At 66.0% G+C, this 55,009-nt stretch carries 57 protein-coding genes, 1 tRNA gene and 1 pseudogene (2 of these 59 only partly in view); 19 read left to right on the top strand and 40 right to left on the bottom strand.

Annotated elements, in window-relative coordinates:
- Together ACX3O0_RS09955 and ACX3O0_RS09960 are read left to right on the top strand one after the other, a co-directional pair.
- Nucleotides 1-1,332, top strand: partial view of a helix-turn-helix transcriptional regulator gene (locus ACX3O0_RS09955; protein WP_459107615.1) — the 3' portion only. It extends 273 nt beyond the left edge of the window; only the last 1,332 of its 1,605 coding nucleotides appear in the window; its start codon lies off the left edge, out of view; the stop codon is at nucleotides 1,330-1,332.
- Between the two features lie 115 nt (nucleotides 1,333-1,447).
- Entirely contained in the window at nucleotides 1,448-2,824 is a 1,377-nt protein-coding gene (locus ACX3O0_RS09960) for a hypothetical protein (RefSeq protein ID WP_459107616.1), read from the top strand.
- Nucleotides 2,825-3,054: 230 nt separating this feature from the next.
- On the opposite strand, the gene rplL is transcribed toward ACX3O0_RS09960, so the two are convergent.
- The 5 genes from rplL to ACX3O0_RS09985 form a co-directional block, all read right to left on the bottom strand.
- Complete coding sequence (rplL, locus tag ACX3O0_RS09965; protein ID WP_459088419.1) at nucleotides 3,055-3,441, bottom strand: 50S ribosomal protein L7/L12; 387 nt, start codon at nucleotides 3,439-3,441, stop codon at nucleotides 3,055-3,057.
- 88 nt (nucleotides 3,442-3,529) lie between these two features.
- On the bottom strand, nucleotides 3,530-4,045 hold the full coding sequence (gene rplJ / locus ACX3O0_RS09970; protein WP_459088420.1) for a 50S ribosomal protein L10: 516 nt from the start codon (nucleotides 4,043-4,045) through the stop codon (nucleotides 3,530-3,532).
- 293 nt (nucleotides 4,046-4,338) lie between these two features.
- Nucleotides 4,339-5,118: a hypothetical protein gene (locus ACX3O0_RS09975; protein ID WP_459088422.1), complete on the bottom strand. Its 780-nt coding sequence runs from the start codon at nucleotides 5,116-5,118 to the stop codon at nucleotides 4,339-4,341.
- Between the two features lie 123 nt (nucleotides 5,119-5,241).
- The gene (locus ACX3O0_RS09980; RefSeq protein WP_459107617.1) at nucleotides 5,242-6,720 is read right to left on the bottom strand and encodes a sensor histidine kinase; all 1,479 of its coding nucleotides are present in this window, start codon (nucleotides 6,718-6,720) and stop codon (nucleotides 5,242-5,244) included.
- The gene (locus ACX3O0_RS09985) at nucleotides 6,717-7,457 is read right to left on the bottom strand and encodes a response regulator transcription factor (protein ID WP_459107618.1); all 741 of its coding nucleotides are present in this window, start codon (nucleotides 7,455-7,457) and stop codon (nucleotides 6,717-6,719) included. The genes ACX3O0_RS09980 and ACX3O0_RS09985 overlap by 4 nt, the downstream gene beginning before the upstream one ends.
- Before the next feature lie 159 nt (nucleotides 7,458-7,616).
- On the opposite strand from ACX3O0_RS09985, the gene ACX3O0_RS09990 reads away from it, so the two are divergent.
- Complete coding sequence (locus ACX3O0_RS09990) at nucleotides 7,617-8,138, top strand: GNAT family N-acetyltransferase (RefSeq protein WP_459107619.1); 522 nt, start codon at nucleotides 7,617-7,619, stop codon at nucleotides 8,136-8,138.
- Here the strand turns inward: ACX3O0_RS09990 and ACX3O0_RS09995 are convergent.
- From ACX3O0_RS09995 to ACX3O0_RS10025, 7 genes are all read right to left on the bottom strand, one after another.
- The gene (locus tag ACX3O0_RS09995) at nucleotides 8,135-9,178 is read right to left on the bottom strand and encodes a sugar phosphate isomerase/epimerase family protein (protein WP_459107620.1); all 1,044 of its coding nucleotides are present in this window, start codon (nucleotides 9,176-9,178) and stop codon (nucleotides 8,135-8,137) included. The two genes, ACX3O0_RS09990 and ACX3O0_RS09995, sit on opposite strands and share 4 nt — an antisense overlap.
- Nucleotides 9,175-10,044, bottom strand: coding sequence for a sugar phosphate isomerase/epimerase family protein (locus tag ACX3O0_RS10000; RefSeq protein ID WP_459107621.1), 870 nt, complete (start codon nucleotides 10,042-10,044; stop codon nucleotides 9,175-9,177). Before ACX3O0_RS10000 ends, ACX3O0_RS09995 begins: the two co-directional genes overlap by 4 nt.
- A gap of 79 nt (nucleotides 10,045-10,123) precedes the next feature.
- Entirely contained in the window at nucleotides 10,124-11,323 is a 1,200-nt protein-coding gene (locus tag ACX3O0_RS10005; protein WP_459088434.1) for a substrate-binding domain-containing protein, read from the bottom strand.
- Nucleotides 11,324-11,348: 25 nt separating this feature from the next.
- A complete protein-coding gene (locus tag ACX3O0_RS10010) occupies nucleotides 11,349-12,440 on the bottom strand; it encodes an ABC transporter permease (protein WP_459107622.1) in 1,092 nt (363 codons plus the stop codon).
- The gene (locus ACX3O0_RS10015) at nucleotides 12,437-13,444 is read right to left on the bottom strand and encodes an ABC transporter permease (RefSeq protein ID WP_459088438.1); all 1,008 of its coding nucleotides are present in this window, start codon (nucleotides 13,442-13,444) and stop codon (nucleotides 12,437-12,439) included. The genes ACX3O0_RS10010 and ACX3O0_RS10015 overlap by 4 nt, the downstream gene beginning before the upstream one ends.
- Nucleotides 13,441-14,946: a sugar ABC transporter ATP-binding protein gene (locus tag ACX3O0_RS10020; RefSeq protein WP_459088440.1), complete on the bottom strand. Its 1,506-nt coding sequence runs from the start codon at nucleotides 14,944-14,946 to the stop codon at nucleotides 13,441-13,443. The genes ACX3O0_RS10015 and ACX3O0_RS10020 overlap by 4 nt, the downstream gene beginning before the upstream one ends.
- Entirely contained in the window at nucleotides 14,943-16,079 is a 1,137-nt protein-coding gene (locus ACX3O0_RS10025) for a Gfo/Idh/MocA family protein (protein ID WP_459088442.1), read from the bottom strand. Before ACX3O0_RS10025 ends, ACX3O0_RS10020 begins: the two co-directional genes overlap by 4 nt.
- A gap of 116 nt (nucleotides 16,080-16,195) precedes the next feature.
- Between ACX3O0_RS10025 and ACX3O0_RS10030 the strand changes: the two genes are divergently transcribed.
- From ACX3O0_RS10030 to ACX3O0_RS10045, 4 genes are read left to right on the top strand one after another with little or no spacing between them, the layout of a single operon-like run.
- Nucleotides 16,196-17,380 (top strand): ROK family transcriptional regulator, encoded by a 1,185-nt coding sequence (locus ACX3O0_RS10030; protein ID WP_459088444.1) that lies wholly within the window; start codon nucleotides 16,196-16,198, stop codon nucleotides 17,378-17,380.
- Nucleotides 17,381-17,404: 24 nt separating this feature from the next.
- Nucleotides 17,405-17,725, top strand: a complete 321-nt coding sequence (locus tag ACX3O0_RS10035; protein ID WP_459088446.1) for a Dabb family protein — start codon at nucleotides 17,405-17,407, stop codon at nucleotides 17,723-17,725.
- On the top strand, nucleotides 17,722-18,342 hold the full coding sequence (locus tag ACX3O0_RS10040; protein WP_459088448.1) for a YqaJ viral recombinase family protein: 621 nt from the start codon (nucleotides 17,722-17,724) through the stop codon (nucleotides 18,340-18,342). The genes ACX3O0_RS10035 and ACX3O0_RS10040 overlap by 4 nt, the downstream gene beginning before the upstream one ends.
- Entirely contained in the window at nucleotides 18,342-19,100 is a 759-nt protein-coding gene (locus tag ACX3O0_RS10045) for an alpha/beta fold hydrolase (RefSeq protein WP_459107623.1), read from the top strand. Before ACX3O0_RS10040 ends, ACX3O0_RS10045 begins: the two co-directional genes overlap by 1 nt.
- Before the next feature lie 46 nt (nucleotides 19,101-19,146).
- Here ACX3O0_RS10045 and ACX3O0_RS10050 read toward each other — a convergent pair.
- A pseudogene (locus ACX3O0_RS10050) lies at nucleotides 19,147-19,794 on the bottom strand (DUF998 domain-containing protein); the annotation flags it as partial.
- A gap of 15 nt (nucleotides 19,795-19,809) precedes the next feature.
- On the opposite strand from ACX3O0_RS10050, the gene ACX3O0_RS10055 reads away from it, so the two are divergent.
- Nucleotides 19,810-20,790 (top strand): NADP-dependent oxidoreductase, encoded by a 981-nt coding sequence (locus ACX3O0_RS10055; RefSeq protein ID WP_459107624.1) that lies wholly within the window; start codon nucleotides 19,810-19,812, stop codon nucleotides 20,788-20,790.
- Here the strand turns inward: ACX3O0_RS10055 and ACX3O0_RS10060 are convergent.
- From ACX3O0_RS10060 to ACX3O0_RS10085, 6 genes are all read right to left on the bottom strand, one after another.
- Nucleotides 20,787-21,317 carry a GNAT family N-acetyltransferase gene (locus ACX3O0_RS10060; protein ID WP_459107625.1) on the bottom strand — a complete coding sequence of 177 codons (531 nt, stop codon included), beginning with the start codon at nucleotides 21,315-21,317 and terminating at the stop codon, nucleotides 20,787-20,789. The two genes, ACX3O0_RS10055 and ACX3O0_RS10060, sit on opposite strands and share 4 nt — an antisense overlap.
- Nucleotides 21,318-21,380: 63 nt before the next feature.
- Nucleotides 21,381-22,070: a 50S ribosomal protein L1 gene (gene rplA / locus ACX3O0_RS10065; RefSeq protein ID WP_459088456.1), complete on the bottom strand. Its 690-nt coding sequence runs from the start codon at nucleotides 22,068-22,070 to the stop codon at nucleotides 21,381-21,383.
- 93 nt (nucleotides 22,071-22,163) lie between these two features.
- A complete protein-coding gene (gene rplK, locus ACX3O0_RS10070) occupies nucleotides 22,164-22,595 on the bottom strand; it encodes a 50S ribosomal protein L11 (protein ID WP_459088458.1) in 432 nt (143 codons plus the stop codon).
- Nucleotides 22,596-22,673: 78 nt separating this feature from the next.
- Nucleotides 22,674-23,630 (bottom strand): transcription termination/antitermination protein NusG, encoded by a 957-nt coding sequence (nusG, locus tag ACX3O0_RS10075; RefSeq protein ID WP_459107626.1) that lies wholly within the window; start codon nucleotides 23,628-23,630, stop codon nucleotides 22,674-22,676.
- A gap of 68 nt (nucleotides 23,631-23,698) precedes the next feature.
- Nucleotides 23,699-23,971 (bottom strand): preprotein translocase subunit SecE, encoded by a 273-nt coding sequence (gene secE, locus ACX3O0_RS10080; RefSeq protein WP_459088462.1) that lies wholly within the window; start codon nucleotides 23,969-23,971, stop codon nucleotides 23,699-23,701.
- A gap of 86 nt (nucleotides 23,972-24,057) precedes the next feature.
- Nucleotides 24,058-24,130, bottom strand: a tRNA-Trp gene (locus ACX3O0_RS10085).
- A gap of 169 nt (nucleotides 24,131-24,299) precedes the next feature.
- Between ACX3O0_RS10085 and ACX3O0_RS10090 the strand changes: the two genes are divergently transcribed.
- A complete protein-coding gene (locus tag ACX3O0_RS10090) occupies nucleotides 24,300-25,502 on the top strand; it encodes a pyridoxal phosphate-dependent aminotransferase (protein WP_459088464.1) in 1,203 nt (400 codons plus the stop codon).
- On the opposite strand, the gene ACX3O0_RS10095 is transcribed toward ACX3O0_RS10090, so the two are convergent.
- Complete coding sequence (locus ACX3O0_RS10095; RefSeq protein WP_459088466.1) at nucleotides 25,499-26,380, bottom strand: LysR family transcriptional regulator ArgP; 882 nt, start codon at nucleotides 26,378-26,380, stop codon at nucleotides 25,499-25,501. The genes ACX3O0_RS10090 and ACX3O0_RS10095 overlap by 4 nt on opposite strands.
- A 71-nt stretch (nucleotides 26,381-26,451) precedes the next feature.
- Here ACX3O0_RS10095 and ACX3O0_RS10100 point away from each other — a divergent pair, with 71 nt between their 5' ends.
- Nucleotides 26,452-27,222 (top strand): LysE/ArgO family amino acid transporter, encoded by a 771-nt coding sequence (locus tag ACX3O0_RS10100; protein ID WP_459107627.1) that lies wholly within the window; start codon nucleotides 26,452-26,454, stop codon nucleotides 27,220-27,222.
- A 69-nt stretch (nucleotides 27,223-27,291) separates the two neighbouring features.
- Here the strand turns inward: ACX3O0_RS10100 and ACX3O0_RS10105 are convergent, their stop codons facing one another.
- Together ACX3O0_RS10105 and ACX3O0_RS10110 are read right to left on the bottom strand one after the other, a co-directional pair.
- On the bottom strand, nucleotides 27,292-27,939 hold the full coding sequence (locus ACX3O0_RS10105; protein ID WP_459088470.1) for a LuxR C-terminal-related transcriptional regulator: 648 nt from the start codon (nucleotides 27,937-27,939) through the stop codon (nucleotides 27,292-27,294).
- A gap of 37 nt (nucleotides 27,940-27,976) precedes the next feature.
- Nucleotides 27,977-29,131 (bottom strand): ATP-binding protein, encoded by a 1,155-nt coding sequence (locus tag ACX3O0_RS10110; RefSeq protein ID WP_459107628.1) that lies wholly within the window; start codon nucleotides 29,129-29,131, stop codon nucleotides 27,977-27,979.
- Nucleotides 29,132-29,245: 114 nt separating this feature from the next.
- Between ACX3O0_RS10110 and ACX3O0_RS10115 the strand changes: the two genes are divergently transcribed.
- Nucleotides 29,246-30,748, top strand: a complete 1,503-nt coding sequence (locus ACX3O0_RS10115) for a PspC domain-containing protein (RefSeq protein WP_459107629.1) — start codon at nucleotides 29,246-29,248, stop codon at nucleotides 30,746-30,748.
- 12 nt (nucleotides 30,749-30,760) lie between these two features.
- Complete coding sequence (locus tag ACX3O0_RS10120) at nucleotides 30,761-31,033, top strand: hypothetical protein (protein WP_459107630.1); 273 nt, start codon at nucleotides 30,761-30,763, stop codon at nucleotides 31,031-31,033.
- Between the two features lie 164 nt (nucleotides 31,034-31,197).
- Here ACX3O0_RS10120 and guaB read toward each other — a convergent pair whose 3' ends face one another.
- Nucleotides 31,198-32,700 carry an IMP dehydrogenase gene (gene guaB, locus ACX3O0_RS10125; protein ID WP_459088478.1) on the bottom strand — a complete coding sequence of 501 codons (1,503 nt, stop codon included), beginning with the start codon at nucleotides 32,698-32,700 and terminating at the stop codon, nucleotides 31,198-31,200.
- 232 nt (nucleotides 32,701-32,932) lie between these two features.
- Between guaB and ACX3O0_RS10130 the strand changes: the two genes are divergently transcribed.
- Genes ACX3O0_RS10130 through ACX3O0_RS10145 form a run of 4 tightly spaced genes read left to right on the top strand, consistent with a single transcriptional unit; the run spans nucleotide 32,933 to nucleotide 36,885 of the window.
- Entirely contained in the window at nucleotides 32,933-34,270 is a 1,338-nt protein-coding gene (locus ACX3O0_RS10130) for a branched-chain amino acid ABC transporter permease (RefSeq protein ID WP_459107631.1), read from the top strand.
- A gap of 8 nt (nucleotides 34,271-34,278) precedes the next feature.
- Nucleotides 34,279-35,262, top strand: coding sequence for a branched-chain amino acid ABC transporter permease (locus ACX3O0_RS10135; RefSeq protein ID WP_459107632.1), 984 nt, complete (start codon nucleotides 34,279-34,281; stop codon nucleotides 35,260-35,262).
- Nucleotides 35,252-36,139: an ABC transporter ATP-binding protein gene (locus tag ACX3O0_RS10140; protein WP_459088484.1), complete on the top strand. Its 888-nt coding sequence runs from the start codon at nucleotides 35,252-35,254 to the stop codon at nucleotides 36,137-36,139. Before ACX3O0_RS10135 ends, ACX3O0_RS10140 begins: the two co-directional genes overlap by 11 nt.
- Complete coding sequence (locus tag ACX3O0_RS10145; protein ID WP_459088486.1) at nucleotides 36,136-36,885, top strand: ABC transporter ATP-binding protein; 750 nt, start codon at nucleotides 36,136-36,138, stop codon at nucleotides 36,883-36,885. Before ACX3O0_RS10140 ends, ACX3O0_RS10145 begins: the two co-directional genes overlap by 4 nt.
- A 525-nt stretch (nucleotides 36,886-37,410) precedes the next feature.
- Here the strand turns inward: ACX3O0_RS10145 and ACX3O0_RS10150 are convergent.
- The 4 genes from ACX3O0_RS10150 to groES all read right to left on the bottom strand — a co-directional run bounded on the left by ACX3O0_RS10150 (nucleotide 37,411) and on the right by groES (nucleotide 41,599).
- Nucleotides 37,411-38,703 (bottom strand): ABC transporter substrate-binding protein, encoded by a 1,293-nt coding sequence (locus ACX3O0_RS10150; RefSeq protein ID WP_459088488.1) that lies wholly within the window; start codon nucleotides 38,701-38,703, stop codon nucleotides 37,411-37,413.
- 122 nt (nucleotides 38,704-38,825) lie between these two features.
- Nucleotides 38,826-40,088, bottom strand: coding sequence for an ABC transporter substrate-binding protein (locus ACX3O0_RS10155; protein ID WP_459107633.1), 1,263 nt, complete (start codon nucleotides 40,086-40,088; stop codon nucleotides 38,826-38,828).
- Between the two features lie 54 nt (nucleotides 40,089-40,142).
- Entirely contained in the window at nucleotides 40,143-41,087 is a 945-nt protein-coding gene (gene rarD / locus ACX3O0_RS10160) for an EamA family transporter RarD (RefSeq protein ID WP_459088492.1), read from the bottom strand.
- A 197-nt stretch (nucleotides 41,088-41,284) separates the two neighbouring features.
- Complete coding sequence (groES, locus tag ACX3O0_RS10165) at nucleotides 41,285-41,599, bottom strand: co-chaperone GroES (RefSeq protein ID WP_459088494.1); 315 nt, start codon at nucleotides 41,597-41,599, stop codon at nucleotides 41,285-41,287.
- Between the two features lie 172 nt (nucleotides 41,600-41,771).
- Between groES and ACX3O0_RS10170 the strand changes: the two genes are divergently transcribed.
- Nucleotides 41,772-42,947: a THUMP-like domain-containing protein gene (locus ACX3O0_RS10170; RefSeq protein ID WP_459107634.1), complete on the top strand. Its 1,176-nt coding sequence runs from the start codon at nucleotides 41,772-41,774 to the stop codon at nucleotides 42,945-42,947.
- Nucleotides 42,948-43,049: 102 nt separating this feature from the next.
- On the opposite strand, the gene ACX3O0_RS10175 is transcribed toward ACX3O0_RS10170, so the two are convergent.
- From ACX3O0_RS10175 to glmS, 9 genes are all read right to left on the bottom strand, one after another.
- Entirely contained in the window at nucleotides 43,050-43,484 is a 435-nt protein-coding gene (locus ACX3O0_RS10175; RefSeq protein ID WP_459107635.1) for a DUF4190 domain-containing protein, read from the bottom strand.
- A 91-nt stretch (nucleotides 43,485-43,575) separates the two neighbouring features.
- Nucleotides 43,576-43,968, bottom strand: coding sequence for a DUF4190 domain-containing protein (locus tag ACX3O0_RS10180; protein WP_459107636.1), 393 nt, complete (start codon nucleotides 43,966-43,968; stop codon nucleotides 43,576-43,578).
- Nucleotides 43,969-44,072: 104 nt separating this feature from the next.
- Entirely contained in the window at nucleotides 44,073-45,125 is a 1,053-nt protein-coding gene (gene tsaD, locus ACX3O0_RS10185; protein ID WP_459107637.1) for a tRNA (adenosine(37)-N6)-threonylcarbamoyltransferase complex transferase subunit TsaD, read from the bottom strand.
- The gene (gene rimI / locus ACX3O0_RS10190; protein ID WP_459107638.1) at nucleotides 45,122-45,616 is read right to left on the bottom strand and encodes a ribosomal protein S18-alanine N-acetyltransferase; all 495 of its coding nucleotides are present in this window, start codon (nucleotides 45,614-45,616) and stop codon (nucleotides 45,122-45,124) included. The genes tsaD and rimI overlap by 4 nt, the downstream gene beginning before the upstream one ends.
- Complete coding sequence (gene tsaB / locus ACX3O0_RS10195) at nucleotides 45,616-46,248, bottom strand: tRNA (adenosine(37)-N6)-threonylcarbamoyltransferase complex dimerization subunit type 1 TsaB (RefSeq protein ID WP_459107639.1); 633 nt, start codon at nucleotides 46,246-46,248, stop codon at nucleotides 45,616-45,618. Before tsaB ends, rimI begins: the two co-directional genes overlap by 1 nt.
- Nucleotides 46,248-46,748 (bottom strand): tRNA (adenosine(37)-N6)-threonylcarbamoyltransferase complex ATPase subunit type 1 TsaE, encoded by a 501-nt coding sequence (gene tsaE / locus ACX3O0_RS10200; RefSeq protein ID WP_459107640.1) that lies wholly within the window; start codon nucleotides 46,746-46,748, stop codon nucleotides 46,248-46,250. Before tsaE ends, tsaB begins: the two co-directional genes overlap by 1 nt.
- A complete protein-coding gene (gene alr / locus ACX3O0_RS10205) occupies nucleotides 46,745-47,857 on the bottom strand; it encodes an alanine racemase (protein ID WP_459107641.1) in 1,113 nt (370 codons plus the stop codon). Before alr ends, tsaE begins: the two co-directional genes overlap by 4 nt.
- Nucleotides 47,854-48,225, bottom strand: coding sequence for a holo-ACP synthase (locus ACX3O0_RS10210; protein ID WP_459107642.1), 372 nt, complete (start codon nucleotides 48,223-48,225; stop codon nucleotides 47,854-47,856). Before ACX3O0_RS10210 ends, alr begins: the two co-directional genes overlap by 4 nt.
- 101 nt (nucleotides 48,226-48,326) lie before the next feature.
- Entirely contained in the window at nucleotides 48,327-50,183 is a 1,857-nt protein-coding gene (glmS, locus tag ACX3O0_RS10215) for a glutamine--fructose-6-phosphate transaminase (isomerizing) (protein ID WP_459107643.1), read from the bottom strand.
- A gap of 65 nt (nucleotides 50,184-50,248) precedes the next feature.
- Between glmS and coaA the strand changes: the two genes are divergently transcribed.
- Nucleotides 50,249-51,196, top strand: a complete 948-nt coding sequence (gene coaA / locus ACX3O0_RS10220) for a type I pantothenate kinase (protein ID WP_459107644.1) — start codon at nucleotides 50,249-50,251, stop codon at nucleotides 51,194-51,196.
- 6 nt (nucleotides 51,197-51,202) lie between these two features.
- On the opposite strand, the gene glmM is transcribed toward coaA, so the two are convergent.
- The 4 genes from glmM to truA all read right to left on the bottom strand — a co-directional run bounded on the left by glmM (nucleotide 51,203) and on the right by truA (nucleotide 54,656).
- Entirely contained in the window at nucleotides 51,203-52,564 is a 1,362-nt protein-coding gene (gene glmM, locus ACX3O0_RS10225) for a phosphoglucosamine mutase (protein WP_459088518.1), read from the bottom strand.
- 29 nt (nucleotides 52,565-52,593) lie between these two features.
- Nucleotides 52,594-53,088, bottom strand: a complete 495-nt coding sequence (gene rpsI / locus ACX3O0_RS10230; RefSeq protein WP_459107645.1) for a 30S ribosomal protein S9 — start codon at nucleotides 53,086-53,088, stop codon at nucleotides 52,594-52,596.
- A gap of 32 nt (nucleotides 53,089-53,120) precedes the next feature.
- Nucleotides 53,121-53,567, bottom strand: a complete 447-nt coding sequence (rplM, locus tag ACX3O0_RS10235) for a 50S ribosomal protein L13 (protein WP_459088522.1) — start codon at nucleotides 53,565-53,567, stop codon at nucleotides 53,121-53,123.
- Between the two features lie 159 nt (nucleotides 53,568-53,726).
- On the bottom strand, nucleotides 53,727-54,656 hold the full coding sequence (truA, locus tag ACX3O0_RS10240) for a tRNA pseudouridine(38-40) synthase TruA (protein WP_459088524.1): 930 nt from the start codon (nucleotides 54,654-54,656) through the stop codon (nucleotides 53,727-53,729).
- A 150-nt stretch (nucleotides 54,657-54,806) separates the two neighbouring features.
- Between truA and ACX3O0_RS10245 the strand changes: the two genes are divergently transcribed.
- Nucleotides 54,807-55,009 carry the beginning of an acyltransferase family protein gene (locus ACX3O0_RS10245; protein ID WP_459107646.1) on the top strand. The gene runs 1,717 nt beyond the window's last position, so 203 of the gene's 1,920 nt are visible here — the first part of the coding sequence; the start codon lies at nucleotides 54,807-54,809; its stop codon lies beyond the right edge, outside the window.

Raw genomic sequence — 55,009 nt, forward strand, 5'->3', positions numbered from 1 at the left:
AGGCTGATCGCATCCGGCGTCGCCAGGTCGTCCGACCTTCCGGCCATCCAGCTTCACCATGCGGCCGCACTCCGCGTGCTCGGGCACCTCGACGCGTCGAAGGTCAAGGCGGAGTCCGCCTGGGCCCTCCTCCAGGACGATCTCGAGCTGACATTGCCGCTGCGACTCGCCCTGCAGGCCGAGGTGTCGCTGCAGCTCGGGCTGGTCAACCTGCATCAGGGCAACGTCGGCGACGCCATGGAACAGCTTCGTCTCGCCTCCGGGCTGAGTGACAACGGCCTGGTGACAGCGGATGTCGCGGAGTGCGTCGGCGGACTGGCGCTGGCTTCCTATTACCTGGGCGACTTCGAACAGGCCGAGCACTTCATCCGCGAAGTCAAAGCGGTGACCGGCGAAACACGGATGCTGTACAGCCCATTCGGGGCACCCGCCCTGGTCGCTGAGCAGCTGATCGCCGTCGATCGCAATGATGCGGCGACCGCCCGATCCCGGTCTGCTGCTTTAGCCGCTTCGGCGCAGTTCAGCGATTGGGAGCCGCTGGCCTTCTACGCTCGCGCTGCTACAGCGGCGATCAACGGCCAGTTGATTGAAGCGCTGGACCTCCAGCGTCGCTGCGTTGCCGCTGTGCGCAGCTGGGACGGCGCGCCCGCCATCCGGTCGCTTGCCGAACTCCTTCGTGCCGGGCTCCACCTGCACCTGGGCGAGGTCGAGCATGCCGTGGAACTACTCGACGAGCTGGCGCCCCTGCTCGACCATGTGAGCTGCCCGTCCAGCCTGCTGGCTGGAATCAAGTTTGCCGCCGGCGACTTCGACGGATGCCTCCGGTCGCTGGTCGACTGCGCCGCGCTTGGCGACTCCCACTCCCATCGAGTGCTTCCTGATGTGCTCCTGCTGACGGCTGCCGCGAACTACGAGCTGGGTCACCTGGTCGTCGCCGACGTCGCCTTCGACCGGGCGTTGTACCTCGGAAGCCAGACCGGCATCCGCGTACCGTTCCTCACGGTTCCCCGGATTGTGATGCTCCGGATGCTGAACCGGGCTGCCGACCGCTACCAACCCGATTGCGTGCACCGCCTGCTCGAGGAATTGCGCGTTGGCAGTTCGACCTCCGGAGAGCTGGTCGAGCCGCTCAGCGATCGGGAACTGGATATCGCACACCACCTGTTCCAGGACAAGACGGTCGGCCAGATCGCTGCGGAACTGTACATTTCGGCGAACACGGTGAAGACGCACGTTCGCAGCATCTATCGGAAACTGTCCGCCACCAACCGGAAAGAGGCGATCAGGCGAGTGCACGAGCTCGGCCTCGACGTGAAGATCACCCCCTTCTAACCCCCTCTCACCCTGTGCGACCCCCCGAACGAGTGCCAGTGTGAGGGGTGCAGCCCGGGATGACCACCGGCACACCCCAGCCGTACTCCGTTGGGTTGCAGGAACAGGAACGAACATGAAACCCGAATTCATGCGACTTCGGCGCGCCCTTGCCGGCACCGTCGCCGCGCTTCTTCTCGCGGCAGGCCTCGTCGTGCTGTCGCCGGCCCTCAGCGCATCCGCGCACGTCCCCTCTGTCAACGCTGATTGCACCAATGGGCTCAGCGTGACTTTGACGTCATATCCGAGCAACACCGAGGTCACCGTTGTCATCAACGGAACCACCGTCACCGACATCTCATTCGGCGGCGATTGGAGCGAGTCCTACACCTGGGACAAGAACGTCGACAACACCTACCGGGTCGTCGTCAAGTCTCCGGACGACCCCTACAACACCAAGGGCTGGAGCATCGATAAAAGCCAGACTGTGAAGGGTTGCCCGGATGACAAGCCAGCCATCGGCATCACCGCGTCGACCTGCTCCACCGCGAGCTCACCGAGTGGCACCGTCACCTTCAGCCTCAGCGGAGTGTCGAAGAGCTACACGGTCTCGCTGCTCGCCGGCTCGACGGTGAAGGCGACTGCACAGAGCTCTGGCGGAACGGGAAGCTTCGCCGGGGTCAGCCCCGGCACCTACACCGTGACAGCTTCCTCGGACTCCGTCGCGGTCTATGACACAGACGGCGGGCTGCTCACCCAATCGGCCAACGCCACCATCCTGGCGTGCACCGACGAATTCACGGTGACGGTGGAGCTCGAGCCGTGCGCAACGCTCCAGATGGCAACGGACCGTGAAATCAACATGACCGTGAACGGACTGACGGCGACGACCGCGTACACGGTTCGCCTCGTGACCACAGCAACGCCTGCGGTCGAGATCGATTCGATGACAGTCCCGAGCGGCACCGCCGGCACATTCACGCACACGTTCGGCGGAGTGCCGAGCCCGGGCGACTACAAGGTTGAGGTGCTGGGAAGCAGCCCGCTGGTATCGAACACGGTCACGGCAGCCGACTGTGACCTCGACACCCTGGCGCCACCGTCGATCGAGTTGATCTCCGATCAGTGTGACGCCTCGGGTACGGGAATCGCTGCCCTATCGGCCAGCATGATCGACCTCGATGCGACCAAGACGTACTTCGTGCGGATCGTTGACGGATCAGGCGCAACGGTACCCGGCGGTGAAGACAAGTCCGTCACCGGCTCGACCACAGCGACGGTGACGTTCCCGGCCGTCACCGCGGCGGGAACCTACACGGCCCAACTGCTGATCAACCCGGGCAAACAGCTGGCCGCCACCAGTCCGGCATCGGTCGTGCTCAATGTGTGCCTGCCGACGCTGGCGATGACCGGCCCTGGCGTGCTGGTTCCATTGGGCGGCGTAGCGGCGCTGCTCCTCACCCTGGGAGGTGCTGTAGTCATGGGTCGCCTCCGCCGTCGGATGGCCCTGTAGTAACACGCTGGGGTGCCCGAACCTGATCCCAGGCACCCCGGCGAAGGCGGCAGCAACGCGGAGCATGTTCGTGGTCAAACATGCTCCGCGTTTGTCTGCGTCGGCGGGCCTGAGTGCTCTGGCTATCCTGCGCGGACGTGCGCCGATCATCCGCCGCCCAACGCACAAAGGCGCCGCTCCCGGAGGAGCGGCGCCTTGGCTGTACTGCGGTGAACGCGGTACGGAAGTGACTACTTGAGGGTGACGGTGGCGCCAGCTTCTTCGAGCTGAGCCTTCGCCTTCTCGGCGGTCTCCTTGTTGACACCCTCGAGCACGTTGCCCGGAGCGCCATCAACGACAGCCTTCGCCTCGCCGAGGCCCAGGCTGGTCAGGGCGCGAACCTCCTTGATGACCTGGATCTTCTTCTCACCAGCGGCCTCGAGGACGACGTCGAAGGAATCCTTCTCCTCGACCTCTTCGACTGCAGCAGCAGCGCCGCCACCAGCGGCAGCAGCGGCGACCGGAGCAGCAGCGGTGACCTCGAATACTTCTTCAAACTTCTTGACGAACTCGCTGAGCTCAATGAGCGTGAGCTCCTTGAATGCTTCGATGAGCTGGTCGCTTGACAGCTTTGCCATGATTTTCTCCTTGTTAGTTCTTTGTGCTCTGTCGGATGCCGGCTGGGCCGTTACCTTCAGAGCGGTTTCTGCTTCGTCGAGTCCCGAATTAGGACGCGGACTCCTGCTTCTCACGCAGCGCCTCGACGGTGCGAACCGTCTTCGACAGCGGTGCGTTGAACAGATAAGCGGCGCCGAAGAGCGAAGCCTTGAAGGCGCCGGCAAGCTTGCCGAGCAGAACTTCACGGGATTCGAGCTCAGCGAGCTTGTTGACCTCTGCGGCGGTCAGGGCGTTACCGTCGAAGTAACCGCCCTTGATGACCAGCAGAGGGTTTGCCTTGGCGAAGTCGCGAAGACCCTTTGCGACGGCGACAGGGTCACCGTGCACGAAAGCGATAGCGGATGGCCCGACAAGCTCATCGTCGAACGACGAAATGCCTGCCTGGTTTGCCGCAATCTTGGTCAGCGTGTTCTTCACCACGGCGTAGCTTGCGTTCTCCTTGATGCCCGTACGCAGCTCCTTGAGCTGGGCAACAGAGAGGCCGCGGTACTCGGTCAGCAGAACAGCGGTCGAGTTGCGGAAAAGATCCGCAAGCTCGGCAACCGAAGCTTCCTTGTTCGCCATGTGGCTCCTCAATAATCGTTGTGCACTGCAGTTTGCGCAGTGCTGTGGTGCTTCAGCCGTCATCCGCCGGAGAAACTAGAAAAGCTCCGGCGCAAGCGCACGGAGCTGGAAATCCTGGCAATGGCATTTGCACTGGCAGGGAATCTGAACTTCACACACCTGCGCGGGCGTCGCTCTCACGAGCAACCTTCGATCGATGTGCCTGGGCCTTACAGCTCGGCGCACCAACAACCAGCGGTCTTTGGCTCCGTCAAGACTACGGGTTGGCGCAGTGTGCCGCAAATCGGCCCAGATCAGTTCCTGCTGCCGTCGGACGGCCCGAAGCCCAGGGCGACCTCCGGGTCGAGCGCGGTATGCCGGCGATCCGGGACCAGCACGAAAATAGCCAGCAGCACGACGACGAATGCGAGGGTCAGCCCGGCAATCACGAACCCGTTGTTCGCGCGCGGCGTCGGCAGCGTCTCCAGTTCCTGCCAGAGCGTCTGTTGTGCGTTGTCGAGGTCGATCGCCGCGCCGGAGACGGCTTCGCCACCCTGCGCCAAGGGGGTGAGCTGGTCGCCAGAGAGCGCGTACCAGGCATCCTGCTCCTCGTCATGCACCAGCATTGAACCCTCGGGGGCCGCCGCAATGGCCGGGCCGAGCCCGGCGCCTGGAACGAAGTTCGCCAGCTCCGGCAGGTTCGAATAGGGGCTGATCCACACGGTGGCAAGGCCCAGCTGCAGAACCTCGGCCGGGGGTTCGGAAGGCACAGCAGCATCCGTTGCCGCCTCGGCCGTCGCTTCGGTGCTGGTGATCGGAGCAACCCAGGAGTTGCTGAGCTCGACCGCGAGGTCGGTATCGACCCCGGCGCGGAAGTCCTCGGTCCACACCATGACCCGGGTGATCGGTCCGACCGTCGTGGTGGACTCGTCGAAGGCGATACCGGGCTCTCCCCCAACGCCCGGCCCATAGAGGTCGCCGAGGCGAGGAATCAGGTGCGACGAGAAGTATTCAGCCACCTCTTCAGGCACTCGTGATGGCTCGTCTGCGGCGGCGGAAGTGCCGGCAGCGAGCGCGCCAATGCTCACGAGCATGGCAAGGCTGACTTTTGTGGCAGCCCCTAGGGTAAACGCGATTCTCAATTCGGGTCCTTCGAATAGCGCGGGGTACGGAATAGTGTGACACGGATGCGCGGAATTCGACCCGTTCTGCCCCCGTTAACGGGGGAGCTGGATGCTGAACCGGGTGTGGCCGGGACGACTGCTCACCCCAATAGTCCCGCCGTGGCCGGTCACCACCGCCCGCACGATCGCCAGGCCGAGGCCGGTGCCGCCGGCCGCCCTCGACCGGGAGACGTCACCCCGTGCAAACCGCTCGAACAGCTGGGACTGGACTTCCGCCGGGATGCCGGGACCGTCATCCGTCACAGTGATGACGACGTGCTCGTCCTGGGCGGCCAGCGCTACCTCGACCCGCGTTCCCTCCGGCGTGTGCGTCTTCGCGTTCATCAGCAGGTTGGCTAACGCCTGGTGAATCCGCGGCGCGTCCCCCACGATCACGACCGACTCCTCCGGCTGGTCGAGCGACCACTCATGCTCCGGTGCTGCCGCGTGGGCGTCGCTCACCACGTCGACCATCAGCTGCGTCAGGTCGAACGGCTGCCGCTGAAGGTCGCGCCCCTCATCCAGGCGCGCGAGCAGCAGCAACTCCTCGACGAGTGAGGTCATGCGCTTCGCCTCGGACTCCACCCGCCCGATCGCGTGCACGACATCGTCGGGCAGCTTGTGATTGCCGAGCCTGGTCAGCTCGGCGTAACCGCGGATGGAGGCGAGGGGCGTTCGCAACTCATGGCTGGCATCCGCCACGAACTGCCGAACCTTGTTCTCGCTCTCCTGCCGGACGCTGAGGGCGGATGCCACGTGGCCGAGCATCCGGTTGATGGCCGCCCCCACCTGGCCGACCTCTGTGCTCGGGTCGGCGTCAGCGTCGGCAACCCGGGCCGACAACGCCACCTCGCCCCGGTCGAGCGGGAGTTCGGTCACGCGCGAGGCGACTGCAGCCACCCGCTCCAGCGGCTGGAGCGCCCGACGGATGATGAGCGCACCGACGCCGGTCGCAGCGCCAACCGCGAGCAGTGTCACAGCGCCGATAATGACGCTGAGCTGCACGAGGGTCCCCTCAACCTCCCCGAGCGGCAGGCCGGTCACCACACGGGCCACCGTGTCGCGACCGTTGAGCGTCACTGGAACAGCCGAAACGCGGTAGTTGCCCAGCCCTCCGCCCAGGTTGGTGGTGACCGGGGTGCCGTCGTCGTCGACCTCGGCGAGCATCCGGCTCTGCTGGTCGGAAAGCTGCCGCAGGTTGCCATCCGCTGTGACAACCACCGCCAGGACACTGTCGCTGGTGACGACCGCGGTCACGGTGAACGGGCCCTGCACTCCTGCCCGGAACTCGGAGAGCTCATCCGGGGTCGGCGGCGCCGGGGCGTTCCCCGGGTCGCCGCCCACGGCATCCTGCGAGCGACCGGTGGCCGAAGACAGTTGCTCGTCCAACCGGTCCATGAGGAAGCCCCTCAGGGCGACGACGCTCAGCACTCCCACCACGAGGCTGGCAGCAGCGAACAGGGCAACCACGCTCAACAGCAGGCGAGCCCGCAGCGACCATCGACCAGGAGGCTGCGACGCGTGGTCAGTCACTTCGGCGCCTTGATCAGGTAACCGACGCCGCGAACCGTGTGGATCATCGGCTTCTCCCCCGCATCCACCTTCTTGCGCAGGTAGGAGATGTAGAGCTCGACGATGCTCGACTTGCCGCCGAAGTCGTAGCTCCAGACGCGGTCCAGGATCTGCAGCTTGCTCACCACCCTGCGCGGGTTGCGCATCAGGAACCGCAGGAGCTCGAACTCCTTCGCGGTCAACTCGATCGAACGATCGCCGCGGTGCACCTCGTGACTGTCCTCGTCGAGTACCAGATCTCCGATCCGCAGCACGGGGTCCGGCTTCTCGGCGACCACCAGCGTGGAGCGGCGCATGAGCCCGCGCAGGCGGGCAATGACCTCCTCCAGGCTGAACGGCTTGGTGACATAGTCGTCGCCGCCGGCGGTGAGGCCGGCGATCCGGTCGTCCAGGGCGTCCTTCGCGGTCAGGAAGAGCACCGGCATGGTGTGCCCGCTTGCTCGAATCCGCTTCAGTACCTCGAGCCCGTCGATGTCGGGAAGCATGACGTCGAGCACGACGACGTCCGGGTTGAACTCGCGGATGACTTTCACCGCCTGCTGGCCGGTTCCCGCCGAGCGAGGCTCCCACCCTTCGTAGCGCAACGCCATGGTGAGCAGTTCGGCCAGGGTCGACTCGTCGTCGACGACGACGGCACGCACCGGCGAGCCGTCCGGCCGGGTCAGCCGTGGGACTGCGTTAACGCGGTCGGAGGTCATGAATCCATTCTGTTGGCGAAGCTATGAGAACCCTATGAAGCGGCCGTACTCCCGCTGGGTGTACCCCTCACCCGGCGACGCGGTCTTTTCGGTGGTGCGCGGCCGGAATTTCGCGCGCGTCCCGCGGAAAAGGCCGCGCGTCCACGATTGAATGGACGGATGACATCCGCTGACGTGACCGTTCGCCGCACCCGCGAGATCGACTGGGAAGAGTACCGCGCGTTGCGCCTGGAGATGCTGGCCGACACCCCATCGGCCTTCGGGGAGACCCTGGCCAATGCCGGGCGCTGGGGCGAAGCGGAGTGGCGGATGCGCTCGGCCCGCGGCGAGGCATCCGACCAGATCCTGGTGGTCGCCATCGACAAGGCGACCGGGCGATGGGTCGGCAGCATGGGCGGGTTCGTGGCGTCCGGGCCCGACGTGGTTGGGCCGCTGCTGGTCGGGGTGTACGTCTCTCCCGACTTCCGCGGGCGGGCACACGGCGTGGCATCCGCCCTGCTGAGCTCTGTCGAGGAATGGGCGGCAACAGTCAACCGGAAGATCCACCTGCACGTGCACGAGGACAACCCGCGCGCGCTTGCGTTCTACGAGCGCAGCGGGTATCGGCTGACCGGAAAGTCGGAAGCCTACGCGTTGAACCCTGAGCAGCGGGAGCTCGAGATGGTGAAGGAGCTGCGCTAGTCCTGGTTGCTGAACGCGGCGTCGAATGACTGCTCGGGCAGCTTCCAGAGCAGGGAGCGGATGAAGCCGACCGCCTCTTTCGCACCGTGCAGGCGATCCATGCCTGCGTCCTCCCACTCCACCGAGATGGGACCGGTGTAGCCGATCGAGCGGAGCGCCCGGAAGGCGTCCTCCCACGGAACGTCACCGTGGCCGGTCGAGACGAAGTCCCATCCACGACGCGGGTCACCCCACGGCAGGTGCGACCCCAGCACGCCGGCGCGGCCGTTGGCCGGGCGCATCCGCGTGTCCTTGCAGTCGACGTGGTAGATGCGGTCGGCGAACTCGACGATGAACGCCACGGTGTCGATGTTCTGCCACATCAAGTGGCTCGGGTCCCAGTTGAAGCCGAATGCCTCACGGTGGTCGATCGCCTCGAGCGCGCGCACCGAGCTCCAGTAGTCGTAGGCGATCTCGCTGGGGTGAACCTCGTGGGCGAACCGCACGCCCTCACCGTCGAAGACGTCGAGGATCGGGTTCCATCGATCGGCGAAATCCTGGAAGCCGGCCTCGATGACATCCGCTCCCACCGGAGGGAACATGGCGACGTACTGCCAGATGCTCGACCCGGTGAAACCGACGACGGTGTCGATGCCGAGCTTGCGGGCGACCTTCGCTGTGAGCTTCAGCTCTTCCGCCGCGCGCTGCCGCACGCCTTCGGCCTCCCCGTCGCCCCAGACCTTCGAGCCGACGATCGCCTGGTGCCGGAAGTCGATCGGGTCGTCGCAGACGGCCTGGCCCTTGAGGTGGTTCGAGATCGCGTAGACGCCGAGGTCGTACCTCTTCAGGATGTCGAGCCTGCCCTGCAGGTAGTCCTCGTCCTCCGCCGCGCGCCAGACGTCGAGGTGCTCGCCTGAGCAGGCGATCTCCAGGCCGTCGTAACCCCACTCGCTGGCGTACTTCGCCACCTCTTCCAGTGTCAGGTCGGCCCACTGCCCGGTGAACAAGGTCACCGGGTGCGAACTCTCCTGCGCGTCGGGCCGTGCGGTGTCCTGCGTCATTGTTGCTCCCTCGAATCCTGCAGTTCAGTCAAGTATGCGAGCGTGCGCTCGGCCAGGGCGTCCTGGCTGGCCGCCAGCGGCCTCCAGATCGACGCCGCTGTCGCGATCGTCTCGTTCTCCCCGGTGAAACTCTCCAGGTTCAGGGGTCCGGAGTATCCGGCGTCATCCAGGGCATCCAGGAACGCCGACCAATCGGTGTGGTCATCGCCCACCGCCCCGCGGTCGTTACCGCAGACCTGCACGTGGGCGAGGTGTTCGCCCGCCAGCCGTATGGCGGCAGTCGGGCTCTTCTCCTCGATGTTCAGGTGGTAGCTGTCCAGCGCGAGGCCCAGACCCGGGCCAAGGAGCGGCTCCAGCGCATCCAGTGCCTGCTCGACCGTGTTGATGAGGCTGGTTTCGTAGCGGTTCAGCGGTTCGATCGCGAGCGTCACACCCGCGTCGATCGCCGCATCAACCACAGGCGCCAGATTGCGGCGGAGTTCGGCGACCGTGGCCGACCGCGTCTCTGGCGACATCCGCCAGGTCCGGCCGGTTCGGGCATAGAAGGGGCCGGCGACGACGGATGCGCCGAGCGCCTGTGCGACGTCGATGCAGTGAATGAGGTAACGCTGCGTCGCAGCGACTGCATCATCCATTGCCTCCACCAGGTCACGACCGGCTCCCATCGCGCCGACGACGTACGGGGCCAGCGAGAGCTCGGCCAGCAGGTCGGCGGCCCGCGCCGGATCCCAGTCACCCGGCGACTCCACCGGCAACTCGATCGCCTCGAAGCCCATGGTGGCCGCCTTGCGGGCCAGCTGGTCGAGCGAGTCGTCGGTGAGCGGGGAGACCCACACCCAGGTGTTCACTCCCAAGGTTCTGCGCAACGTTCCTCCATTGGTACGAGCATGCGGGTTGGGTGGCACCGACTCAGCCGATGCCACCCAACCCCCAGGGTGCTACGGGTTACGGAATGATCCGCTCCTGCCAGACCGTCGGGTAGCCGGGGAGGTCTTCGCCGCCGAAGCGGGCGTAGTGGCCATCGGGCATTCCTTCATTGTTCTCCAGGGCGGCAGCAAGCTCCTCCTCGGTGATCGGCTCCTGCGGGAGCACCCACTCCTTGGGGATCTCCTCACCGGCGAAGATCTTCTGCAGGGCGAGCAGCGGCGTGCGCCACTGGAAGTTGGAGTACACAGTGCCGAGGCCGGTCAACCCGGTCTCCTCCCACTTGCGCAGGAAGCTCAACTCGTCTTCACCGGTCATCACCGGGTAGTCGACTCCAGCATCCTCGAACGCCTCGATTGCTGCGACGGCGCCGTCACCGGCATCCATCCACACGCCGTGAACGTCACCCTTGGCGAGCTCGTCCGAGATGATCTTCTTGATCTCGGCCGGGTCGGCACCGGTGAAGTAGTCGACGGCTTCGATGTCGTTCTCACCGAACAGCTTCTCGGCCGCGGCCCAGCGCTGTTCCAGAACGTCAACGCCTGGCAGGATGCGCAGGGCGACTACCTTGCTTCCGGGCTCCAGGTTGTCGATGAGGAAGTTCGCCGACTCGATGCCCCAGGCGAATCCACCGATCGGGTGGATGAACGTGGTCTGGCATTCGGTCTGAACTCCTCGGTCGAAGACGACGACCGGCTTGCCGGTTTCGCAGGCACGCTCGACCGCCGGCGTCATCGCCGCCGTGCTGTTCGGCGAGATGATGAACGCATCGCAGTTGCCTTCTTCGATGAAGTAGTCGATGTCGGCGATCTGCGTGTTGTCGTCGTCCTGCGCGTCGCGGGTCTCCATCTCGGAGATGACGCCTTGCTCCTGGAGCACCTTGAGCTGTTCGTTCATGGTGATCCAGCCGGTCTGGCGCCAGGGGTTGGAGATGGAGGCGTTCGCGAAGCAGGCCTTCTTCGCGCCTTCGCTCGCGTACTGGGATGTATCGATCATCTCCGCGTTGATGTACTGCAGGTACGGCTGGTCTGCCGGACCTTCCGGAGTGGTGCCGATCTCTTCAAGCTGCTTGTCGAACAGTGCCTGGTCGAACCACTCAACCGTCTCGGTCTCTTCGCCTTCGGTGGGCGCTGTGACTGATGGGTCGGTGGTACAGCCGGCCAGGGCGAACAGTGCTGCTGCTCCGACAATGGCAATTGCCATCTGTGTTGGGCGTCGCATCACTTAACCTCCTTGTTATGTCTAGCTAGTCCCCTTCAGGGGTTGGTTGTGGTGCAGGACGAGCCGGCTCGGGGGCGAGTTCCGGCTCCTTCCCCATTGCGGGAGAAGCTAGGACCGAGCGCTCCTTGCGGCGAGCTCGGAAAGTGGTGGCCGAGTAGGCGACGGCCAGGATGATCAGCACGCCCTGGATGGCGTCGCGCAGGGTCGACGGGATACCGGTGAAGTTCAGCAGGGTGAACAGCGCCTCGAGGGCGAATGCGCCGGCCATCGCCGCGACGACCCATCCGCGTCCACCGCCGAGCACCACGCCGCCGAGCACCACCGCGGTGATGGCGATGAACTCGTAGCCGCGGCCGACCGATGGGTGCACGCCGGCGTAGCCGACCAGCAGGACACCGGCAATGGTGGCGGTCAGGCTGGAGATGATGAACGCACTGGTCTTGACCCACCACACCCGAACCCCGGCGTAGTGGGCGGTCGTGACGTTGTCGCCGACAGCGATCAGCGTGCGCCCGTATGGCCGCTTCGAGATCCAGATGGCGACGGCCAGCACCGCGGCCAGGATGATCACCGACCACGGGATCACGTCAACGATCGGCACATCGCGGATGCCGCCACGGCCGATCTGGCGGAACTCGTCGGCCGGGTTGCCGGTGGCAGCACCGCCGGTCCAGAACAGCACGCCGCCGAGCAGCGCCAGCATCATGCCGAGCGTCACGATGAACGATGGAACCTTCAGCAGCGTCGTCACCAGGCCGTTGACCAGCCCGATCAGGGCACCGAAGACGATCATGAAGATCAGCACCGGGACGCTCTGGCTGGCGTCCTGTCCGATGAGGTTTCCGGCGATGACCACCTGGGCGGTGATCAACGAGCCCATCGAGAGGTCGAATTCGCCGGAGACGATGACGAAGTACTGTCCGATCGCGACGATTGCGATCGGTGCGACGCGTTGGATGAAGCGGATGAACTGGCTGGGCTCTGCGAAGTTCGGGTTCAGCACGGTGATCCCGATCAGCAGGATGGCAAGCAACAGGAACACCGCACCACGTGGGCTCACCAGTGTGATCGCGGCGCGTGCGGCGCGCGACCCGAAGGTCGTCGATTGCGACGTCACTTCGCCACCTCCTTCGCCGCGAACCGCGCTCGACGCTTCTCCACTGCTCGGCCGGTGTAGATGGCTACGGCTGCGACGATGACGACTCCGCGGACTACGTCCTTCAGGAAGGGGTTGACCTGCATGACGCTCATCACGTTGTCCAGCACCGCGAAGATCGCGACGCCGCCGATGGTGCCCCAGATTGAGCCTCGGCCGCCGGCGAGCAGGGTGCCGCCGAGCACGACCGCAGCGATCGAGAGCAGGTCGTATCCGCCCTGGCTCCCCACTGTCGGGCTTCCGACGCCGAGCCTCGACGCGAGCAGCAGACCGGCCATTCCGGCGGTGACCGAGCAGATGACGTGGGCCGTCACAATGGGGTGCCAGGTGCGGATGCCGGAGAGCCGGGAGACCGCAAGGTTTCCGCCCACCGCGTAGATCTGGTGTCCGGTGCGAGTCTTCTTGAGGAACAGGAACACCACAACGGCGAGCGCCAGCATGATGATGGTCGAGATCGGGACCGGGCCGAGGCCGGTAGCCCCGATGTACTGGAATTCCGGTGGCACGCTGCCGCTGCTGCCCTTGTAGAAGGTGTCGAGGTAGCCCTTCACGATCAACCCGACGCCGAGCGTTGCGATGAAGCCGTGCACCTTCAACCCGGTGACGATGAGCCCATTCACCAGCCCGATCAACGCGGACACCCCGAGCGCCAGCACCACCGCAGACAGAATATTTCCGGGGTTCCCGCGCATCGTCTCGGCCGCGAGCAGGCTGGAGAGGCTGATCACGTACGGCACCGAGAGGTCGAGCGAGCCGATCAGGATGACGAGCGTCTGACCGACCGCGACGAACCCCAGCACACTCATCCCGGTGAGGATGTCGCGGATGTTGCCGGCGCTGAAGAAGTTCCGTCCAACCGTGGAGACCAGCACTGCCCCGAGGGCGATGACTCCGACGAGGGCGATGTAGACGATCGCGGTGGTGTCGAGACGCACCCGCCGCCTGGGCGCCACCGTGGTGCTCATAGCGTGACCTCCCCGCCGGCGGTTGCCAAGGTGCCGGTTGCTGCGGCCAGCACGGTCTCCTCCGCGGATCCCGGGTCGAGTTCGGCTGCGATGCGTCCGTCGTGCATCACCAGGATGCGGTCGGACATGCCGATGACTTCGGGGAGCTCGGATGAGATCATCAGGATCGCGACTCCGTTCTTCGCCAGCGCGCGCATGAGGTCGTAGACCGCGATCTTGGCGCCGACATCGATACCGCGGGTCGGCTCATCGAAGACGACCACACGGGGATCGGTGGCGAGCCACTTGGCGAGCACCACCTTCTGCTGATTGCCACCGGAGAGGTACTGCACCTCCTGGTCGAGTCCGCGCGAGCTGATTTCGAGGGAGGAGAGAATGCCGGGGACGCGCTGGCGCGCGGCACGGGTGCGTGAGGCGAACACGCTCCGGATCACCAGCAGCGCGTTGTCGATGACGGATTGGCTGAGTGCGAGGCCCTGCGCTTTGCGGTCTTCCGTCACCAGGGCGATGCCGGCCTTCACCGCGCGTCGCGGGCTGGTGATGGCGACAGTGTTGCCGTCCAGGGTGACGGTTCCCCTGGTGAACGGGCCTGCACCGAAGACGGCTTCAGCCAGTTCGGTGCGACCGCTGCCCTGGAGCCCCGCGACGCCGACGATCTCGCCGGCGTGCAGGTCGAGGTCGACGTCTGAGATGTAGGCATTGCCACCTGACCGCACGGAAAGACGGGTCTCCCCGCGTTCCGTTCCCTCGAGCCGGCCTGGAAAGTATGCGGAGATCGATCGTCCGACCATCCGTCGCACCAATTCGTCGGTGGTGAGCTCGCCGGCCGGCCCGCTTGAGACCAGGGCGCCGTCCTTCAGCACCGTGATGGTGTCGCAGAGGTCGAAGATCTCCTTCAACCGATGCGAGACGTAGAGGATGGCGACGCCGCGCGCTTTCAACCGCTCGATGATGCCGTAGAGCAGTTCGACCTCGTTATCGGCGAGGGCTGCCGTCGGTTCGTCCATGGAGATGACCTTGGCGTCGAATGAGAGCGCCTTGGTGATCTCGACGATCTGCTGCTCGGCGACGGTCAGGGTGCGCACCGCCGAGTTCGGGTCGATGAACGTGATGCCGAGTTCGGCGAGCAGCTTGCCGGTTGCCGCCGCCATCCCGCGGTTGTCGACGAATCCGCCCTTGCGCGGCTCCCGGCCCAGGAACACGTTCTCGGCGACGCTGCGCTCCGGCAGCAGGTTGAATTCCTGGTACACGGTGGCCACTCCGGCATGCATCGCCTGGATCGGGTGCGTGTAGTCGACCGCCTGCCCGAGATACTCGAGCTGGCCACCGTCGCGCTGGTACACGCCCGCGATGATCTTCATCAGGGTCGACTTGCCTGCCCCGTTCTCGCCGACGAGGCCGTGCACCTCGCCGGCCCGAAGCTCGATCGAGACTCCGTGCAGTACCTCGACGCCGAAGAACGACTTGCTGATGTCGCGGGCGCTCAGAATGGGGGCCGTCATGCTGCTCCTCCGGCCGTCGCATACTGGGGCTTGCGAAGCTCAGCCCAGGTTCCGGTCGCGGCGGATTCCAGCACCGCCTCGGTCACCTGCACGGCACGAAGACCGTCATCGAAGGTCGGAAGGCCCTCTGGGGTGCCGCCGGCGATGGCCGCATAGGTGTCTGCGACAAAGGCGTTGAAGGCGTCCTGATAGCCGAGCGGATGCCCGGCGGGCACCAGCGAGAGCCTGGCCGCATCGGCGCTGAGCTGCCCTGGTTCGCGGGAGAGGAGCTGCGTTCCGCTTCGCCGGCCGAGCCAGAGCGTCTCGGGGTTCTCCTGGTCGAAACGGATGCTCTCCGAACTTCCGCTGAGCTCGAAGGTCAGCGAGTTCTTGCGCCCAGGCGCCACCTGCGACACCAACAGAGTACCGATGGCTCCGGATGCCGTCTCCACCACCAGCGCGACCGCGTCTTCCGTTGCGATGTCGCGGTTCGTCGCGCGCTCGTTGAACACGGTGCGCATCGTCGCGGCCAACCGCACGATGCGGTCCCCGGTGACGAACTCGATCAAGTCGGAGAGGTGGGAGCCGATGTCAGCGAACGCTCGGGACGGCCCACCCAACGACGCGTCCACTCTCCAGTCATCGTCGGCCTTGGACAGCAGCCAGTCCTGGAGGTAGCCGCCCTGGATGGTCAGCAGGGTGCCGAGTTCGCCCTGGGCGACTCGCGCCCGCGCTTCGCGAACCATCGGGTGGTAGCGGTACACGAATGGCACGGTTGCGGTCACCCCGGCCGCCCGCGCACGGGAGGCGAGCTTTTCGGCTTCCGCGCTGGAGGTCGCCAGCGGCTTCTCGCACACCACGTGCTTTCCCGCGTCAAGCGCGGCGAGCGCGAACTCGAAGTGAGTCGCGTTGGGGGTGCACACGTGGACGACCTCGATCGTGTCGTCCGCGAGGAGGTCCTCGCTGCTGGGATACGACAGCGGAAGCCCAAGACGTTCGGCGGCACGCTCGGAGCTGGAAGGCGAGGAAGAGGTCACGCCGCGCAGGGAGGCACGGGCTGAACGGGATGCTCGGCTGTGCACGTCGCCCATGAAGCCGCCGCCGATGAAGCCGACCACCGGGGTTGGCAGGGAGCGAGTGACATCCGTTGTCATGCCGAGCATTCTGACACAGAATGCGCACCTTTTACCACCCGACGTACAAAAGTGATTTGTCGACAAACCAATAGTCGCGCGTTGGCCGGGGTTTGTCGGTGTGGTTTACTGAGCGCATGGTCGACATAAGTCGGGGCTCAGCCCTGGGAAGTTCCGGGGCCAGTGAGCTGTTCCAACTGCTGCGCGACGGCAAGCCGCGCACCCGCGCGGCCCTGTCCACCCTCACCGGGCTCGCCCGCTCAACCATCGCGTCCCGCGTCGATTCGCTGATGGAACTCGGCCTGATCAGCCCGGTGGATGACGCTCTCTCCACCGGAGGTCGCCCGTCATCGCAATTCGCGCTGAACCCGACCGCCCGCCTCGTTTTCGCCGCGGACCTCGGCGCATCCCACGCAACGCTCGCCGTCACCGACCTGGCCGGAACACGCCTCGGCGAGGTCAACGACCCGATCGACATCGCCGACGGGCCGGAACGGGTGCTCGGCTGGATGGTCGCCTCCGGGCGCGAGCTCCTGGCCAGCATCGACCGCGACCAGCGTGACCTCATCGCGATCGGCATCGGGTTGCCCGGGCCGGTGCACCACGCCAGCGGGCGGCCGATCAACCCGCCGATCATGCCGGGCTGGGACCGCTTCGACGTCCCGGGCTGGGTGCAGCAGCACCTGGAGGTTCCGGTACTGGTGGACAACGATGTGAACATCATGGCCCTCGGCGAACGCGCATTCGCCTGGCCGCAGACCGAGCACCTGATCTTCGTCAAGGTGGCGACCGGCATCGGATCCGGGGTGATCTCCGGCGGGCTCCTGCAGCGCGGAGCCCAGGGCATCGCCGGCGATATCGGGCACGTGCAGATCGCGCGCGGTGCCGGGGTTCCGTGCCACTGCGGCAACCGCGGATGCCTGGAGGCCATGGCATCCGGACCAGCCATCGCTGGTGCGTTGCGCCAGGCCGGGCTGGACGTCGAGAACGGCCAGCAGGTCGTTGCGCTGGTCAAGCGAGGCAACATCGAGGCGATCCAGGCGATCAGGCAGGCCGGGCGGGACATCGGGGAAGTCCTCACCGCCTGTGTGAGCCTGGTCAACCCATCCGTCATCGCCATCGGAGGCTCGATGGCGCAGGCGGGCGAGCACCTGATCGCCGGCGTTCGAGAAGTCGTCTACACGCGATCGATGCCGCTGGCCACCGAACACCTGTCCATCGTGCAGTCCAGCGCCGGCTCGAACGCCGCCGTCATCGGGGCCAGCATGCTCGCCATCCACCACGCGCTCTCGCCGGAGAACATCGACGCGATGGCCGGCTGACGCGTCACCTGCGAAAGAGGAAGCATGATCCGCCACACCGTCGCGTTCTCGTTGCACCACGAGAACGGCTCCGCCGCCGAATCGGACTTCCTCGATTCGGCGCTCGTCCTGGCGTCCATACCGGGTGTAGACCGGTTCGAACAGTTGCGGCAGGTCAGCCCGAAAAGCGACTTCCAATTCTCGTTCTCGATGCAATTCGCGGATGCGGCGGCGTACGAGGCGTACAACGCGCATCCGCTGCACCGGTCGTTCGTCTCGAACCGGTGGGAAAAAGAAGTAGCAGATTTCCAGGAGCTCGATTATGTGCCGCTGAATGACGGACGGTCGGAGACAATGGTCGAGTGACTATCGTGCAGCCGACCCTGGACCTCTGGGACGAGCCGGCACCAGACCACCGCCAGCGGGTGCTTGCGCAATCGACGGACCGCGTCGCCTGGCTCCGTGCGCGCAGCCGGGGCATCACCGCCACGGATGTCGCCAAGCTCTCGAGTGAGCGGTCGGTGCTCGCCGTCGCCCGCGACAAGTACTACGGCAGCCGGTTCAGCGGTAACGCGTTCACCGACCACGGTCGGGAGCGCGAACCCCAGATCGCCCGCTGGGTCAGGGCCAACCACGGAATCGCCCCGAGCGCCGCGCTGTACCACGCACACGGCGAAACCGCTCACCTGGCCACCCCGGATGGCGTTGGGCTGATCGCGGGCGCCGTCGTGCTCGCTGAGATCAAGACCACCAGCTCCGCATGGAAGTCGATCCCCCGCTCCTACCTCCGCCAGGTGTTCTGGCAGCAGTACGTGCTGGGAGCGGAGCGCACCCTCGTGGTCTGGGAGCAGCACGACAACTTCGTGCCGGTTGCCGCCGAACCACAATGCCGGTGGGTGGACCGCGACGACAACGAGATCCACATTCTGGTCGGCCTCGCCAATCGCGTTCTCGACACCCTCCGGCACGGCATTCCCGGCTGATGGCCTTCCTGCTGCTTCACGGCCTCGGCGGCGACAGCAGCCAGCCGCTCGACCTGGTCGGGCCGGTTCTCCCGGCGGATGCGCGGATTCTGGCGCCGAACATCCGTGCTCACGGGGACTCGCCGCTGATCGGTGAACCGGCCGACTTCTCGTTTGCAGCCATCACCCGGGAACTGCTGCACGCCGTGCAGGAGAGCGGGTTCGACGACGAGCCGCTCACACTCATCGGCATCTCCCTCGGGGCAGCACTGTCGCTGCGACTGGCCCAGACCGGCGCGCTGCCGATTCAGCGGTTGGTGTTGCTGCGGCCGGCGTTCACCGACCACCCGCTGCCTGCGAACCTCGCGGTGTTCCCGGTGATTGCCGAACTCCTCCACCGGCATCCGCCCGACCGCGCGGAGGCCGTGTTTCGCCGGACCGGGCTCTATCGGGGCCTCCGCACCGCGTCCCGCCTCGGCGCCGCCGGAGTGATCGAACAATTCCGCAGACCGGATGCCGCAACGCGCGCGATCCGCCTGATGGAGCTTCCGCGAAACCGCGCCTTCGAGCCCGGCGAGCCACCACCGGCCGTTCCCACGACGATCATTGCTGCGCCGAGAGACCCCCTGCATCCGCTCGCTGTCGCGACACAGTGGCACCGGCATCTGGTCGGCTCGACGCTGACGGAGATACCGGCACGCGACGACGGAATGGCACCATACCTGGCCCGGGCGCGGGCAGCGGTGAGTTCGGCCTTGCGATCACCACCCCCAGGCTGACTAGCCAGAGAATGGCGATCGTCGCTGCCGCGAACTCGAACCGGCTCCCGAGGCCCACCTCCCAATTCGCCAGCGACATGAGTCCCCCGGCTCCGGCGATCAAGGCAACCGCAACGCCGCAACAGAGGGAAAGCGCGGCGATCATCCTCCGGCCGGATACCCGCGTCAGCTGCAACATCGCCCAGCAGGCGAGCGCGAAGGCGAGAACGGCCGACGTGGTGTGGGTGAAATCCGGCCAGGTGAACTCCGGGCCGTACGGCAGCGGACATCCGGGAGTACAGGTCACCTGGGACGCGAGAAAGAAGAAGAAACTGGCGAGACCGAGCGAAACAGCGGGGGGCCACCAGCGTAGAACCGGCGGGGAGACGCGGATGTCCCGGGCCGCGAACGCGATCAGCCCGCCCCCGAGGGCGACCAGCACCAAAGCGAACTGGAACCAGCCGGCCGTCGGCATTCCGGTCGCACCCATCACGCTCACATAGACATCCCGCCCGATGCTCAGCCTGGCTGCCCAGATGATGGTCAGTGCGGTCAGCACCAGGGCGCAGCCCACGGCGGCCGCGACGGAGTCCAGGCGCCGCGCCACAGCAACTGACGGGTCGCGGCGGTGGAAGGGATTCACAGCGGAATCGTAGTGGGGAGAACATGCTTCCGTCGAGGGGTTCCACTGCGCGAATAGAATCGGGACAACCACACAGGAGCGAAGACCATGCAGAGCAATGTCCCCGACACCATGCAGGCTGTTGTCCTCGACCAGACCGGCGGCCCCGAAGTGCTCCGCCTGGCCGAGGTTGCCACGCCGCGAATCGTCTCCGGTGAGCTCCTCGTCAAAGTGTCGGCCGCCGGAATCAACCCCATCGACGCGAAGACCCGCTCCGGCAGAGGGGTGTCATACGCGATCGGCCAATACCCCGCCATTCTCGGCGGCGACTTCAGCGGTGTGGTGATCGAGACGTCGTACACCGCGCATCCGCTCCAACCGGGGGACGCCGTCTACGGCATGATGTCGGTGCCGCGCACCCAGGGCAGCTATGCGGAGTACGTGCCGGTCGGCGCTCTCAGCGTCGCCCGCCGACCGCGGAACCTGACCGCGACGGAAGCCGCGGGCGTCCCACTCGCGGCCCTGACCGCCTGGGGCGCGCTCGACGCGGCCGAGGTCGGCGAAGGCACACGAGTGCTCATTCACGCCGGCGCCGGGGGTGTCGGCCATTTCGCCGTTCAATTCGCCGTCTACCGCGGCGCTGAAGTGGTGACGACCGCCTCAGGCGACAACGTCGCCTGGCTCCGCTCGCTCGGCGCATCCGCGGTCATCGACTACAAGACTGCCCGCTTCGAAGACCACCTCAGCGAACTGGATGCCGTCATCGACCTGATCGGCAATGTGCATGACGACACCGGAACCCGGTCGCTCAATGTGATGCGCCCCGGAGGAATCATCGTCAACGTGCCGACCGGCAGCTGGCCCACCTTCCAGCACGACGCTGAAGCCGCCGGAATGCGCGCCACCAACTACAAGGTCAGCCCGGATGCCCGGGTGCTGCAGCAGATCACCGACCTGATCGAGGCGGGCAAGGTCACCGTGAACATCGACAGGGTCTACCCGCTGGGCGAGGCGGCTGCAGCGCACAGGGAACTGGAGAAGGGCCACACCCGAGGCAAGATCGTGCTCGAGGTCAGCGCAGAACGCTAGAAGACGTACTCCCGTACGAAATCGTCGTGCACCTCGTCGCCCACGAGGAACTTCTTCACCCCGACCTGGGCGAATCCGCTCTTCTCGTAGAAGCGGTTGGCACGCGTGTTCTGCTGGTTGACGCCGAGCCAGACGCTGGCAACGCCGCGGGAGCGAGCCGCCTCCATGGTGGTCGCCATGAGCTGCGCCGACGTGCCAGAGCCGTGCAGTCCAGGCAACACGTAGACCTTGCTCAGTTCGACCGTCGGACGGGCGGAGACGGATGCTGCAACACCCGGGTCCGCCGGCTCGCCGAACACCAGCATGGTGTAGCCGACCGGCCGGCCGGCTTCTTCGGCGAGGAGGAGCTGACGGGAGTCATCCGCCAGGTAGTCGGCGAACCTGGCCTCGGACAGGTGCTCGCCGATGAAGGCGTCGATCTGGTGCTGCTCGGTGCCGGGAGGGCAGGCCAGCCCGAAGGTGACTGCCGCCACCTCGTGAAGGGCCGCAGCATCCGCCGGCCCGGCAATTCGCACCACTACGCTCATCCGCTGCATTCTCCTTATAGAACAGAGAAGGCCCGCCGAAGCGGGCCTCCTCAATGAACTGGACTAGATGGCGTTGACGTCCACCGGGATGCCGGGGCCGAAGGTCGTGGTGACCGTCGCCTTGGTGACGTAGCGACCCTTCGACGAAGCCGGCTTCAGGCGCACGATCTCGTCGAGGGCTGCTGCGATGTTCTCGGACAGCTTCTCCTGGTCGAACGACGCCTTGCCAACGATGAAGTGCACGTTGGCGTGCTTGTCGACGCGGAACTCGATCTTTCCACCCTTGATGTCAGACACGGCCTTCGCGGTGTCCGGCGTCACGGTGCCGGTCTTCGGGTTCGGCATGAGGCCACGCGGACCAAGAACCTTACCGAGACGGCCGACCTTGCCCATGAGCTCCGGGGTGGAGACAGCGGAGTCGAAATCGGTCCAGCCGCCGGCCACACGCTCGATGAGCTCGTCGCCGCCGACCTCGTCCGCGCCGGCCGCGATAGCAGCCTCGGCAGCAGGCCCGGTCGCGAAGACGATGACACGGGCGGTCTTGCCCGTGCCGTGCGGGAGGATGACGGTGCCGCGCACCATCTGGTCCGCCTTGCGCGGGTCGACGTTCAGCTTGAGCGCGACCTCGATAGTCGAGTCGAACTTCTTCGAGCCGGTCTCGCGGGCGATGCCCACAGCCTCGGCCGGGGTGTAGAACTTGCCGTCTTCGATCTTCTCGGCCGCGGCGCGGTAGGCCTTTGACTTCTGTGCCATGTTGGTTCTCCTAAATCTGAGTTCGTGGGTAGCGAGCCAGGCGGGCTCTTCCACTGGTGACGCGCCTATGCGCGTCATACAAGTTGGGGACGACTACGCGTCGACCGTGATGCCCATGCTGCGGGCGGTGCCGGCGACGATCTTCATAGCCGCGTCCACGTCGTTCGCGTTGAGGTCGGCCATCTTCTGCTCTGCGATGGCGCGCACCTGGTCCTGGGACAGCTTGGCAACCTTGACGGTGTGCGGCGTGCCCGAACCCTTCGAGACTCCGGCAGCCTTCTTGATGAGCTCAGCGGCGGGCGGGGTCTTCAGGATGAACGTGAACGAGCGGTCCTCGTAAACGGTGATCTCGACCGGGATGACGTTGCCGCGCTGCGACTCCGTCGCGGCGTTGTACGCCTTGCAGAACTCCATGATGTTCACGCCGTGCTGACCCAGCGCCGGCCCGATGGGCGGTGCGGGGTTGGCGGCGCCGGCCTGGATCTGAAGCTTGATCAGACCAGTAACCTTCTTCTTCGGTGCCATTGTTTCCTTCTTTCAGTTTCGAGCACCCGAGTTCCGGATGCTCTTCCGCCTTCCCGGCATTTCCGGGCCGCGGTGGTTTTACAGTTTCGTGACCTGGTCGAACGAGAGCTCAACCGGGGTCTCACGCTCGAACAGGGAGACGAGCACGGTGAGCTTGCCGCTTTCCGGCTTGATCTCGCTGATCGAACCGGGAAGACCCGCGAACGAGCCCTCCTTGATCGTGATGGTCTCTCCGACCTCGAAGTCCACTTCCTGCGGGATCGAGCGGCTGACGGCCTTGCCGCCCTTGGCGCCGGCCTTCGCAGGAGCTTCGACGATCTGGGCGAGGCTCTTCAGCATCGAGAACGCCTCTTCGAAGCGCAACGGAGTCGGGTTGTGGGCGTTGCCGACGAAGCCGGTGACGCCCGGAGTGTGGCGCACGACGGACCAGCTGTCTTCGTTGAGTTCCATGCGAACCAGGACGTAGCCGGGGATGCGCACACGGGTGACCAGCTTGCGCTGGCCGTTCTTGATCTCGACGACGTCTTCCATCGGAACCTCGACTTGGAAGACGTAGTCCTCCATGGTCATGCTGACGCGGCGGTTCTCGATGTTCTGCTTCACGCGCTTCTCGAAGCCGGAGTAGGAGTGGATGACGTACCACTTGCCCGGCAGTGACTTGAGTTCGGCGCGGAACTCCTCGTAAGGGTCGACCTCAGCTTCTTCGACCCCGGCCTCTTCGGCCTCAGCCTCGCCTACCTCGGCGAGCGCCTCGTCGGCGACGGCATCCGCTGCAGGGTCTGCTGCCACCGTTGCGGCATCCAGCGCCTCTGCGAGGTTCTCCTCAGCGCTGTTCTCCTCGATGCTGTCCTCATCAACTACGTGGATCGCCTGCTCCTCGTTGGGGACGACGTCGGCGATCGCCTCGGCGAGCACCGGTCCACCCAGCTGCTCGTCCTCCTCGGAGGACTGCTCTGCCGCAGTCGACAAGTCGATCTGCTCGGCGGCCGAGGTGCTTTCTTCGCGTTCGGTGTCAGACACTGAATTCCATTCCATTTCTTGAAGTCTTTGTTCCGGGTGGTCCCGGCAGGATCGTCGACCGCGTGGCCGACCGCTGACGGCTGTTAGGCGCCGTCACCGAAGACGTTGGCGACCAGCCAACCGAACAGCACGTCGAAACCACTGGTCAGCGCCATCATGATGACGACGAACACCAGCACGACCGCGGTATAGCTGAGCAGTTCCTTGCGGGTCGGGGTGACGACCTTCTTGAGTTCGACCATGACCTGACGGAGGAACAGCGCAATGCCGGCGAACGGACCACGACGGCTCGCTCTCTCCGTTTTGGCGCTGGCGACGACATCCTCGCTGGGTTCGTCGATGCTGTTTCTCGCCACAGTTTTACTTACCTTCCGGACACTGGTCTTGCGATCTGATTGACCACTCGACCGATTGCTGATTCACAGATGCGTGAACCAAGCTGCAGGGCGGACAGGACTCGAACCTGCAACCTGCGGTTTTGGAGACCGCTGCTCTACCAATTGAGCCACCGCCCTTCGGTGCAAAACCGCGCACGCTTTCCCCGCAGGATGATTTGGTTTGCTGCCAAAAAAGGGCATAGAAAAGCATGGCAGATTTCAACTACCGCGCACCAGTCTAGGTTACTCGCCACAGGCTGTAAAGCTGAGCCAGTCGGGGCAAGGTCCCAGCTATTACGCTAAGGGGGTGACCGAAAAAACTCGAATCTCCCCCCGCATCGCAGCTATCGCCGAATCGGCGACCCTCAAAGTCGACTCCAAGGCGAAGGCGCTCCAGGCCGAGGGGCGCCCCATCATCAGCTACGCAGCCGGTGAGCCGGACTTCGTGACGCCGTCCTTCATCGTCGAAGCGGCATCCGCTGCGGTTCTGGACCCCAGGAACTATCGCTACACCCAGGCCGCCGGCCTCCCGGAACTGCGCGAAGCGGTGGCCGCGAAAACCGCTCGGGACAGCGGATGGGCCGTGTCGCCTTCCCAGGTCATCGTCACCAACGGCGGCAAACAGGCCGTCTACCAGTCGTTCGCCACGCTGGTCGGAGCGGGCGATGAGGTCATCATCCCGACGCCGTACTGGACCACCTACCCGGAGGTCATCAAGCTGGCCGGCGGTGTTCCGGTCGAGGTGTTCGCCGGTGCGGACCAGGGTTACCTGGTCACCGTCGAGCAGCTCGAGGCCGCGCGCACCGAGCGCACCAAGGTGCTGCTGTTCGTGTCGCCGTCCAACCCGACCGGTGCGGTCTACACCGCAGAGCAGACCCGCGCCATCGGTCAGTGGGCGCTCGAGCACGGCATCTGGGTGATCAGCGATGAGATCTACCAGAACCTGGTTTACGACGGCTCGGCCCACGCGACCTCCATCGTCGAGGCGGTGCCGGAACTCGCCGAGCAGACCATCCTGGTGAACGGTGTTGCCAAGAGCTACGCCATGACCGGATGGCGGCTGGGCTGGATGGTCGGCCCCGCGGATGCCATCAAGGCCGCGGGCAACCTGCAATCGCACCTCTCGTCGAACGTGTCCAACATCTCGCAGCGGGCGGCCATTGCGGCGCTCACCGGCCCCCAGGACGAAGTGGTCGCGATGCGTGACGCCTTCGACCGCAGGCGCAAGCTGATCGTGGCCGAGCTGAACAAGATCGAGGGCATGGTCACGCCGACGCCGGAGGGCGCCTTCTACGTGTACGCGGATGTCTCCGGCCTGCTCGGTCGCGAGTGGGGCGGCGTCACGCCGACCACCTCGCTGGAACTGGCCGACCTCATCCTGGATCAGGCTGAGGTGGCGGTGGTGCCGGGCGAAGCGTTCGGGCCGAGCGGATACATCCGCATGTCGTACGCCCTCGGCGATGACGCGCTGCTCGAGGGTGTGCGCCGCCTGCAGAAGCTGTTCGGCTAGGGGTTGCTCGCAGCCGCGGCGACCGCGTCTGCCACCACGTCGAGCAGTTCCGACCTCAGGTTCCACTGCTGCCAGTAGAGCGGAACCTGTGTCGCCGAGCCTGGCACCAGCTCGACCAGCTCACCGGTGTCCAGGGCGTCGCCGACCTGGAAGTCCGGCAGCATCCCCCAGCCGAGCCCCAGCCGAACTGCGGCGGAGAACTCGCTGGAGGCCGGAACGAAGTGGGCAGGCGGCGCCACCGTCACCCGCTGCGTTCGCAGGAACGCGGACTGCATCTCATCGCGACGGTCGAAGTTGACGAGGGGCGCCAGCCCGAGCGCCGCGGCGGTGACGCCATCCGGGAACCATCGCGTCACGTAGCCGGCATCCGCCACCGCCCGATAGCGCGTGGTGCGCAGCGGGCGCACCAGGCATCCGGACACCGCAGTGGCTCTTGACGTGACCGCACCCATCACCTGACCGGACTCGAGCAGGGTTGTGGTGTATTCCTCATCCTCCCGATGCAGGTCGAAGGTGACCGGATGCTCTCGCGCGACTTCCGCGAGCGCCGGCAGGAACCAGGTGGCCAGGGAGTCGGCGTTGACCGCGATGCCGATGGTTGTAGGCCTCTCCGCCCCCTCACCCGCGCCGACCGCGGCCAGCGCGTCATGCTCGAGCAGCATCATCTGCCGAGCGAGACGCACCACGGCCGCTCCGGACTCGGTCGGGCGCACCGGTTTGGAGCGCACCAGTAGCACGCGCCCGAGCCGCTCCTCCAGCGACTTGATGCGCTGGCTGACCGCTGATGGCGTGACGTGCAACGCGCGCGCCGCGGCCTCGAGGGTGCCCTCATCGACGGTGATGGCGATGGTCTTGGCGAGATCCAGCGGAATATCCATGATTAGCGATGCTAACGCTTCCTAAGAATATTGAGCTGGCCTGAGGATGCTGACAGACCTACGGTGGTGGGATGAACATCCTGAGCCTGCTCGCCAGCCACCCGGCGCTCGTCCTCTCCGGGTTCGGTCTCGGGCTCTCCCTCATCGTCGCGATCGGTGCCCAGAACGCCTACGTGCTGCGGCAGGGGGCGAGGCGCGAGCACCTGCTGGCAGTGCTGCTGGTGTGCATCCTGTCCGACGTGACCCTGATCCTCGCCGGGGTTGTGGGCCTCGGAACCGTGATCGAGCACGCGCCGTGGGTCGTCTCGGTGATGCGCTGGCTCGGCGTTGCCTTCCTCGTCGGCTATGGCCTGCTGGCGGCCAGGAGGGCCTGGAACCCGACCAGCGGAGGCTTGAAGGTCGATGATGCGGATGGCGACGAAGCGGTCCCAGAGCGGTCGGGGGCCACAGTCGCCGCAGGCTCTGCCGTGGAAGGCACTGCCATCGCAGGCACCGTCGTGGAAAGCACTGCCAGGACCGTAACCGTAACCCTCACGAAGGCCAGCACCCACCGACTCCTGCCGGTCGTACTCACGACTCTCGCCCTGACCTGGTTGAACCCGCACGTCTACCTCGATACCGTCATCCTTCTCGGTTCGGTGGCGAACACGCACGGCGCCGACGGCCGGTGGGCCTTCGCGGTGGGTGCGTGCCTCGGCAGCATCGCCTGGTTCGCCGCGCTCGGCTACGGCTCACGCCTGCTGTCGCGCTGGCTGTCGTCGCCGCTCGCCTGGCGCATCCTCGACGGCGTGATCGCCGCCATCATGCTGACCCTGGCCGCCTCGCTGGCCCTCAGCTCCTAGCGGCGAGTTGCGACTTGTCGCCCCATCAGCGCGCTGCGTGGGGCGAGAACTCGCACCTCGGCCGGGACATCAGAGCAGTTTTCGCTCGAGAGCCCAGGCGGTGAGCTCGTGGCGCGACGAGAGCTGCAATTTGCGCAGCACCGCAGAGACGTGCGTTTCGACGGTCTTGATCGAGATGAACAGTTCGGCCGCGACCTCCTTATAGGAGAACCCTCGTGCGATCAGGCGCATCACCTCGCGCTCCCTGGCCGACAGGCGGTCCAGCTCGTCATCGGCCACCGCCTGCTCACCGGTGACCGCGCCGAAGGCGTCGAGCACGAATCCGGCCAGCCTGGGCGAGAACACGGCGTCACCCCCGGCGACGGATGCCACGGCTCGGCTGACCTCGTCGCCGGACGAACCCTTCGTGATGTACCCGCGAGCGCCGGCACGAATCACGCCGACCACGTCTTCTGCCGAGTCGGACACGCTCAACGCGAGGAACCGCGTGGTGTCCAGGTGCGCACTACTGCGCCTGATCACCTCGGCTCCCCCGCCACCGGCGCCGCCGGGCAGGTGCACATCGAGCAACACGACGTCGGGGTGCAGCGAGCCGACCTGGTCGACGGCGGAATCGACATCCGCTGCCTCGCCCAGGACCTCGATCGTGTCGTCGAGCGACGCCCTCAGGCCGGAGCGGAAGATCGAGTGGTCGTCGACGATGAGCACGCTGGTCAACGGTGCTCCTGAGTTGGGTTCCTGTTCAACTGGATTCCTATTCACTCGGTACCTCCAGGTGCAGGTGCACCTCGGTGCCAACGCCGCCGACGCCGGGCTTGACCGTCGCGGTGCCGCCTGCCCGCAGCATCCGCCCGATGATCGATTCTCGCACCCCGAGCCGATCGGTCGGCAGGGAGTCGAGGTCGACGCCTGGACCCCGGTCGCGCACGAACACGTCGATGGCGGATGGCGAGCTTTCGATGTACACAGACACGTCGCCGCCGGCGTGGCGGGCGGCGTTGAGCATGGCCTCGCGAGCTGCGGCGATCAACGACGGGTTGCTGACCCCCGGTTCGCCGACTGTCACCACATCGAGCCTGGCCGGGTGCTCGAGTTCGATGGCCGCCGCGATGTCGCGCAGCTCCGTGACCAGGTCCGTGCCGGAGGGGGTGGTCCCGGCGAACAGCCAGTCGCGAAGCTCCCGCTCCTGTGCACGGGCGAGCCTGGCCACCTCGCTCGACGCCCCCGCCCGGTTCTGGATGAGGGCGAGCGTCTGCAACACCGAGTCGTGCAGGTGGGCGGCGATCTCGGCACGCTGCTCCTCGCGAACCCGGCCGGCGCGCTCGGCCATCAGGTCGCGCCAGAGCCTGACCACGAACGGCGCGACAATGACGCCCAGGCCGAGCACGAGCATCCCGATCGCCAGCACCGCCGTGACGGCACTCGGTCGGCCACCGCCGGAGAAGAGGAGCAGGATGCCTGCACCGAGCAGCACGATCACGCTCAGCGTTCGCACGACGAACAGGTAGCGCGGGGTGCGGGCGGCATCGTCACGGTCGAGGGTGAGGCTCCACGCCACCGCCGAACCGGTGAACGCGATGGCCAGCATGGTGGCGATGTACCCGTTGCCCTCGGAGTTGGCCACGGCGACCGCGACGATCGCCGCTATCGCGCCGGCACCGAGCAGCAGCGCACTGGTGGGAATCTCGCGGCGCACCCCCTGACGTTCATCCGTTTCATCCCGCGGCGTCAACGCCCACAGCCACGCGTACAGCAGCACACCGGCACCCATCACGAAGGAGGCGACCACGATGATGAACCGAACCCGGGCGACCGGCCAGTGCAGGTGCCTGGCCAGGCCGGCGCACACGCCACCCAGCACCGACCGGCTTGGCCGGGTCAGCGGGGGGCGAATTGCGGTGGTGCTCACCCTTGAATCCAACCAGACGGATGCCCCGCCTCACCCACCGGGACCGCGAATTCAGGGTCCGGTCAGGGTAGTCCCTCATAGCGAGGCCGACTCAGCGACGGCCACGATGGATGCATGTCCACAGATCACCCTTCACCTTCACCAGCGCCAGCGCCCGAGCCGACTCCGCCGGGCAGCGACAACACCTTCTTCGACTGGATGCGCGGCCTGCGCATCCCGCGCCAGCCCGGCTGGATCGGCGGCGTCTGCGCCGGCATCGCGGCGAGACTCGGCATCGACCCGATCATCGTCCGCGGCATCGCCGTCGTCATCGCCGTGCTCGGCGGCCCCGCCCTGCTGCTGTACGCGGCGGCCTGGCTGCTGCTTCCGGATCAGTACGACCGCATCCACCTGCAAGAGGCGATCCGCGGAAACTTCGACAAGGCGCACGCCGGCATCGGTGCGATGTTCCTGCTGTCGTTCCTGCCGCTCGCGCAGGGATTCTCGTGGTGGCAGCTGTCTGCCAACAACCAGGCTTGGGTTGCCTGGCCATCCCTGTGGGGCCTGTTCTGGACGCTCGCCATCATCGGCTCCATCGTCTGGCTCATCATCTGGCTGGTCACCCGCTCGAGGTCAACGCCCCAGGGCGCTTCGAGCACGACGGCGGGCGCGGCGGCATCCGCTGCCAGCGCCTCCGATGCCGCGAGCACCACCAGCCGGGCGGATGCCACGGCCACGACGGTCAGTAGCGTCGCCTTGCCCCCCGCGCCCGAGGCGCCCCCTCACCCCGATTCCGGTGCGACCGACGCCGACCTGGCGGCCTGGAAGGAACAGCAGGCCGCGTGGAAACGCGAGTACGACGGGTGGAAGCAGCAGCAGGCCGCCGGCGAGCGCGAATTGGCGCAGCAGCGCGCCGCGGAGCAGCGTCGTCAGCGCCAGGAGCAGAGTGCTGAGCGGCACCGTGCCGCGATCGAGGAGCAACGCCGCACCCGCTCCAACCCGGTCTACTCGCTGGTCGCGATCGGGCTCGCCATCATCGCGGGAGCAGCGACCGCCCTCGCCATCGGCGAGACCGGCGATGCGACCGCAGCCATCACCGGCATGGCGGTCAGCCTGGGCGTGCTCGGGCTCGCGATCATCGTCAACGGGTTCCGCGGCAAGCGCAGCGGCGGCTCGAGCGGTGTTGCCTTCCTGTTGGTCATCGCGCTCAGCCTGACCAGCTTCTTCAGCTGGGTCAACGGGCCCGTGGTCGGCAAGGACATCACCTGGGCGCCGAACTACTCGCCGAGCGAGCAGGAGAATCGTCGCACCATCATCACTGGCGACGTCACGCTCGACCTCACCGACTACTTCACTGATCCGGTTGACGCAGGCCGATACCAGAACGGTGCGGTGCGGCTCTACGTCGGACGCGGTGACGTGACCGTGGTCCTTCCAGCGGAAGAGTACTCGGCGGTCGAAGCACAGGTATACGACGGTTCGATCGACTTCACCGACAGCCAACGCCCTTCGCAATTCAGCTTCGCCAACGGTCACGACAAGGCCGTCCCGCGTAGCGGCGGCGAGCGCCACCGAGACGTCTACGTCGGAATCTGGGTAGCCAGCGGCGACGTGACCATCACCCAGGCAACCCGATAAGAGGAGAACACGATGACTGACAACAGTGAACCAACCACGCCCATCCACGATTCCGTTGCCTCGACTTCGTCCGAGGCCAAGATGGCGGATGCCCGCCCGGTGCGCCCCGGCACCGTCATCTGGGGCGTCATCATGGTGGCGATCGCGGCGATGTACTTCGCCACGGCCCAGGTCGACCTCGACGAGGTGAGCGGCTGGGTGATCCTCGCCTGGGGCATCCTCGCGCTAGGGGCGGTGCTCGTGGTCGGCGGCCTCATCGCCGCCCTGACCCGCCGTAACCCCTAGCCCCACTAGCCCGAACGGCCGCATGTAACCAGCGTTTTCGGGCGGATGGTGTTGGTTTCGGGTGGGCCGGGCTTCTATGGGCGCGGTGGAGCTAAGGCAATCGCTCCAGCGATTGCGCGACCCCAGCGCCGACCGAGCCTGCGAGGGAGGTCATCACCCAAGAGTCACCGACGGTAGTTGGGCGCCTCCACCACCATTTGGATGTCATGCGGGTGCGATTCTTTGAGCCCGGCCGCCGTGATCTGCACGAACTTGCCCTTGTGCCGCAGCTCTTCGATGGTGCGGGCTCCCACGTAGAACATGGACTGCCGCAGGCCGCCGATGAGTTGGTAGGTGACGGATGAGACGGGGCCGCGATATGGAACCTGGCCTTCGATCCCTTCGGCGATGAGCTGTTCGTCGCTGGGCACGTCCGCCTGGAAGTAGCGGTCGCGCGAGTATGAGGTCTTCTTGCCGCGGGTCTGCAGGGCGCCGAGCGACCCCATGCCGCGGTAGTTCTTGAACTGCTTGCCGTTCACGAAGACCAGGTCGCCGGGGCTTTCGTCTGTTCCGGCGAGGAGTGAGCCGAGCATGACGGTTTCCGCTCCGGCGACGAGCGCTTTGGCGATGTCTCCCGAGTACTGCAGTCCACCGTCGGCGATGACCGGCACGTTGGCTTCGCGTGCGGCGAGGGAGGCTTCGTAGACCGCGGTGACCTGGGGCACACCCACTCCGGCGACGACGCGGGTGGTGCAGATGGAGCCTGGACCGACGCCGACCTTGATGGCGTCCGCCCCGGCCTCGATGAGCGCCTGGGCACCGGAGCGGGTGGCGACGTTGCCGCCGATCACGTCGACACCGGCGAACGCGGGGTCGGACTTCAGCCTGCGGATGATCTCGAGCACCCCTGCGCTGTCACCGTTGGCCGTGTCGACGACGAGCACGTCGACACCGGCATCCAGCAGTACGCCGGCGCGCTCCCAGGCATCGCCGAAGAAGCCCATGGCTGCACCGACGCGCAGGCGGCCTTCCTCGTCCTTGGTGGCGTTCGGGTACTGCTCGGTCTTCTCGAAGTCCTTCACCGTGATGAGGCCGGTCAGACGGCCTTCGGCGTCGACCAGCGGCAGCTTCTCGATCTTGTGCTCGGCGAAGATGGCGACCGCAGCATCCGGGTCGATTCCTGTCGGGGCGGTGATCAGCGGCATCCGGGTCATGACGTCGCGGACCAGCGTCGTCGCTTTCTCGAACTCTGAGACGAACCGCATGTCTCGGTTGGTGATGATTCCGACGAGCTTGCCGTCACCCTCGACGACGGGCAGACCGGAAACCCGGAACTGCCCGCAGACGGCGTCCACCTCGGCGACGGTGGCGTCCGGCGTAGTTGTTACCGGATTGGTAATCATGCCGGATTCTGATCGTTTAACCTTGTCAACATAGGCCGCCTGGTCGGCGATCGAGAGGTTGCGATGGAGCACACCAAGGCCCCCGTTTCGGGCCATGGCTATGGCCATCCTGCCTTCGGTGACCGTGTCCATCGCGGCGGAGATCAGGGGCGTGTTCACCCTGATTCTCTTGGTCAGGCGCGAGGAGGTCTGCGCCTCGCTGGGGATGACATCAGTGTGTCCCGGCAGCAGCATGACATCGTCGTAGGTGAGGCCGATAAGGCCGAATGGATTGGGCTGGTCCATGGAATCCCTTAATCGCGAAACTGTGGCAAGAGTGCCGGCCAAACGCCTTCGGTTACCGGTATCCCATCTTAACCGGTTCGCGCTCACGCGTATTCCCCCGCCATAATTGCCACACCGCTTGTGTTTCGTGTGCAACCCCACATGGGACATAATCGGCTCTGTATCGTCAACGACGACGGTCGGCCAGCCCCGCGAGATTACCCTTCTCGACTGGCCCCGTCTTGGAGGTTTCGTGGGAATCACTAGCAAGGCGTTCGCGCACAAGCACAGGACGAGATGGCTGGTCGTCATCTTTGCCTCCTTGGTCGCGGCCATGACTCTGTCGGCAATCCCGGCAGCAGCGGATGAAGTGAATGTCGACAAGTACGACTACATCTTCAGTGGCAACGTCAAATACAACGGCGAGCCTCTTGAGGGCGTCACCATCAATGTCTCCGGCGGAGGCTACGACGAGGACGTTGAGACGGATGCCAACGGGCAGTGGAAGGTGGGCGTTCCTGAAAAGGAGGCCTACGACATCACCCTGATCGAGTCCACCCTTCCCGAGGGTGTCATCGTCAGTGAGGAAGGCAACGAGCGGGTCACCATCACCAATGAGGGTGCGACCATCGAGGCCGAGTTCGGCTTGACCAAGAACAAGGCGGTCAACTTCTTCCTCGGCGAAGGTATCCGGGAGGTGACGAGCTTCTTCGACCAGCTGGTGGAGCGGCTCATCAACGGCTTGAACTTCGGCCTGATGCTCGCGCTCGGATCGATCGGCCTCTCGCTGATCTTCGGCACAACCGGCATCGCCAACTTCGCCCACGCTGAGATGGTGACGTTCGGGGCGGTGATAACCCTGACGTTCGGTGTGTTCCTGGCCTGGCCGATCTGGATCGCCATCCCCATAGCGTTGGTCCTCACCGGAGTCGTCGGCTGGGCCCAGGACCTTGTTCTGTGGAAACCGCTGCGCAAAAAGGGCCTGAGCATTGTGCAGCTCATGATCGTCAGCATCGGCCTGTCGCTGGCGATGCGCTACATCTTCCAGTTCTTCTACGGCGGAGGCACGTACCAGTTGCCGAACCCTGGCTCGACCAAGGTGCAGCTGCTGGGGCCGATCGCCCTCTCCATCACCGACATGGTGAGCATGGCCATCTCGGCCGTGGTGCTGGTGGGCGTCGCCTACTGGCTGCTGAAGACGAAGACCGGCAAGGCGACGCGCGCGATCTCCGACAACCCGTCACTGGCGAAGGCCTCCGGTATCGACGTCGACCGAGTTGTCAGGCTGATCTGGATCTTCGGTTCCGTCCTGGCCGGACTCTCCGGTGTCCTGTGGGCCTACTTCCGGCCCGGCATCAAGTGGGACATGGGCTGGCAGATCCTGCTGCTCGTCTTCGCGGCGGTCGTGCTCGGCGGTCTGGGTACCGCATTCGGCGCCCTCGTCGGTTCAATCATTGTTGGCATCCTGGTCGAGATCTCCACCCTGTGGGTTCCCTCGGACATCAAGTACGTGGGTGCCCTCTCCATCCTGATCGTCGTCCTGCTGTTCAAGCCGCAGGGTCTGCTCGGTCGTAAAGAAAGAATTGGGTAGGTACCGCCATGGACTGGGGTTTTCTTCTCTCAAACACAGCATCCTGGCTGCTGGCTCCGGAGACGATCGCCTATGCGATCGCGACCGTCGGACTTGCCGTTCACTTCGGCTACGGCGGTCTGCTCAACTTCGGGCAGGCCGGCTTCATGGCCCTGGGTGCGTACGGCTACGCCATCTCGATTCTCAGCTTCGGCTTCCCCTGGTGGGGCGGAATCCTGGTGGGCATCGGCGCATCCGTGATTTTCGCCCTCCTCTTGGGTCTTCCGACGCTGCGGCTCCGCGCCGACTACCTGGCAATCGCGACCATCGCGGCTGCCGAGGTCCTGCGGCTGCTGTTCCAGTCGGTCATCTTCGACGAGTACACCAACTCGGCTGATGGCCTGGGCGGGTACCACGCGAGCTTCCGTGACGCCAACCCGTTCCCTGAGGGCACGTACGGTTTCGGCCCGTGGGTCTACAACGCGGACGGGCTCTGGATCCGCGTGTTCGGCATCGCCTTGCTCGCCGTCTGCCTGCTGCTCGTCTGGCTGCTCATGCGCAGCCCGTGGGGCCGCGTGGTGAAGGGCATCCGCGAAGATGAGGACGCCGTGCGCGCCCTCGGCAAGAACGTCTTCGCCTACAAGATGCAGGTGCTGGTGCTGGGTGGCGTTCTCGGAACCCTCGGCGGTGTGGTGCTCTCGCTCCCCTCCGCGGTGGTCCCGGCCGTCTACCTGCCGTCGCTCACCTTCTTCCTCTGGACCATCCTGTTGCTTGGTGGCGCCGCCACTATCTTCGGACCAGTGCTCGGTTCTGTGTTGTTCTGGCTGATCATGGCGTTCCTGTCCGTGTTCCTGCCCGGCATGGCGGAGCAGGGCTTCCTCTTCGGCATCACCGGCATCCAGGCAGGTGTGCTGCGGTTCATCCTGGTTGGTGTCGCGTTGATGCTCATCGTCATCTACCGGCCGCAAGGCATCCTCGGTAACAAGAAGGAGCTGACCTTCAATGCCCGCTAACACGGCAACAGTAAAAACGACCGGACTCCACGTCGGCGAGATCGCTCCTGGGGTCGCCAAGGTCGACCCGATCATCATCGCCGACCACGTCACCCGTTCGTTCGGTGGCCTGAAGGCGGTGGATGTCGACCACCTCGAGATTCCGCGCCACGCCATCACCGCGCTGATCGGGCCGAACGGTGCGGGTAAGACCACACTGTTCAACCTGCTCACCGGGTTCGACAAGCCGGACACCGGGACCTGGTCGTTCGACGGGAAGGCCCTCTCAGGCATCCCGGCGTTCAAGGTCTCGCAGATGGGGCAGGTGCGCACCTTCCAGTTGACGAAGTCACTGGCGATGCTCACCGTGCTCGAGAACATGAAGCTCGGGGCGAAGGGGCAGCGTGGGGAGAACTTCTGGACTGCCCTGGTTCCGGGCATCTGGCGCGCGCAGGACAACGACATCGAGGAACGCGCAATTGAGCTGCTCACGCGGTTCAAGCTCGACACCAAGAAGGACGACTTCGCGGCCAGCCTCTCCGGTGGCCAGCGCAAGTTGCTCGAGATGGCCCGTGCCCTCATGAGCGAACCGAACCTGGTGATGCTCGATGAGCCGATGGCCGGGGTGAACCCGGCGTTGACGCAGTCACTGCTCGACCACATCCTGGGCCTCAAGCATTCGGGCATGACGGTGCTGTTCGTCGAGCACGACATGCAGATGGTTCGTCACATCGCCGACTGGGTGGTCGTGATGGCTGAGGGCAAGGTCGTCGCGGAGGGTCCGCCCGACGTGGTCATGACCAACCCGGCCGTCATCGACGCCTACCTGGGCAGCCACATGGACACCGACCTCGGCGTCGTCACCGGACGCGTCGACGAGAACGGAAACAAGCTATGAGCGACAGCATGAACGACGATGTCGTCGTCCAGGTGACCAACCTGGACGCCGGCTACCTGCCCGGCGTGAACATCCTGAACCAGTGTTCGCTGACGGCGCGCAAGGGTGAACTGATCGGCATCATCGGCCCGAACGGCGCCGGCAAGTCGACCCTGCTGAAGGCCATTTTCGGCCTGGTGCAGGTCCGCGCCGGCGAGATCACGTTGTACGGCGAGGACATCACGTACCTGCCGGCCAATAAGCTGGTGGCGCGCGGGGTCGGCTTCGTCCCGCAGAACGAGAACGTGTTCCCCTCGCTCACGATCGAGGAGAACCTGCAGATGGGGTTGTTCCAGAACCCGAAGATCTACAACGAGCGTCTCGAGTTCGTGACGTCCATCTTCGGGGAGCTCAGTTCGCGCCTGAAGCAGCGGGCTGGTTCGCTCTCCGGCGGTGAGCGCCAGATGGTCGCCATGTCCCGTGCACTGATGATGGACCCGCACGTGCTGCTGCTCGATGAGCCGTCCGCTGGCCTGTCCCCGGTTCGCCAGGATGAAGCGTTCATCCGGGTGTCTGAGATCAACAAGGCCGGCGTGACGACCATCATGGTCGAGCAGAACGCACGCCGCTGCCTGCAGATCTGCGACCGCGGCTACGTGCTCGACCAGGGCAAGGATGCCTACACCGGCACCGGCCGCGAGCTGCTGAACGACCCGAAGGTGATCAGCCTCTACCTGGGCACCCTCGGCGAGGAAGACGCCGCGTAACCACACCATCCACGAGGAGGGCCTCAGCCGCGTGCTGGGGCCCTTTTCGTGTGCCGTGCGACCTCGAGGCCGCACCCCGCCCTCCGCAGGCTGTTACATCCCCGTAGCGGTCGTGCCGGTCGTGCACTCCCCCGGCCGGCCACGTCGCTGCGCTGACCGATCTGTGGAGCGCCCACCCCTAGATGGCCGCGGCCGTCGGATCGGTCAGCGCAGCAACGCCCAGCGGACCGACCTGCCTGAGCAGGCGGCTGGGTGTGGATGGTTTGCGGGGTGCCGAGTTTTGAGCCGGTGGGATGGACACGCTTTTCGTCCGTCCCACCGGCTCAATGTCTGAGCTGAGGAGCAAGCGATCCATTCCCAGACGCCACCTCCGCGCCTCGGCAAGCTCGGCTGGTCACTTCGACAAGCTCAGTACGGCGCTCGACGAGCTCGACCTGCTTGGCGCAAGAACTACGCAAGAAGTGCACCGGGCACGACAAAGGGCCCCGGCATCAGCCGGGGCCCTCCTGTGTCAGCTAAGCGAACTTAGTTGACGCGGGTGTGCATGTTGTCTTCGCCGTACTGGAAGATGCCGATGGTGGCTTCGGTCGGGTCGCCGTTCTCGTCGAACGTGATCGGGCCGGAGTAGCCGTCGTAGTCGGCAACGTCACCGTCGAGGATGATCTGGGCGGCCGACGCGAAGTCGGTTGCCTTCTCACCGTCGCCGGATCCGCCGGAGACTTCCTGCATCTTGCTGGCGATGTCCGCACCATCCACCGAGTTGGCAGCGAGTGCAGCCAGCGCGAGGAGGATGACAGCGTCGTACGACTCGGCTGCGTAGCTGAAGTCGCTCAGCGGCTCAGAGCCACCGAGTTCTTCCATCCATGCGGCGCTCAGGCGCTCCTGGAAGTCGTCTTCCAGAACCGGGCCAGGTGTGGTTCCCTTGGCACCTTCGCCGTCAGGTCCGACCAGGGTTCCCGGGGGAAGGTCAGCACCGAACTGCTTGAGGTTACCGTCGACCAGGTACACCTTGGACATGTCGAAGCCAGCGTCCTTGAGTGCAGGGGCGATGGTGTAGACCTCGTCGAAGGTGATCAGGGCGAGTGCGTCAGGGTTCTGAGCCATGACTTCGGAGATCTGCGCCGAGAAGTTGGTGTCACCGGTGTTGAACATCGGGGCAGCAACAACTTCGCCGCCGGCAGCTTCGAACGTCTCCTGCGTGACCTTCTGGAGTCCGGTGCCGTAGGCATCGTTCAGAACGATCATGCCGAGCGTGCTTGCGCCGTCGGTTGCGATCTGGTTTCCGAGGACTTCGCCCTGCAGGAGGTCGGACGGTGCTGTACGCCAGTACAGGTTGTCGTCATCCCAGGTGGTGAAGTCCGGCGAGGTGTTTGCCGGGGAGATCTGCAGAACGCCCGCACCGGTGATCTGGTCGATCACAAGCTTGGAGACACCGGATGCCGCGGCACCGATGATCGCCGTGACGTCCTGGCCGAGCAGGTTCGGGACGGTGGTTGCGTACGCCTTGTTGTCGGGGTCACCCGAGTCGCCGTACTCAACCTCGACTGTGATGCCGAGCCCTGCTTCGTTGATCTCCTTGACTGCGAGTGCAACGCCAGCTTCTTCTGGCGGGCCGAGGAACGCCAGTCCACCGGTCTGTGGCAGCAGGGTGCCGATCTTCAGGGTGAGATCCCGATCTTCCCCACCGGGCGCTGCGTCGGGTTCGGTTGGGGCGCAGCCAGTCAGCACGAGTGCTGCTGCACCGATGGCGGCGATGCCAGCGATGACTGTCTTGCGCGTCCGTGAGCGGGAGGCCGTGGCCTTCGCGAATACGCTCATGTTGCTCCTTGCGTTCAGAATGTGAGACACGGCAGGGCACTGCCGTTGATGCCAAGCTATTGGGGAATGGCGCCAGATACAAGTGATTCGCATTACAGCCCTGTAACGCCCGTCAAATGGCGCTAACCCGCGACAACCCCGTCTACCCGGGTGAACTTGTTCTCGGCGTTGTACTGGTACACCCCGAAGTGGGCACGGTCCGGGTCGCCGTCCCTGGTCAGGTTGACCGGCCCGGAAATACCGTCGTAATCGATGTCATCCCGGGTCTTCAGAACGGTCCGGCACTCGCCGTAGCTGAGGCACTTGATCCCGCCGGCCGAGGCGTCGACCAGGCTCCTGGCCACCGCGAGTCCGCTGTCGTTTCCGGCGACGACCGCGGCCAGCGCCGCCAGCATCACGGCGTCGTAGGCTTCGGCCGCATAACGGAAGTCGGTGACTTGTGCGCCGACGGACTTCACTCTCTCCTGGAACGCCTTGTCCGGTTCGGCACCTTCGATGACACCGCGCGCGCCGATGAGGGTCCCGGCCGGCAGTGCTTGCGAGTAGTCGGCGAGGTTCCCGCCGATCAGCCACAGTCGCTCCTTGCCCAGGCTCGCCGCGGTCAGCGCAGTGATGAGTGCCTTGTTCTGCTCCATCGCCCCGAACGGGCTGGCCAGGATCACGGCGTCCGGTTGGGACGCCGTCACGGTGGCCAGGATGGGGGCGAAATCCTTGACCTGAGACGTGAACTTCTCAGAGGCGACCAGTCGACCGCCGAGTTCGGACACCGCAGCCGTGACAGTGGCAGCCGTGGCCCGGCCAGTGTCGTCATCGAAATAGATGACGGCGAGGCGTGCCTCTCCGCCAGCGCTGGCGAGCTCGGCGAGAACCGTGCCCTGCATGGCTGCAGAGGAGATCGTGCGGAACAGCATGCCGTCTTCGTCCAGGGCGCTCAGCCGCGGGGCTGTGGCCGCCGGCGAGATGAGGGGGATCCCCGCGGTGACCGCCTGAGGCAGGATGCGCTCCGCCAGAACCGATGAAGACGGGCCGATGATGACGTCGACCTGCTTCTCGACGAGCGCATCGAAGGATGCTTCGAGCTTCTTCTCTTTCGCCTCGCCCGAGTCGGCGTGCACGACGACGATCGACTTGCCGAGCACTCCGCCGGTCTCGTTGATCTCCTTCACGGCGAGGTCGACGCCGGCGACCTGCGCCGGCGCGATGAACGCCTGTGGCCCGGTCACCGGGAACAGCGTTCCGATCGTCAGGATGCCGTCGCCGGCCGGCAGCGGCGTGGCTGTGGGGGTGGGGCTCATCGTGGGGGCAGGGGCCGCCGAGCATCCGCTCAGCAGGCAGGCCGCAGCCACTATTGCCAGACCGGCTTGAAAGCGTCGGGTGCGCGACACGCCAGGAGTCCTCTCGTCACCCGGCATTCGCCGGGAACAGCAGAACACTACCGTTTATGCGGGGAGCGGGAGGGTGCGACGGGCCGCCCGGCCGTGGGCAACGAGGTCCCAGGTGAGGATCGCAAGCGCGACCCAGACCAGGCCGAACCCGATCAGGCGTTCGATCGGCATCTCTTCGTGCATGATCAGGACGGCGAAAAGGAACTGGAGCACGGGTGCCAGGTACTGGAAGAGGCCGAGCGCCACCAAGGTAATGCGCCTGGCCGCTGCAGCGAACAGCAGCAGGGGAACCGCGGTGACCACGCCGGCGGAGAGCAACAGCGCCGTGTGCCCTGCGCTCACCGTTCCGAACACGATCCCGCTGGTTGCGCCCACAATGACCAGGATCACGGATGCGACGGGCAACAGCCAGAGTGTCTCCAGCGTCAGTCCGGTGATGGCGTCGACGGACACTCCGGCCTTCTTCTTGAGAAGTCCGTACAGGCCGAAGGACAGCGCGAGAGCGAGGGCGACCCATGGAATGGAACCGTATCCGACAGCGAGCACGACGATGGCGATCGCGCTGACCCCGACCGCGAGCCACTGCAGCGGCCGAAGCCTTTCACGCAGCAGGAAGACGCCGAGCAGCACGGTGACAATGGGGTTGATGAAGTAGCCGAGCGCGGTCTCGACGATCTTCCCGTCGAGTACGGCCAGCACGAAGATCTGCCAATTCGCGTAGATGAGAGCACCGGCCAGGGCTGTGGCGAAAACCAGGCGAGGCCTGCGAAGAACAGCTATGAAGGCCGGCCACTTGCGGGTCACCGTGAGGAGGATGGCACAGAAGACCAGGGAGAACAGGATGCGCCAGGCAACGATCTCGACGCCGCCAGCTGGGGCGAGAAGCAGGAAGTACCCGGGGATCACGCCCCACAACCCGTAGGCTCCCACGGCGAAGAAGACGCCGGACCGCTGACGCGATTCGGCGTCGCTGCGAGCGGGGGTTACAGGGCTGGCCACTCGCTGAATCCTACCGGCCGGGAAATCACATCCGTCGCCCACCGCCACCGGTGCTCATCCGGTGTCTGTCACGAGCCGGTGAATGGCAGGAAGTCATGGAACGACAGAGAGTCTCTGAACGACACTGAGTCACTGAATGACAGGGGGCCCACCGGCTTTCACCGGAGGGCCCCCTGTTGTGCGCGTGGAGCGCGGAACTAGCGAACGACCACTGCAAGCACGTCGCGAGCCGAGAGCACGAGCAGGTCTTCCCCGCCGTACTTCACCTCGGTTCCGCCGTACTTGGAGTAGATGACCTTGTCGCCAACGGCGATGTCGAGGGGAACGCGGTTGCCGTTGTCATCGATGCGGCCGGGGCCGACAGCGATAACTTCGCCCTCCTGGGGCTTTTCCTTCGCGGTGTCAGGGATGACGAGGCCGGAAGCAGTGGTCTGCTCTGCCTCGACCTGCTTGATGACAATGCGATCTTCGAGCGGCTTGATGGACACCGACACGGTTGACCTCTTTCTCATTACTTCGAAAACTTCGGTTAGCACACTCCCTATGAGAGTGCCAGAACAACTGTACTGCCCGACTAGCACTCGTGCAACGTGAGTGCCAACAACCACCACCCGGAAGTGCCCGTTGCGGAGGATTGCGCCTGTTGCGCGGGGCACATCCGACCGGAACGGGAACAATGGGGGGATGCAGAAGTCGGAGTTGCTCGAGTTGCTGTCCGCCGACGGGCTTCGGCTTCTGGACTCGCTGCCCGCTTTCGATTCGAAAGCGGATATCGTGCGCACCGTCTCAGCGCTCCGCGACGCCGGGCACTCCCCAGCCATGGTCGCGGCCGTTCTCACCCAGTCGAGGCTGCGGGCGAAAGCGCCGGCCAAGTTCGGGCCGTTCGCCGCCCGGATGCTGTTCACCGAGAACGGCCTCGAGCAGGCCACCCGGCTGAGCGTTGCCGCGCTCCATGCCGGCCGGTTCCAGGCGGCCGGCGTGACGCGTGTCGCCGATCTCGGCTGCGGCATCGGGGCGGATGCCTTGGCTCTCGCCGCGCTGGACCTCGAGGTCACTGCGGTGGAGGCCGACGAGGCGACCGCGGCCATCGCCGCTTACAATCTGGCACCCTGGCCGAAGGTCACCGTGGTGCACGCCGACGCGACCACCGTCGCCCTGGACGATGTCGATGGCGTCTACCTCGACCCGGCCCGCCGCAACGAGAAGAAGCGGCTGGCCGACCCGGCCGACTGGTCGCCGTCGCTGGATTTCGCCTTCGGCCTGGGCGAGCGGATGCCCACCGGCATCAAGCTGGGACCGGGCATCGACCGCGACCTGATCCCCGCGGACGCCGAGGCGCAGTGGGTCTCCGTCGACCACGACGTGGTGGAGCTCGGCTTGTGGTTCGGGAGTGTGGCGAGGCCGGGCATCCGCCGCTCCGCCCTGGTCATCGGCAGTCACGGGCGGGCGGAGCTGACGGCGGGCGCTGACAGCGAGGACGCCGAAGTCGGCACCCTCGGCGAGTTCGTCTACGAGCCGGACGGCGCCGTCATCCGCGCCCGCCTGATCGGCGATCTCGCCCGATCACTCGGTGGGCGGATGCTCAACCACGACATCGCTTACCTGACCGCCGACACGGCCACCGACACGCCGTTCGCCGCGCGGTTCCGGGTGGTCGCGAAGCTGCCGCTCGATGTGAAGTCGATCCGTAAGGAGCTGACGGCACGCTCGATCGGCACCCTCGAGATCAAGAAGCGCGGGGTGGACATCGACCCGGCGGAGTTCCGCAGGAAGCTGTCGCTCAAGGGCGCGGACTCGGCGACTCTCATCCTCACCAGGGCCGGCGGCAAGCGGGTCGCCCTGCTCGCACAGCGCGCCTGAGCGACTGAACGACTGAGCGAGCGCCGCCGAGCGCGCGTCAATCTTGCGACGGCGGGCGAAACTTGACCGGCGCGTGAAGGGTCGACCCGCGCTCGGCGTAGTTCAGGAGTAGAGGGCCCCGGTACTCGCCGCCGTGCCGACGAACCAGAGCGGGATGAACACGAGAGCCAGCGTGAAAAGGAGAACGATCAACGCCAGCGCAAGTCCGGCATACCCGGTGATGATCCCGGTCAGGGAGAAGCCCTTGGCAGTCGGTTCCCTCTTCATTCCGATGTGCCCGAGGATGACCCCGGCGAGCGCGGGAAGGAAACCCATGAGGAAGAACGACAGCACCAGTCCTACGATGCCGCACACCATCGAGGCGATGCTCAGCCCGCGAGGGGGCGCCGGCTGGCCGTAACCGGCAGGGGCGTAGTACGGGGATTGGCCCGGCTGGCCGTAGGCAGGTTGCCCATAGGGCTGTTGCGCTGCCGGGGCGACTGGAGCCTGGGTCGGCTGCGCGGATGGGGCCGGCGTGCTCGGGTCTTCTGTTGTCATGTGCACATGTTATCGAAGCGAAGCCACCCTCACTTAACTGCAGCAGGGGCACGCTGCTGACAGCGCACCCCTGCAGAACCAGAGTCCGGTACTAGTAGTTGAAGGCCCCGGATGCGCCCGCGCTCGCGAACGCGACGATCCAGAAGATCAGGCCGATAACGGCGATGGCGAGGCTCACGATTCCGAGGATGATGCCGGTCAGCCACAGGCCCTTGGATGCTTGCGGCTCCTTCTTCTTGCCGAGCACACCGAGGATGATGGCGGCCGCCGGAATGAACAGGCCGAGGATCGATCCGACGATCGGGATGACGACGATCCAGGCACCCAGGAAGCCGACGATTCCGGCGATCAGGGAAATGATGCTCAGCACAGGGGCCTTGGCCGGTGCCGCACCACTGGCGTAAGGGGTGCCAGCGGGCCCGGCCGTGTAGCCACTGTTCGGCGGGGTCGGCTCCGGCTGGGCGGGAGGCGTGGTGTCGGACATGGTGCTGGCTCCTTTGGTTGGTGAAAACGATTCAGCGCTGCCAATCGTGGCACTACCCCTATTGGAGTGTCAACGTGAGACGGACTGTTACGCCTGCACCGCGTTCAAGCCTGCACCGTGGTGACCGGCAAAGTCGAGTCGGCACCGAACCCGAGGGACGATGGCGGATGCCCGGCCTCGATCAGCTGGGCACCGAGCGCCGCGATCATGGCACCGTTGTCTGTGCAGAGCGAGAGCGGCGGAATCCGCAACTCGATGCCGTGCTCCCGGCACCGTTGCCCGGCAAGCTCCCGCACGCGAGCGTTCGCGACGACACCCCCGCCGAGCAGCAACCGCGGAACGCCCCGGTCGAGGCAGGCGGCGATCGCCTTGGTGAGCAGCACATCGACGACCGCCTCCCGAAAACTGGCGGCGACATCCGCCAATGGAATGTCGTCACCGGCGTCCTGGTGCTGCTCCACCCAGCGCGCCACCGCGGTCTTCAGCCCGGAGAACGAGAAGTCGTAGCGGTGCTTCTCGAGGTCTTTAGGTCTGCTCAGTCCACGGGGGAAGCGGATGGCCGTGGGGTCGCCAGTCGCAGCCAGCCGGTCGATCTGCGGCCCGCCAGGGTACGGGAGCCCGAGCAGCCGGGCGACCTTGTCGAACGCTTCGCCCGCCGCATCATCGATGGTCTCGCCCAGCAATTCGACGTCGGCGATCAGGTCGCGCACGTGCAGGAGGGAGGTGTGCCCGCCGGAGACGAGCAGCGCGATGGTGGGGTATTCCAGCGGGCGAGCAGTCACATCCGTTTGGAGCACATCGGCGCCGACGTGGCCGACCAGGTGGTTGACGGCGTACAGGGGCTTGTCGAGGGCCACCGCCAGCGCCTTGGCCGCGCCGATCCCCACCATGAGGGCGCCCGACAGGCCTGGGCCGCTGGTGACGGCGATCGCGTCGAGGTCCTCCAGCGTGACTCCTGCCTCAGCGAGGGCGGCGCCCAGCGTTGGCGTGAGGGCTTCGAGGTGTGCTCGCGCCGCGATCTCGGGCACGACGCCGCCGTACCGCGCGTGCTCGTCCATGGAGGACGCGATGACGTTGGCAAGCAGCTGCGTGCCGCGAACGATGCCGACACCGGTCTCGTCGCAGCTGGTCTCGATGCCGAGGACGAGCGCGCTCATGACGACCCACCTGCCAATCGTGGCGCCAGCGGCAGGAGCGTGTGCCGCATCACCACGGCATCCACGTTGTCCGGTTGGTAGTAGCCGGCACGAACGGCGATCGGTTCGAACCCGAGCGCCTTGTAAAGCTTCTGGGCGCCGGGGTTGTCTGCCCGCACGTCGAGGAAGAGCCGAGCCGCACCCCGCTGGTGCGCTTCGGTCATCAATTGCCGCATAAGGGTACGGCCAAGACCCTGACGCCTGGCCGATGCCGCGACGGCGATGGTCTGGATGTCGGCATCCCCGGCGCCGACCGGGGCGAGAAGCCCGGCATAGCCGTCGACCTCGTCCGGCTCGTCGACCCTCACGGCGACGAGGTAATAGGTGTGCGGGCTCCGCAACTCGGCACGCATCGATTCGGTGGACCAGGCATCCGCCTCGAAGGTTGCCGTCTCGATGGCCATGATCGCGTTCAGGTCGTCCTCGCCTGCGCGGCGCAGCATCCAGGCCATCAGCTCACCCTCTTCGGACCGCTGGACACCGTCACGTCCGGCGACCGGAGGTAGAGCGGCTCTGAGCCGGCGAATGGCCGGCCGGCGGAGAACATGGTCTCCGCCAGCATGCCGAGGGCACCCGCGGAGACGACCTGTGCATCCAGCCGGGCGAAGCTGCCGAACCGGGGTACCGCCTCCGTGAGATCGTCGGGGCGCGCGAGGCCCGGTTCCCCGACCCGCACCGGTATTCCGGCGTCGTCGACACCGTCGTACGCCGACCAGTACACCTCTCGGCGCCGGGCATCCGTCACCACCAGCAACGGCCCGGATGCCCCGGCACGGTAGCTCTCGAATGCGATGGCATCGTGGCTCACCACGCGCACTGGCGGCTTCCCTGCCCCGAGGGCGAACGCGTTGCCTGCCGCGATGCCGACCCGGAGCCCGGTAAACGGGCCGGGGCCCATGCCGATGGCGATGCCGGACAGCTCGGGCACAGTCACCCCGGAATCGCGAAGGCATCCGTTGATCAGCTCACCGATGACTTCGGCGTGACGGCGCGTGTCCGGCTCGCTCAACTCGGCGATGACCCCGCGGTCGCGGTCGACGACCGCAACGCTGGTGCCCGCTGACGTGTCAATGGCGAGGAGCATCAGGCCAGCCTATTCCCGCCCCAATTGATGCCGGCCCAGCCGACAGCGCTCCAACGTTCGCCGTGACCGGTCAACCGAACCTCCCGCGGCTCGACTCCCTCTTCGGTCTCCTGCCCGCCAATGGGGCGGCGGATGTCCACCTGCAGCCACGCATCCGCGATCGCATCCAGCATGCCGGCCGCCCACTCCACCACCACGATCGACGCGTCGAAGTCGATATCGAGGTCGTCAAGCTCGGCCGCATCACCCAGCCGATAGGCATCGACGTGCACCAGGGGTGCTCCCCCGGACAGCCGCGGATGGGTGCGCGCCAGCACGAACGTCGGACTGGTGACTGTGCCGCGGATGCCGAGCGCCTCACCGAGCCCGCGCGTGAGCGTTGTCTTGCCCGCGCCCAGTTCACCGTTCAGGGCGACCACGTCACCGGCACGCAATTCGGTGGCGATGGTGGCACCGAGCTCCGCCATCTCCTCCGGGGTTGCGATGGTGATGCTGGTCACTGCCAGGTCCGCTCCACCCGGCCGCCGATGCGAGTGACGATCTCGTAGTTGATCGTTCCGGCGGCAACGGCCCAGTCGGCGGCCGTCGGCGCGCCGGTCGCGGGGTCGCCGAACAGCACAGCGCGGTCGCCGACCTTCACCGGATCGTCGCCGACGTCGACCACCAACTGGTCCATGGCCACGCGGCCGGCGACCGGGTACACCTTGCCACCGATCATCACCGGCCCCTTGCCTGAGGCGTGCCGCGAAATGCCGTCGCCGTACCCGAGCGGCACGAGGGCGAGGGTACTCTCCTGCGTCGTGCGATAGGTGTAGTTGTATGACACCGGGCTGCCCGAGGGAACCCGCTTCACCGAGATGATCGACGCGCTCAACTCCATCGCCGGTCGCAGCCCCAGCTCGGTCGCCGTGGTGTCTTCGAACGGGGAGAGCCCGTAGATGCCGACGCCAAGCCGCACCATGTCGAATCGCGCCTCCGGCACCCGGATCGTGGCCGCTGTCGCGGCGAGGTGCAGTCGTTCCACCGCGAGCCCGGCCTGCTTCGCCATGGCCGCGGCCCGTTCGAAGGTCGCGACCTGTGCCAGGTCATCCGCCCGACTGGTCCCGGAGAGGTGGCTGAACAGGCCGACGACGCGGATGCGTCCTTGCCGCTCATGCTCGGCCGCGGCCTCGAAGACCCGCTCCCACTCGGTGGCTACCATGCCGTTGCGGCCGAGTCCGGTGTCGACTTTCAGGTGCACGCGCGCGGGGGCGGATGCCCGACCGCCGGCTGCCGCGACCTGCTCGAGCTGTTCGGCGTAGCTGACTCCCAATTGGATGTCGGCCGCCAACTCGGCGTCGAAGGTGCTCTCCGGACTGTGGATCCAGGCCAGCAGCGGGGCGGTCAGGCCGGCGGAACGCAGGGCGAACGCCTCGGAGGCGTCAGCGACCCCGATGCAGTCCGCCCCGCCCTCCAGGGCTGCTCGTGCCGATTGCAGGGCGCCGTGCCCATAGCCGTCGGCCTTGACCACGGCCATGGCGAACCGGGTTCCGGCGATTCTCCGGAGCGTCTCGACGTTCGCCGAGATGGCTCCGAGATCGATGCGCGCCTCACGCAGTGGTCTGCTCATGCCGCTCCTTCAGCGATCACGTACGCGATGGCGAGGTCGGCATCGTGGCTCATCGACAGGTGAAAAGTGGCGATGCCGCGCTCATCTGCGACCTCTGCCACGCGATTGGCCAACTCGAACGACGGGTTGCGGAGGTCGTTCGAGACGATCCGGATGTCGTGCCAGCGCACCCCTTCGGAATCGCCGATCGCCTTGATGAGTGCCTCCTTCGCCGCGAAGCGAGCGGCGAGGGAACGCAGTGGGAGGGTGCGGCCATCCGGGTGCTGTTCGCTCTGGGCGAACAAGCGGTCGAGCAACCTCGGCGTCCGGCTCGCGGCCCGTTCGAACCGCGGGACATCCACCAGGTCGACGCCGATGCCGACGATCACTTAACGGAGCTCTTTCGAGCGCTGAGCTGCGAAACCGACGTCGCAGGCTCCGTCGGAGCTGGGGTCGCGAGATTGCTTCGCAATCTTCATAGCTCCACCGCTCACTCGACCGTGACTGACTTGGCGAGGTTCCTCGGCTGGTCGACGTCGAGCCCCTTCGCCGCGGCGAGCTCGAGGGCGAAGACCTGCAGGGGAATGACAGCGAGCAGCGGCTCGATCAACGGGCCGGCCAGCGGAAGCGGGATCACGACATCCGCGTAAGGAAGAACGGATGCGTCCCCCTGCTCGGCAATGACCAGCACCCTGGCGCCGCGAGCGCGGATCTCCTGGATGTTCGAGACGACCTTCTTGTGCAGCGAGTCAGGATCCCGCGGGCTGGGCACGACGACGAACACCGGAATACCGGGCTCGATGAGCGCGATCGGACCGTGCTTCAACTCACCGGCGGCAAAGCCCTCCGCGTGGATGTAGGCGATCTCCTTGAGCTTGAGGGCGCCCTCCAGTGCCACCGGGAAGCCGACGTTGCGACCCAGGAACAGCACCGAACGGGTGTCCGCCATCCAGCCGGCCAGCTGCTTGATCGAGTCGCGCTGCTCGAGAACGGTGTCCATCTGCGCAGGCACGTTCTGCAACTCGACCAGCATCGATGCAACCTCCGCATCGGACAGCGTGCCGCGCACGGCGGCAAGGTGCAGGCCGAGCAGGTAGAGCGCAACAACCTGCGCCACAAAGGCCTTCGTCGAGGCGACGGCCACCTCAGGGCCGGCATGGGTGTAAATGACGGCGTCCGACTCGCGCGGAATCGTCGCACCCTGCGTGTTGCAGACCGAGATCGTGCGTGCGCCGTTGGCCGCCGCGTACTTGACCGCCATCAGGGTGTCCATGGTTTCGCCGGACTGGCTGATCGAGACCACCAGGGTGGTCGGCGTCAGCACCGGGTCGCGGTAGCGGAACTCGTGGGAGAGTTCGACGTCCACCGGGATCCGAGTCCACTTCTCGATCGCGTACTTGGCCAGCATTCCGGAATAGTTGGCGGTACCGGCGCCGACGATGACGATGCGGGTGACGCCCTTCAGCACATCCTCGCCCAGCGCATCCAGTTCGCTCAGGTGCACAACCCCGTCGACGGAACGACCCAGCAGCGTCTTGGCCACCGCCTCCGGTTCCTCGCTGATCTCCTTCGCCATGAAGCTGGACCAGCCGCCCTTCTCCGCAGCTGACGCGTCCCAGGAGACCTCGAACTCTGTCGCCTCGACGGTGTTGCCGTCGAAGTCGGTGACAACAACGGAGTCCGGCGTGATGGTGACCAGCTGGTCCTGACCGATCTCCATGGCGCGCCGTGTGTGCTCGACGAAAGCGGCGACATCCGACCCCAGGAAGTTCTCGCCGTCACCCAGCCCGATGACCAGGGGGGAGTTGCGGCGGGCGCCGACAACGACACCCGGCTGGTCGCAGTGCATGACGAGCAGGGTGAACGCCCCGTGCAGGCGCGACACCACGGTGCGTAGCGCAGTGGCCAGGTCGCCATGCTCCTGATAGGCCAGTCCGACCAGGATGGCGGCGACCTCAGAGTCGGTTTCGCTGGTGAAGACGGTGTCCGGGTGCTCGGCCAGCAGTTCCTGCTTGAGCTCGGCGAAGTTCTCGATGATGCCGTTGTGAATGAGGGCGAGCCTGCCGTTGTCGCCGAGGTGCGGGTGGGCGTTCTCGTCGTTGGGGCCGCCGTGGGTCGCCCAACGCGTGTGGCCGATACCGGTCGACCCGTTGGGCACCGGGTTGGACTCCAGCTCGTCCGTGAGCATCTGCAGTTTCCCGGCGCGCTTGCGCACCCCGAGGGTGCCATCCGCGTCCAGGACGGCGACGCCGGCGGAGTCGTACCCGCGATACTCGAGGCGTCGAAGGCCGCCCATGAGGACTTCGATGCTCTTGGCGCTGCCTACATAACCCACAATTCCACACATGGGCCTGATTTTACGGTACGCCGGCTGAACCACCCGCCAGCCGGCATCAGACTAGGCTTTCTCGGGTGTCCGAAGCCACCCCCGCCAACGGAACGGGAACCCCGTTCGTCGAGATCGAGCGCGCTGATTGGGCTGCCCTCGCCGGCTCGACGAAATCCCCGCTCACCCCGGCCGAAGTGCTCGGGCTCCGCGGCCTCGGCGACGTGCTCAACCTCGACGAGGTGGCGGATGTCTACCTGCCGCTGAGCAGGCTCATCAACCTTTACGCCGTTGGCGCGAAGCGGCTGCACCAGTCGACCAGCGAGTTCCTGGGCCAGCGGGCCCCCAGCACCCCCTTCGTGATCGGCGTGGCCGGATCCGTCGCGGTGGGCAAGTCGACCATCGCCAGGCTGCTGCGCGAGCTCCTCGGCCGCTGGGAGCACACCCCCCGAGTGGAACTGGTCACCACCGACGGTTTCCTGTACCCGAACGCCGAACTCGAGCGCCGCGGCCTGATGGAGCGGAAGGGCTTCCCCGAGTCCTACGACCGGCGGTCACTCCTGCGGTTCGTCAGCAACGTGAAGAGCGGGGTGGAAGAGGTGCGCGCGCCGCTCTACTCGCACCTCAGCTACGACATCGTCCCGGATGCCCAGGTCGTGGTGCACAAGCCCGACATTCTCATCATGGAGGGCCTGAACGTGCTGCAGCCGCCCACCACGCAACACCGTCTCGCGGTCAGCGACCTGTTCGACTTCAGCGTCTACGTCGACGCCCGCACCTCAGACATCGCCACCTGGTACGAGGAGCGGTTCCTGAAGCTCCAGCGCGGCGCGTTCACCAACCCGGAATCGTACTTCCACCGGTACGCCTCGCTCAGTGAAGCGGATGCCCGGCGCACCGCCCGGGACATCTGGGGCCGCATCAACGAGCCCAACCTGACCCAGAACATCCGCCCCACGCGGTCGCGCGCCACTGCCGTGCTGCGCAAGAACTCACAGCATGCGGTGCACAGCATCCTGCTGCGCAAGATCTGACAGCAGTTACAGCGCGAGGCGGGAGCGCACCAGCTCGGCCAGTTCGGCCGACACCCTCTCAGCGGTCGCCAGTTCAGCCGCCTCCACCATGACCCTGACCATCGGCTCGGTGCCGGAGGGCCGCAACAGGATGCGCCCGCTGTCGCCGAGCTTCTCCTCCCATGCGGCCACTTCGGCTGCGATGACCTCGTCTTCGCGGATGCGGTGGTGGTCGACGTCACGGACGTTCACCATGACCTGTGGATACACCGTCATGATGTCGCACAGTTCGGCGAGGCTCTTGCCGGTTCGCGCCATCTCGGAGAGAACGTGCAACCCGGTGAGGATGCCGTCACCGGTGGTGGCGTGGTTGCTCATGATGACGTGGCCCGACTGCTCGCCGCCCAGGTTCAGGCCGTGCTCACCCAGCGCTTCAAGCACGTAACGGTCGCCGACAGCGGTGGTGAGCATCTCGATGCCGTGCTCGGCCATCGCCAGGCGCAGCCCGAGGTTGCTCATCACGGTGGTGACCAGTGTGTTCTTCGCGAGGATGCCGCGCTCTTTCATGGAGACCGCGAGGATCGCCATGATCTGGTCGCCGTCCACGTGGTTGCCGCGGTGGTCGACAGCGAGGCAGCGGTCGGCGTCACCGTCGTGGGCGATGCCGACATCCGCTCCGTGCTCCAGCACGGCCTTCGCCAGGTTGTCCAGGTGCGTCGACCCAACCCCGTCGTTGATGTTGAGGCCGTCCGGGTCGGCACCGATCACGGTGACGCGAGCACCCGCATCCGTGAACACCTGGGGCGAGACACCCGCGGCGGCACCGTTGGCGCAGTCGAGCACGACGTGGATGCCGTCCAGCCGATGCGGAAGCGTCGCCAGCAGGTGGAGGACGTAGCGGTCTTCGGCGTCGGCGAAGCGGGTGATGCGCCCGACCTCGACACCGGTCGGAGCCAGCTTTCCGTTGCTGAGCGCCGCCTCGATGCGATCCTCGACGATGTCGGGCAGTTTCGTTCCACCGACAGCGAAGAACTTGATGCCGTTGTCGGGTGCCGGGTTGTGCGATGCCGAGATCATGACACCGAAATCGGCACCGATGTCGCCGATCAGGAACGCGGCGGCCGGCGTCGGGATGACACCGGCGTCGAGCACATCAACACCGGAACTCGACAGCCCGGCAGCAACCGCCGCCGAGATGAACTCGCCCGAGATCCGGGGGTCGCGAGCGACCACCGCGATGGGCCGGCGACCGGATGCCCGGCGGCCGTCCGCGAATCGCCCTTTTCCGAGCACAACTGCAGCCGCCTGGGCAAGCCCGAGGGCAAGCTCAACGGTGACGTCTCGATTTGCGAGACCGCGGACCCCGTCGGTTCCGAACAAACGCCCCATTACAGCAGCAGCCCGCTACCGCGCGTTGCTTAGCGCTTCGAGAACTGCGACGCCTTGCGGGCCTTCTTGAGACCAGCCTTCTTGCGCTCGATGACGCGGGCGTCACGAGTCAGGAAGCCGGCCTTCTTGAGGGCGGGACGGTTGTTCTCGCGGTCGATCTCGTTCAGCGAACGGGCGATCGCGAGGCGCAGTGCGCCGGCCTGGCCGGAGGGGCCGCCACCGGTGATCTTCGCGATCACGTCGTAGCTTCCCAGGAGGTCGAGAACCTTGAACGGGTCGTTGATCAGCTGCTGGTGCAGCTTGTTCGGGAAGTACTCCGCGAACTCACGACCGTTGACGGTGAAGGTGCCGGTGCCCGGCTTGATGCGCACGCGGGCGATGGCCTGCTTGCGGCGGCCGACTGCGGCGCCGGGGACGTTGAGCACTGCACGCGGTGCCGCGGGGGCCTCCGATGCCGGCGTCTCGGTCGAATAGCTTTCCGGGGCCAGCGCGGTGGTGTCGATGGAGTCTGAAATCTTCGCCATGTTGTGGGAATCCTTGCTTGTACTGGCGCGCGCTACTGCGCGACCTGGCCGAGGGTGTAGGTCTTGGGCTGCTGGGCAGCGTGGGGGTGCTCGGCGCCTGCGTAGACCTTGAGCTTGGTGAGCTGCGCCCGACCAATGGAGTTCTTCGGAAGCATGCCACGGATGGCCTTCTCGACGGCACGCGTCGGGTGCTTCTCGAGCATCTCGGAGTAGGTGGTGGCCGTGAGCCCGCCCGGGTAACCGGAGTGGCGGTAGGCCTTCTTCTGCGCGAGCTTGGAGCCGGTGAGGGCAACCTTCTCGGCGTTGATGATGATGACGAAGTCGCCCATGTCCATGTGGGGGGCGAAGGTCGGCTTGTGCTTGCCGCGAAGCAAGGTCGCCGCGTGGCTGGCCAGACGACCGAGCACTACGTCGGTTGCGTCGATGATGACCCAGTCGCGCTGGACATCCTCGGGCTTGGGGGAAAAGGTGCGCGTCACAGTAAAGCTGCTTTCTGATCGAAATGAGATGTTCGTGAATCCCGCTCCGATGGTCGTTCCGCAACAGAGTGTTGGGGGAACGGTGCCGGTGGAGGGCTCATGATCGGATGCCGCGCACGGAGACGCTGACACCAAGGATCAACTCTAGCTCACGCGTGCTCAGTCGGTCAAACTGGTTGCCGCCCTGGGAATCAGCATCGGTGGCGCCTCGTCAGCCTGCCTTCTCGCCCTGGTCTGGTCGGCGCGGGCGGCGAGTCCATCATCCGCTGGATACCCGACTTCGACCATGGTGAGGCCCTTCGCCGGCATCACCTTGAACTCGCTTCCGCGGAGCTGTTCGTCGCGGATGCCGACCAGGCGTTCGGCAGGAACGTTGCCCTGGCCGACGGCGACACAGGCACCGACCAGCGAGCGCACCATGCTGTGGCAGAACGCGTCAGCCTTCACCTCGGCGACCAGCACCCCGTCCGGCTGCCGCGACCAGCTGAACTGCTGCAGGGTTCGGATGGTGGTGGCGCCCTCGCGCGGTTTGCAGAAGGCTGCCCAATCGTGCAGTCCGAGGAGGGATGCGGCGGCCTGGTTCATCAGGTCGACGTCGAGCACGGCCGGGTACCAGACCGTGTGACGGCGTTCGATCGGGTTCCGGGGCGCCAGGTTGTCGGCGATGCGGTACTGGTAGCGGCGCCACACCGCGGAGAAACGAGCATCGAAGCCGTCGGGTGCGAGAACCGAGCGGGACACATGGACGTCGCTGTTCAGCCCGGCGATGCCGTTGACCCGGCGCCCCAGCGAAGCCGGCCCGTCGAACACCCGCCCGGCCAGCTTGCCGCGCCGGGGACGGGCTAGGCTTTCCAGCTGGTCGGGGGTGAGGTCTACGTGGGCGACCTGCCCGGTCGCGTGCACACCGGCATCCGTTCGCCCGGCAACGACCATGGTGGGGATCGGCGGGTGGCGCCGGAAGATCACGCCGAACGCCGCCTCGATCTCGCCCTGGACGGTCCGCATGCCGGGCTGCCTGGTCCAGCCGTAGAAGTCGGTGCCGTCGTAGGCGACATCCAGGCGGATGCGGGTGGTCGCGTCGTCGTGCACGCCCCGAGTCTATTCGCGCCATAGTGCCCGTTCCGGAGGAAAGTGCCCGTTCCGCGGGGCACTTCCCTCCGGAACGAGCACTTTCATGAGCGAGCAGTTGTCGGGTTTGACCCACCGGCATCCTTCAGAGGACGATCGATAGACACTCTTATGGCTGCAACGACCTCTGCCCCTGAACGCGTCGCGACGCCCGCGACGATTTCGCAGACCCCACACACGCCCACGTCCACGCCGCGGTACGCCGGGCTCGACGGCCTGCGGGCGATCGCCGTCATCACCGTCATCCTGTTCCACCTGACGCCGGGCGCGTTGCCCGGCGGGTTCCTCGGCGTCGACATCTTCTTCGTGATCAG

This window comes from Homoserinimonas sp. A447 (genome assembly GCF_054489325.1).

What these genes read in the sequence shown, in the direction of transcription:
- ACX3O0_RS09990 (WP_459107619.1), top strand. Translation starts at nt 7,617, where the DNA reads ATGACATCCGCTGACGTGACCGTTCGCCGCACCCGCGAGATCGACTGG.
- ACX3O0_RS09995 (WP_459107620.1), bottom strand. Translation starts at nt 9,178, where the DNA reads ATGACGCAGGACACCGCACGGCCCGACGCGCAGGAGAGTTCGCACCCG.
- ACX3O0_RS10030 (WP_459088444.1), top strand. Translation starts at nt 16,196, where the DNA reads ATGGTCGACATAAGTCGGGGCTCAGCCCTGGGAAGTTCCGGGGCCAGT.
- glmM (WP_459088518.1), bottom strand. Translation starts at nt 52,564, where the DNA reads ATGGGGCGTTTGTTCGGAACCGACGGGGTCCGCGGTCTCGCAAATCGA.
- tsaD (WP_459107637.1), bottom strand. Translation starts at nt 45,125, where the DNA reads ATGAGCGCGCTCGTCCTCGGCATCGAGACCAGCTGCGACGAGACCGGT.
- ACX3O0_RS10115 (WP_459107629.1), top strand. Translation starts at nt 29,246, where the DNA reads ATGTCCACAGATCACCCTTCACCTTCACCAGCGCCAGCGCCCGAGCCG.
- tsaB (WP_459107639.1), bottom strand. Translation starts at nt 46,248, where the DNA reads ATGCTCCTCGCCATTGACACGTCAGCGGGCACCAGCGTTGCGGTCGTC.
- groES (WP_459088494.1), bottom strand. Translation starts at nt 41,599, where the DNA reads ATGAGAAAGAGGTCAACCGTGTCGGTGTCCATCAAGCCGCTCGAAGAT.
- ACX3O0_RS10095 (WP_459088466.1), bottom strand. Translation starts at nt 26,380, where the DNA reads ATGGATATTCCGCTGGATCTCGCCAAGACCATCGCCATCACCGTCGAT.
- ACX3O0_RS10180 (WP_459107636.1), bottom strand. Translation starts at nt 43,968, where the DNA reads ATGTCCGACACCACGCCTCCCGCCCAGCCGGAGCCGACCCCGCCGAAC.
- rplJ (WP_459088420.1), bottom strand. Translation starts at nt 4,045, where the DNA reads ATGGCGAACAAGGAAGCTTCGGTTGCCGAGCTTGCGGATCTTTTCCGC.
- ACX3O0_RS10100 (WP_459107627.1), top strand. Translation starts at nt 26,452, where the DNA reads ATGAACATCCTGAGCCTGCTCGCCAGCCACCCGGCGCTCGTCCTCTCC.
- rimI (WP_459107638.1), bottom strand. Translation starts at nt 45,616, where the DNA reads ATGGCCTGGATGCTGCGCCGCGCAGGCGAGGACGACCTGAACGCGATC.
- ACX3O0_RS09975 (WP_459088422.1), bottom strand. Translation starts at nt 5,118, where the DNA reads ATGCTCGTGAGCATTGGCGCGCTCGCTGCCGGCACTTCCGCCGCCGCA.
- ACX3O0_RS10055 (WP_459107624.1), top strand. Translation starts at nt 19,810, where the DNA reads ATGCAGAGCAATGTCCCCGACACCATGCAGGCTGTTGTCCTCGACCAG.
- ACX3O0_RS10025 (WP_459088442.1), bottom strand. Translation starts at nt 16,079, where the DNA reads ATGACAACGGATGTCACTCGCTCCCTGCCAACCCCGGTGGTCGGCTTC.
- ACX3O0_RS10035 (WP_459088446.1), top strand. Translation starts at nt 17,405, where the DNA reads ATGATCCGCCACACCGTCGCGTTCTCGTTGCACCACGAGAACGGCTCC.
- ACX3O0_RS10120 (WP_459107630.1), top strand. Translation starts at nt 30,761, where the DNA reads ATGACTGACAACAGTGAACCAACCACGCCCATCCACGATTCCGTTGCC.
- rplL (WP_459088419.1), bottom strand. Translation starts at nt 3,441, where the DNA reads ATGGCAAAGCTGTCAAGCGACCAGCTCATCGAAGCATTCAAGGAGCTC.
- ACX3O0_RS10020 (WP_459088440.1), bottom strand. Translation starts at nt 14,946, where the DNA reads ATGACGGCCCCCATTCTGAGCGCCCGCGACATCAGCAAGTCGTTCTTC.
- ACX3O0_RS10005 (WP_459088434.1), bottom strand. Translation starts at nt 11,323, where the DNA reads ATGCGACGCCCAACACAGATGGCAATTGCCATTGTCGGAGCAGCAGCA.
- guaB (WP_459088478.1), bottom strand. Translation starts at nt 32,700, where the DNA reads ATGGACCAGCCCAATCCATTCGGCCTTATCGGCCTCACCTACGACGAT.
- alr (WP_459107641.1), bottom strand. Translation starts at nt 47,857, where the DNA reads ATGAGCAGACCACTGCGTGAGGCGCGCATCGATCTCGGAGCCATCTCG.
- ACX3O0_RS10060 (WP_459107625.1), bottom strand. Translation starts at nt 21,317, where the DNA reads ATGAGCGTAGTGGTGCGAATTGCCGGGCCGGCGGATGCTGCGGCCCTT.
- ACX3O0_RS10175 (WP_459107635.1), bottom strand. Translation starts at nt 43,484, where the DNA reads ATGACAACAGAAGACCCGAGCACGCCGGCCCCATCCGCGCAGCCGACC.
- rplA (WP_459088456.1), bottom strand. Translation starts at nt 22,070, where the DNA reads ATGGCACAGAAGTCAAAGGCCTACCGCGCCGCGGCCGAGAAGATCGAA.
- ACX3O0_RS10170 (WP_459107634.1), top strand. Translation starts at nt 41,772, where the DNA reads ATGCAGAAGTCGGAGTTGCTCGAGTTGCTGTCCGCCGACGGGCTTCGG.
- ACX3O0_RS09985 (WP_459107618.1), bottom strand. Translation starts at nt 7,457, where the DNA reads ATGACCTCCGACCGCGTTAACGCAGTCCCACGGCTGACCCGGCCGGAC.
- nusG (WP_459107626.1), bottom strand. Translation starts at nt 23,630, where the DNA reads ATGGAATGGAATTCAGTGTCTGACACCGAACGCGAAGAAAGCACCTCG.
- ACX3O0_RS09960 (WP_459107616.1), top strand. Translation starts at nt 1,448, where the DNA reads ATGAAACCCGAATTCATGCGACTTCGGCGCGCCCTTGCCGGCACCGTC.
- rpsI (WP_459107645.1), bottom strand. Translation starts at nt 53,088, where the DNA reads ATGGCGAAGATTTCAGACTCCATCGACACCACCGCGCTGGCCCCGGAA.
- ACX3O0_RS10135 (WP_459107632.1), top strand. Translation starts at nt 34,279, where the DNA reads ATGGACTGGGGTTTTCTTCTCTCAAACACAGCATCCTGGCTGCTGGCT.
- ACX3O0_RS10140 (WP_459088484.1), top strand. Translation starts at nt 35,252, where the DNA reads ATGCCCGCTAACACGGCAACAGTAAAAACGACCGGACTCCACGTCGGC.
- ACX3O0_RS10015 (WP_459088438.1), bottom strand. Translation starts at nt 13,444, where the DNA reads ATGAGCACCACGGTGGCGCCCAGGCGGCGGGTGCGTCTCGACACCACC.
- rplK (WP_459088458.1), bottom strand. Translation starts at nt 22,595, where the DNA reads ATGGCACCGAAGAAGAAGGTTACTGGTCTGATCAAGCTTCAGATCCAG.
- ACX3O0_RS10150 (WP_459088488.1), bottom strand. Translation starts at nt 38,703, where the DNA reads ATGAGCGTATTCGCGAAGGCCACGGCCTCCCGCTCACGGACGCGCAAG.
- ACX3O0_RS10045 (WP_459107623.1), top strand. Translation starts at nt 18,342, where the DNA reads ATGGCCTTCCTGCTGCTTCACGGCCTCGGCGGCGACAGCAGCCAGCCG.
- glmS (WP_459107643.1), bottom strand. Translation starts at nt 50,183, where the DNA reads ATGTGTGGAATTGTGGGTTATGTAGGCAGCGCCAAGAGCATCGAAGTC.
- ACX3O0_RS10145 (WP_459088486.1), top strand. Translation starts at nt 36,136, where the DNA reads ATGAGCGACAGCATGAACGACGATGTCGTCGTCCAGGTGACCAACCTG.